Raw genomic sequence first — 57,671 nt, forward strand, 5'->3', positions numbered from 1 at the left:
AGATCCACAGATGATTGCCTTCCAGCGAAATGGAGCAGGCCGTGGTGCAGCTCAGAACAACAAACAGAGAGATCACCAGCGGACTCAGCGTACTTAGGGAGTCCGACAGCTGCGGGATGTCAAGAATGGTTCCCAGCTGCTCTGAGCTAACGAATAATAAGGAAATAGACATCATCAGGAGCAGCACCATGCCGATCCCTGTGTTCAGCACATAATTGACTGAGCTGAAATAACGCCGAAGCTCCTTCAGATACAAGGCCTTGAAGGCTGAATTAGCCTGTAGCGGCTTCATCGTATATCCGCGGCTTGCGCGGCTGGTCATAAGCCCTGTATGAATCGCCTTATACCGGGTCGCCAGCAGGATTGAGAAGAGCATGAAGACCAGCACAGACACCGCGATGAAGAAGAGCAAGGCACTTACCCGGTACGAGCAGACCGCATCAACGTACAGGGAAGCCGGAGGATACACCTTGAAGATCATATCACCCAAGGCGGCTCCAACATCTGCAATCGCCTGCTGCCCTTGATTGAGCGTGAACGAGCCCAGCATCAGTATAATGATGAAGGCGAACGTGAGGATCATATTCAGGATTTTGCTCGCCCGGAACCGGGAAGAGACCCAGCTAATGAGGGTGCCCACAAGCGTAGCCGCTATAATCGGCAACAGAGTAATGAAGAAGAGCGTCAATAGGAAAAACAGATAGAACAGCACGCCCGGCTTCACATGTATCGCATACACCGCCCCCGCCGGAAGCATGACCAGCAGTGTGAAGAACAGGTTCATCACATAGAGCTGAAGCACCCGGCTCGCCACCACATGGCTGGTCTTCACCGGAAGCGACATGATCATATCGTAGTCTTTATAGCTGAATAATACCCCGCTTGCCTTATAGACCGTAGTGAAGAAGCCGACCAGCGAAGTGACCGCCATCATCACTGCCAGCAATAAGTCCATCCGCCCAAGCTGCTCGAACGACTGCGCCATCATGAAGCTGTAGCCGAATGACACGGCTCCGATCATGAGTATCCCGGCTATCATCGCGATGCTGAGCAGTAGCGCCTTCCGTCTCTCCGCAGGGTCTTTCGTATGCAGCGCTTTATTGAGGCCGAAGGAAGACAATAGCTGCAGCTTCGTTAATCTCCAGACATTAATCATGATCGATCAGCTCCATGAATACATCCTCCAGGCTGTTCTCGCCCCTGACCTCTTCGGTCTTACCATGGGCAATCAGCCGCCCGCCTTTGATGATCGCAATCTTATTGCAGAGCTTCTCAGCAGTATCCAGCACATGCGTGGAGAAGAAAATCGCACTGCCTCTGCTGCACACATCTGCCATGATCGTCTTCAGCGTATGCGCAGCCTTGGGATCAAGGCCGACAAAGGGTTCGTCCAGCACCAGCAGCTTTGGCTCATGAATCAGCGCCGAGATAATGGCCAGCTTCTGCTTCATGCCGTGGGAATACGAGGAGATCAGATCGCCCAGACTGGCTGTGAGCTGGAAGGCATCGCCGTACTGCCCAATCAGCCGCTCCCGGTTGGCCCCCGATACACTGAAGAGATCGCCGATGAAATTCAGGTACTGAATCCCCGTCAGGTGATCGTACAAGTCCGGGTTATCCGGGATGTAGGCAAGCTTCGCCTTGCAGGCTAACGGATCTTTTTTTATTGAGATGCCGTCAATTTCAATCTCCCCTTGTTCAAAATCAAGCACGCCCACCACAGCGCGGATCGTCGTGGTCTTGCCAGCGCCGTTATGGCCGATGAAGCCATAGATGTCGCCCCGCTCGACTACCAGACTGAGATCATCCACCGCTTTAGCCCCGCCTTTGTAACTCTTCGTAAAATTCTTGATGGTCAGCATTTCCTCTCACCTCTTCCTTGGTGTTAGCAAATAACTATAATACGAACAGCCCGGGCTAATGGTTCATTTCAATATTAAATCCCAATCTCCCGCATTTTTGCCGTGATTAAGTTCATGCGGTGCTCAAGCGTCCCTCCGCTGTATTTCGGCAGGCGTATTTCATCGACAATCCGGCCGTCGCACATGAACATAATCCGCTGCGTCCTGGCCGCCACAGTCGCATCATGGGTGACCAGCATGATGGCCGTCCCTTCTTCATTGATCCCGGACAGCAGGTCCATGATCTCCTCGGCAGCCTTCAGATTCAGCGCGCCGGTTGGCTCATCCCCGAAAATAATGCGCGGACTGCCCATCAGCGCCCGGCAGATGCCGGCCCGCTGCAGCTGTCCGCCCGAAGCCTCCGTAATATCACGCTTCGCCAGTTCCGCGATCCCCACCTTCTCCATAAGCTGCTGCGCCTTATCCGTAATCGCTGCAACCTTCCGCCGGTTGTCACGCATCGACGGCAGAATAATATTGTCCAGGATGTTCAGATTCTTCATCAGTGTCGGCTGCTGGAACACGAAGCCCATTCCCGTTCTGCGGAGGTCGGCAAGCTCATCGCCCTCAAGGGATCCCAGATCCCTGCCTTCAAAAGTAACCAGCCCCCAGTCGATCCGGTCCATTCCGCTCAGTGCAAACATCAACGTGGACTTCCCTGAGCCTGAGGGTCCCATTACCGAGACGAATTCGCCTTCGTGAATATCGACGGATACCCCGTCCAGCACCTTGCGCTGCTCCCCACCAGTGCCATATTGTTTGGTTATATTTTCTCCCGAAATGATCTTCTTCATCTTCTTGATCTACTCCTTAATATTGCCGGATATTTGAATTCGACCGATGCCCGATGTGCCGATAACCGCCCCGATGAGTACAGAACCGGTCATGATTAGCGGACACAGCAGATACGCCGAGAGCGGATTGACCACGAACTTGAACGACGAAGCCCCGAAGGAGGAGATCACAGCCCCGGCAAGAATCTGCCCCAGAGTGTTCGCCAGCAGGGTGCCCAGAACCATCCCGGTCACCAGTACAAATATAGAACGCGCATAATACTGTACAGTCAGATCGGAATTCCGGAAGCCCATTGATTTCATTACAGCAATAGGGTAACGGTCCTTAGCCACCAGCATACGCATGAACAGCAGTGTAATCAGTACATTCAAGACCAGCATCACGGCCAGAGCAGCCCATGCAGCCTTACCGACTGAGCTAATGGTAGAGCCGAAGGTCTGTGTCACATATTCCCCGATATCGGACACCTTCGCATAACTGAACCGCTCTGCATATTCGCTCACCTTGCTGCTGATCAGCATGGAATCTGCAAGCTCCGCATAAATCACGGCCCACATGGCCTGATCAGAAGTCGTGGTGAAGGTGGCCTTGGCTGTTTTCCCGCCGTTGGTCACATCCGAATAAATCCCGGATACCGTAAGCTCCTTCGCTTCTCCGTCTACGAGCAGGGTCAGGGAATCACCGGCTTGCTTGCCCAGCTCCTTGGCATTCGCGGCGGAGAGGGCAATCTCATTCGCTGCAACCGGGCCATGTCCTTCACCATAGGCAACCGGAAAAATGGAATGGTCGCCCAGCTCAACCTTTATCCGCTCAACGACACCATTGTCCAGCTTCACGTTCAGCGCCTGAGTGGTCAGCACGGCAAAACGGAAGATCATCACATCCTGCTCCATCACCCGTGCAATGTCTGCGGCCTTCTCTGCAATATGGTCCGTCTGCTGGATATCCATGCGCAGATCACTGTCACCGATGCCCATGTATGTAATGAAGCTTGGAGAGGAGATCGTATGATAGAGATTCTGGGGCACAATCATAAGGAAGGAAGAGATGACGAGTACTGCAAGCATAGTTGCATATAGAGCTTTTCTGGACAAGACATCCTTTACGCCTAGATAAACATTCGTGTTCAGCAGCCGGTTGGCGCTCAAGGTAAACCGCCCTGAGCCCGCCCGGGTCTGCTGGGATGTGCCGAAACGGATGGCTTCGACAGCTGAAATCTTCCGGAAACGCTTCAGTACCCTGTTCACATAGGCAACAATAATGAGGAATACGAGCAGTACGCCAAGGATGCCGCAGGCCAGAGCAAGTGCCGGATGCGCACTTTCGCCCATATACAGCCTGATATTCTCAAGCAGCAGACCTCTGAAGCTGAACGATAATGCCAAGCCGAGGATACTCCCCAGAGCTGCTATTGCTGCGTATTTGGCCAGATAGATTCTTTTGAGATCCGAGACGCGCAGACCGATGGCCTTCATGACACCGATCTCCCGGTAATCGCTCTCGATGGTTGCCATGAGGGTGAACCGTATACATAGAAAAGCAATAATAACAACCAGCACACTCGCCAGCAGGATCACCGCAATCATCAGCCCGTCCGAGATCGCATTAAGCACTCTGAACAGGGGATATGTAATCACCGGGCCGTTGCCTTCAAGTCCTGCTGCGGTATAGTCTGTCTCGAAGGCCCCCAGCATCGACATGTCCTTCAGTCTGAACTCAATCAGATATTCCGTGGTTCCGTACTGCGCCAGCTCCGCATAATCCGCCGGGCTGACGAGGAACCGCTTCGATGAAGCGAGCAGCGAGTTCATCTGTGAATCCCGCAGGAACCCCGCTACAGTGAGACTTGTGTCTCCCACGGTAACCGTCCCTCCGGCCTTGACGGAGCCATCCTTCATATAACTGATCGGGACATACACCTCGCCATCCCGTACATCAATCACTTTCCCGTCCAGATCAAGCAGATAATCAAACTTCCCGCTCTGTGTGCTGAAGCCGTTATCCTGAACACTCTCCGCAAGCGTATGCCCGTCCATGACAATCCTCGCGCCTTCTACATTGAGGAAATTAAGCACCTGGTGTTCTTCAACCTTATTGTTCTGCTCTGCAAAGGCCTTGAGCCGGGCTTGATCCAGCTGGCCGGAATGCATCTGCAGGAAATGCGGCGTCTTCGCCTGTGTCATCAAATGATCGATGGCCCCGCTCAGATTGACGACCAGAATGGCTGACAGAGAGACGAGCATGGCTGCAGCTGCTACGAACAGCATAGTCGTGAGCGTAATTCCCTTACTTGTGCGGATATCTCTGCGGATGATTCGGTAAAACATAAGTTACCCCCTGCTCTCAAGACTTGTAATGGATTTGAGCCGATAGATCATAACCGAAGCAGCGCTTAACAGCAGCCCGGCAATGATGATGAGAAGTCCCATCCCCCGCCCGCTGCCAGTGCCGATGATCCGCCCCACACTATCCGCCAGAACTCCGCCGCTCACCAGCAAGGGAGTAAATACGTAGTCTGCCAGCACACCTGCCAGCATATAAGCCGCCACGAATCCTAGCTGTGAGAGCAGTCCGATCAATGACCAGGCTCTCCCCTGAACGGAATTGTCAATATTGGTGCGGACCAGATAATCCAGGGCCGTGTTCGTAAAGGGCAACATGGCAAAAAACATAAATCCGGCAGCGCCAATCAGCACAATATTCTCACGCAGTCCGAAGACGGCGATACTGATTCCTGAGCAAAAAAGCGACACTGCCAGCATGCGTACGAAATTTTTTTGTATCCGCAGCATCCCTATAATGACACTCGATACCAGCATTCCCGATGCCATGACCGTCTCAAGCGTCCCCAAGACCGCACTGCTGGAGAACGCCAGAATCATCGGCATGGACAAGGTCTCGATGAACCCGATGAAGAAGGTCATGACCGAGGTCATAATCACCAGCACCAGTACTCCCCGATTCCCCGAGACTGCTCTCCAGCCTTCTTGAAATTCACGGATAAAGGCCGGTGCCTGCTCCGTCTTCTTGGAAGAAAGACCGCTGCGGACAGCAAGCGTAGTAGGCACGGTTAGAAAAAAAGTACAGATATCGATGATCAGCAGCAGCTTCACATCAGAGACTGTAAGCAGCAGCCCGGCAATGAGCGGCGAAATCAGATATTTCGCGGAGCCGGCAATCTGCACAAACCCGCTGGCCTTCGTATACTGCTCCTCGGTAAGCAGATCCGTTATCGTAGCCTTATAGGCGGGATCAAGCAAGGAGGAGAATACCGAGCTTACAGTCACCCCTAAGCAGATCTGCCACAGCTGTGCATCTCCATTCAGCAGGCAGACCAGAATATAGATCAGACCTAAGGCAGAGAGCGTATCCCCCAGCACCATCAGCAGCCTGCGGTCATAGCGGTCCGCTAGCACGCCAGCGACTGGACTGAGTAGGAGGGAAGGCATGAATGCCAGTAATGTCACCAGTGCCATAGCCGAAGCCTGCCCGGTCTGCTGTAAGGTATATATCCCCAGCCCGAACGCGGTGAGCCCGCCGCCGATAGCTGAGATCAGTTGTCCTGACCACAGAAACAGGAATCTGCCGAAGCCTGTGCCGGATCTATTCATCACCATTGCCCGCTTCCACTCCACCGGAGCCGCCGAACATCTGCATCACACTCATCAGACTTCCGCTCCCGGCACCGAGCAGCCTTTCCACATTGGCGATGAAGGCCAGAATGCGTGACATACGCTCCTCTGCCGTCATTTCAACTATGTCATTATCAAAAATGGTGGTGGCATAGACAACAACCATCTCCATACACTCATACGGATAGGGAGTATTGAATATTCCCTGCTCTATCCCCTCGCTGATGATGGAGGCCAGAATGGGCGGAACGCTGCGGATGACCGCCTTCTGAACCTTCTGATGCATCAGCGCATTCTGCGGCTTGTGGATATGCTCCATAATCTCCGTGCTGCTGCCGTCTCCGCTGCTGATGTTCAGCGCCATGACCGCACGGAGAATCCGCTCAATGACGGGGATGCTCTTGTCTTCAGCAACCTGCTGCGCGGCATGAAGGATAGTGGCATTCGTCCGCTCAATCAGCGCGTCCATAATATCCTCCTTCGACTTGAAGTGATAATACAGTGTCCCGCGCGCAATGCCGACCTTGCCCAGAATATCGCCCGTGCTGGTACCGTCGAAGCCCTTCTGTCCGAACAGCTCCTCTGCTGCATCCAGAATCTCATTTCTGCGGGCTTCTGCTTCTTTTACAACTCTCATGATCATGTCTCCTTGTGGTAAAGCTGGGATTGTACTAACTTTGGGTGTAACTGTACATGCATCTTTGGGAGTAACTGTAGCTTTATTTGTAAATAAACAATCACCGACCGACTGTCTGTCGGTAAGTGATTATAGCATAGCATGCTTTTCTGAAACAAGGTAGCTTAAATTTTGCGTATACATTTGTCCTGTGCACCCACGCACCCTCACAGCAGTAATTGTAATCGGTTTTTCGCATACCGCACAGCAGGGATTCTCCATGATCAGAGAATCCCTGCTTCACGCTCGCATTGTGCCAGAACCTTCTCCAGCCCGTTCACCAAGCTTTTGAGCACCATCAGCTTGCTTCCAGAATCAAGCCGGTAATAGTTGCGGGTGCCTTCTTTTCGGACGCTAACGATCTCCGCTTCTATCAATATTCTCAGATGATGGGACACGGCCGGACGGGAAAAGTGGGTGATCCCTCTTATCTCGCCTACACGCATGCCCGGATCTTGCGGCCCTTGCAGCAAGGCCATCAGGATGGCTTGCCGGGTCTCGGCACCGACCGCGTTCAGCACCTTCAGCGAATTCTTAAATTGAGATGCCAGCTCATTCATAAGCTCCTGATCCATGAAAATCCCTCCTATGTGCTTCATCGTTACGAATCCTATCGTTTCGTTCAGCGGCTCATCCCTGGAGCAGTGACCAGAATCTTGCTGGCCAGGGCTATCATCTGTGCCCGCTCTTCCCCGGTAAGACCATCGGTTACCGCCGTAATCTGCCGCTCGATCTGCTCCCCGACCTCGTGAATAATCTTCCAGCCTACCGGAGTAGCCTTCACATTGAATGCCCGCCGGTCACTCTCTGATACGGTACGCTCTACCAGCCCGCGGCGCTGCGCCCGGTCAACGAGCCCTGTAATACTGGATTTGTCGAGGCCCAGATGCTTGGCCAGCTGCAGCATTCCCGGCTCCCGGTCGCGCAGTATCCCCAGCAGACGGATCTGAATGATCGACAGATCATGCTCCGTTCCTATCCGGGCAAGGATATTCTGCACCAGGAAGGATAGCTGCACAAGGCTGTCTACCATCGACAGATCATCCAGCTTATCAAAAGAATTATCGTAACCGCTCATTGATTTCACTCCGCACTTTTGTATATTTCAGACCTGTTCGCTCCTATTGTAACACAGCAGCCGTTGACTTTGTACGTAATACAAACTATATTGTTTGTATTACAAACTTTTTAGTTTGTTTCACAAACCAAAATCACTCACCCGGTAACTATCCGGGTAAATGGAGGCCTATTTATGTACGCTGCTATTGTAAGATCCTTCGATTCAGGTCCGAAATACGAAAAGCTTGCAGCTCCGGTACCTTCAGGAGAACACGAAGCTCTGGTAGATGTGCTGGCTGCCGGACTACATCTCCGGGTCCGGGCACAAGCCAATGGCTCTCACTACACCAGTACGGATGAACTGCCGCTAATCCCAGGCATTGATGGCGTCGGACGGCTCCCGGATGGCAAGCTGGTCTATTTTGTAGCCGCCGATAATGCCCCGGGATCGTTCGCAGACCAGACCCTCATCGATCTTCGCCGTGCTGTCCCGCTACCCGGAGATGCTGATCCCGTGCTCATCGCCGCCGCGATGAATCCGGCCATGTCCTCCTGGGTAACTCTCCGCCGCCGGGTTCAGGCTAAGCCCGGGTTCAAGGTTCTTATTCTGGGTGCTACCGGCAACTCCGGGCAGATGGCCGTGCAGATCGCCAAGCTTATGGGAGCCAGTCAGATCATCGCTGCCGGGCGGAACCCGGAACGTCTGCGTTCGCTTACACAGTATGGTGCAGATGTAGTCATATCGCTTACCGGAGATCCCGGGGCAGTGTCCCGGAACCTCGGCGAAGCCTCAGCTGAAGTGGATATCGTTCTCGACTATCTGTGGGGTGATCCTGCTGCACTCTCCATGCTCCCGATATTAACCCGCCGGTCCGACCGCAGCCGGCTGTTAACCTGGATTCAGATCGGTTCCATGGCAGGCGCGGACGCCGCGATTCCTTCCGCTGCACTCCGTTCTGCCAACTTCCAGATCATCGGCAGCGGCCAGGGGTCCGTCACGCCTGCCGGATATCTGGCCGAATTCCCGGCGTTGATTCAGGCGATTGCAGAGGGTCAGCTTACAGCGAACCCTATCATTTATCCGTTATCTCAGATTGAACAAGTATGGAAGATTCCGCCAGACAATCAGCAGCGTATTGTCTTCGTACCGCACAACAAGTAATCTCCAGAACCCGCCAAGCAAGCTATGTCCGGGTATTGTCAGCTGTGTTGCTCCGCAGCCAGACACGCAATTGTAACTTCTGTTCTTGAACATTCTGGAAAGTGAGTGATAGACTTAGCAGGGTATCCTACTTAAAGGAGGCCGAAGAGCAGTTGGCGATTTATCTGGTAAGACACGGCAAGGACGACGAAGGATATCGCGGCGGATGGAGCCAGCGGGGACTAAATACCCAAGGCTACAGACAAGCCGAGAAGCTGGGCTGTTTTTTGAGAGAGAATTCGGCTTCATTCCCTATACAACGTATAGTCAGCAGCGATCTGCAGCGGGCGCTGGATACAGCCGGCGAGCTGGCAAGAGAGCTAGAATTACCCTTGGAGCGCAATATGGATTGGCGGGAGATGAACAATGGTGTGATCGCCGGCATGCCGAATGAAATCGTGAATGAACGTTACCCCGGCTTATACTTCTCAGGACTGCGGATGGACGAGCGTTACCCTGACGGAGAGAGTCCGCTCGAATTCTTCACACGGATTCAAGAGACCTTCACCCGGCTCTGCGAAGAGCATGCGGACAGCGGCCCCGATGATAACATAATTATTGTTACACACGGCGGTGTCATAAATATCATCTATCACATCATCAAAGGGATCGACTGGAATAACCGTGGCAGTAAATTCCCGGCTTCCTATGCCAGCCTGCACAGAATTGAGCTTGTAGACGGAAGATGGAGCCTTTCTCTGGAAAATTATACGGTCTAGCTGCTGCCGCGGACTCGACGTTACGCAGGCAGCCTAGACCCAATCAACACAACAGCACACGCCCGGCTGCCGAGCTTCTGCTCTCTGCTGCCGGGCGTGTGCTGTTAATAATGCTCAGGACGTATAATTCTGCCCCAGCCCTAGACTGCTTAGCAGCTGTCTATAAGCAATGGAGGTGCGGTCTGCCGGAATATGGGCTTCAGCCTGCAGATCCAGCGGGAGATCCTCCGGCGTCTGCGACTCCACCATCTCCGCATCCTCCTGGAACACCTGCAGATTGAATTTCACCGTGTCCTCCAAGGGCGCATTCTTATCAAAATTCCGCGAGATCGGGCAGAACAGCCGGGTATAACGGGCCGATACCGGAGAAGCACAGTTCAGAATCTTCAGCCTGCCCTCATCCGGGAAATAGACAGTTAGCGAAGCGGTGAACGGTGCGAATACACGGAACTCCCGCAGCCACTGGAAGCCTTCCGGCGCAGGATTCTCCTGCCCTTTGCCATAGTTGCTGACCGTGCTCCAGTATTCGGCCACCAGCTCCGTCTCCCCTTCACGCCACACCTTGTACTGGGGAACCTCTGTATTATTGCGGTCACCGAAGGTTGCCGTATGCACGTAAGCGAAATGGGATACATCAAGGAAGCCTTCCATCTGCCGCCCGGACGAGCCGGCAATATCGAAGCTCGGGATCAGAATATTAATATAGTCGGGATCATCCCAGGCCGGGAAGGCGGGAATCTGCTCCGGCGCATCTGCCAGGCAGGTCCAGATCAGACCGTAGCGTTCGATGGCCGGATAGACAATCAATTTCAATTTGGGTGAGATTTTGGCGCTTGGATGTGCCGGTACCGAAGTACATTTCCCCTCACAATTATAGCGGAACCCGTGATACGGGCAGACAATCTCCCCGTTCTCCACCCATCCCTTACTCAGCGGGGCCCCCCGGTGAAAACACAGATCCCGGGCAATAACCACCTTGCCTCCGCTGCGGTAGCATACCAGCTTCATATCCAGCAGCTTCACGGCCACCGGCTGCTCCTGTACCTCTGCTGCTGTAGCCACCGGATACCAGTACTGGGCCAGAATACGCCAGTCTTCTGGTGAGAAGGTGCAATCACGCGGGAGTTCAAGCTCTGCCTGCCGTTTCTTTTCCTCTATCATGGCTGCCCCACCTCTCCATATATTATAGATACATAAGATTGCTTAATTATATGTCAGAATAACTGACTTGTTGAGTGTATTTTAAGCTAATTTCATCATGACAATCAATTGTTTCGCTAAATATTTTGTTTTCGAGCCTAAAATCAACTATTTAATGTTATGCAAAGTGACATATAAATTGATTTCTAATACCCATAAAATGCATGATTGACATTTCGAAGCTGCTGATTATAATAAGGTTATATTCCTTACACGGACTGTTACTGGGCAACCAGGCATGACCGAAAACGATTACATTTTTTTGTAATCCTTTTCGGTCATTTTTATTTGGCGGGGAGGTGAGTATGTATGAAGGTCATCAAAAAAGTGAACAACAATGTAGCTATTGCTATTAATGACAACAATGAGGAAGTGTTTGTGGTTGGCAAGGGCGTTGGTTTCCCAAAGACCCCCTATCAGTTGACTGAAACCGATATGGTGGTGGAGAAAATCTTTGTCGCTCCCAAAAACATCCGCATGTACGACTTGTTGAACAGCATTCCGATTGAGCATATCTATCTGGCGGAAGAAGTCATTACCATGGGCAGCGACATTCTGCATAAGACGTTCAATACCAATCTGCTGCTCACTCTCTCTGACCATATAAGCTTCGCTCTGGCCCGTACCCGTGAAGGTGTCTCCATCAAGAATCCGCTGGAATGGGAAGTGCGCACCCTATACCCGGATGAGACCCGTGTAGGTGAAGCTGCAGTCCGGTTAATTGAAGCTACAGCGGGAGTCCGTCTCCCGGCAGCCGAAACGACCCTGATTGCCTTACATTTTGTGAATGCCCAGGTGGGGTCTGGAGAAATGAGCGATACAACCAAAATTACCACCGTTACCGGCGAGATGCTGTCCATCATCAAATACGCGCTGAAAATTGATTTTGAGGAAGAGTCCATTCACTTCATGCGCTTCGCCACCCATGTCCGCTATTTCATCATGCGGCAGATGAGCGGCAAGTCGCTGAAGAAAGAGAATGAAGCGTTGTTTGAGATGGTAACAGAGAAATTCCCGCGTGAACTGGAGTGTGTGGAGAAGATCGCGGCATTCCTGCAGAACAATTACGGCTGGAGCTGCACCAATGATGAGAAGCTGTATCTGATTCTTCACATTCAAAGGTTAATCTCCAACGACTAGCCGGCCCTGCCCGATAATTGCATACTATGAATTGGACTGTTACTGATTCGATCAGGCATGACCAAGCACACGGGAATGACGATTCCCTGGCTTGGTCATTTTTTTATTCCCAGACTACTTTATGTAAGGAGAATGGTCATGAATAACAAGGAATTGGCCCAAAACGTACTGGAGCTTGTAGGCGGCGAACGTAATATCTCATCGCTCACCCACTGTGCAACACGGCTGAGATTCGTGCTTAAAGAAGACAGAAAGGCCGATCTGAAGGCGCTGGACCGACTCGAAGGCGTACTGAAGGCGCAGAATGCAGGCGGGCAGGTTCAAGTGGTAGTCGGGAACAAGGTAGATGCTGTGTATGCTGAGCTGCGCAATCTCACCTCGGGGAACCTCCAGAGCGAAGACGGAGATGCAGCTCCCAAAAAGAAACAAAATCCGGTAAATGTGGTGCTTGAGACGATTGCAGGCATCTTCACTCCAGTGCTCCCGGCCTTGATCGGCTGCGGTATGATCAAGTGCGTGGCTACAGTATTGGCAGCGCTAGGATGGATGGAAGGCTCCGGGTTCCTGTCCATCGTCAATATGATTGGCGATCTGATTTTCTACTTCCTGCCCTTCTTCATCGCTGTAAGTGCTGCCCAGAAATTTAAAACCAATCCGTATCTGGCCGTTGCCCTTGCTGCCGGATTAATGCATCCCGTGATTCTGGATGGCGCAGCCAAAATTGCCGAAACCGGCGTGAAAACAATCGATTTCCTCGGCATGCCGATCCTGCTGATGAAATATTCTTCGTCGGTGATTCCAATCATTCTGGGCGTGTGGGTCATGAGCTACCTCTACCCTGTAGTGGACAAATTCATTCCCAAGTTTCTGCGGGTGCTCTTAACTCCAATGATTGTATTGTTCATCATGATCCCGCTGGAACTGATCGTACTTGGACCGGTCGGATCTTATATCGGTACTTGGCTGACCGACGGCATCAACTACCTGTATGCAACCGTTGGCGTATTGGCAGGTACGATTCTCGGGTTCTTCAAGCCAATTATGGTTATGTTTGGCATGCATTACGCCATTATGCCGATCCAGATTCAACAGATTGCCAGCATAGGCTCGACCATGCTGCTGCCGGCCTCTCTTGCAGCTAACCTGGCCCAGGCGGGAGCCGCCTTCGGTGTTTTCGTCCTCACCAAGAGCAATACGATGAAATCCGCAGCCGGGTCAAGCGGTTTCACCGCCCTGTTCGGTATTACCGAGCCGGCGATTTACGGCGTTAATCTTCGTTACAAACGGCCGTTCTTTGCCGGGTGTGCGGCAGCCGGACTCGTAGGCGGTTTCTACAGTATTGTTCATGCGAGTGCAAATGCCATCGCCCTTCCGGGAGTCTTGGCACTGGGAACGTATACAGCAGACCGTTACGTCTATATTGTGATCGGGTCCATCGCAGCAGTCGTTCTGGGATTTGTATTCACCTTGCTCGCAGGCATCAAGGAAGATGCGGGCGGGCAAGCCATTACGAAGGCTAAGAAGAACGCCGCTTCGCCGGCAGCCGCTCAGGATGCCACCCCTTCGGCATCCCGCGCTGCGGATACCGCTGGTATGCTGATCGTCAGTCCGATGACAGGTGAAATTAAGCCGTTAGCCGAGGTTGAGGACCAAGCCTTTTCTCAGGAGCTGATGGGCAAAGGCATTGCCATCGTGCCAAGTGAAGGCAGAGTCTACGCACCTTTTGACGGAGTGGTTGAGGCATTGTACAGAACCAAACACGCCATCGGGCTTAAAGCAGCGAACGGCGTGGAAATACTGATTCATATCGGCGTAAATACGGTGAGCCTGAAAGGCAAGCATTTCAAATCCTATGTAGAGCAAGGTCAATCCATTCAGGCAGGCGACCTGCTGGTGGAATTCGATCCCGCAGGAATTATTGCCGATGGCTACCCTACAATTACCTCTATTGTCGTGACCAACATGCAGCAGTTCGCCGATGTACTGACGGCCTCAGATAGCGGTTCAATCCAAGAAGGCGAAGCACTGCTGAAACTGATTCCGTAACTCATACAATTAAGGAGGAACACTATAATGACGCAATCTTTGTTTCCGGAAGGCTTCCTGTGGGGAGGCGCTCTCTCCGCCTGTCAGGCGGAGGGTGCTTACAATATAGACGGCAAGAGCCTGACCATTCCTGATGTGATGAAATTCAACTCCAATAACGATCGTAAAGTAACCAAGCAGATAAAGATTAACCGCGAGATGATTGAAGAGGCCAAAAACGATCCGGATACTGTGAAATATCCAAAACGGCGCGGCATCGACTTTTACCACACGTTCCGTGAGGATATCGCTCTGTTCGCCGAAATGGGCTTCAAGGTCTTCCGTTACTCCATCGCATGGGCCCGTGTATTCCCGGGCGGAGACGATGCCGCCCCGAACGAGAAGGCATTGCAATTCTACGATCAGGTGATTGAGGAGTGCCTGAAGCACGGCATGGAGCCGCTGATCACCATTAGCCATTTCGATACGCCGATCGTGCTGATTGACAAATTCGGCGGCTGGTATAACCGCAGGCTGGTGGACTTATATGTCAACTACTGCGAGGTGTTATTCAAGCGTTACAAGGGCAAAGTAAAGTATTGGGTGACGTTCAATGAAATCAATATGAGTGTCAAAGCCGGAGCAAAAACACTCGGAATTATCGAATACGATGCACCGAATTATGAGGAAATGCTGTTCCAGGGGTTACACCATCAGTTCGTGGCAGCATCCAGAGCAACCCGGTTGGCACATGAGATTGATCCGGGTAACCAAATCGGCAGCATGGTCGCTTACTTCACGACCTATCCGTACACCTGCAAACCGGAGGATGCCCTCCAGATGCAGAAGGATGACCAGATGAAAAACCAGTTCTTCCTCGATGTCTTGAACCTGGGCGAGTATCCTTATTACGCCAAGACTTATTTCAAAGACAAAAATATCACGCTGCACATCGAGGATGGCGATCTGGATAGCATCCGTGCACATACGGCGGATTACGTCGGTATGTCCTACTACAACTCCATGATCTCCAGCAGTGACACAGAACAGCTCGAACTGACGGCAGGCAACGTACACAGTGTCTATAAAAACCCGCATTTGCCGGAAAATGAGTGGGGCTGGCAGATCGACCCTGTTGGGCTGCGGTATACGTTGAATCTGGTGTATGACCGCTACAATAAGCCTGTGTTTATTCTGGAGAACAGCTCAGGCTTCTACGACAAGTTGAATGAAGACGGTACTGTGAACGATCCTTACCGCATAGAATTCTTGAGAAAACATATCGAACAGATGGGGCTGGCCATTCAGGATGGTGTCGAAATGATAGGCTATACCATGTGGGGGCCGATTGACATGATCAGCTCTTCTACCTCGGAAATGAGCAAACGTTACGGTTTCATCTATGTGGATCAGGATGACTACGGCAACGGGACGATGAAGAGAACCCGCAAGGATTCCTTCTATTGGTATCAGAATGTTATCCGGACGAACGGGGCCGAGCTGTAGGCAGTATGAATATACTACGGTCTGTCCAAAAAATACCCGGCGGTCTGCTCATCGTCCCCATGCTGCTGGCAGCCGCCGTCAACACGGTGTTTCCGCAGCTGTTCGGCATTGGTGATCCTACAACCGCTCTGTTTACCTCCAGAGGAACGATGGTGCTTATCGGCTTGATCCTGTTTGTATCCGGGACGCAGTTGGACCTCCGCCTGCTCCCTGCTACACTGAAGCGCGCCGGGGTGCATGTTCTGGCAAGAATCCTGATCGCCTGGCTGATCGGCTGGGCCTTTGTGCAGGGGTTCGGCGCGGAGGGCTTCGGCGGCATCTCTGCCATTGCCTTCATCGCCGTGATGACAAGCTGCAATCCGGGGCTATATCTGGCACTGATGCATTCTTATGGAGATGAGATGGATCAGGCTGCCTTTGGAATTCTGAACCTGATCGCTGTTCCGGTCATTCCGGTCATGATCCTGAATTCGGCCAGCGGGGCAGGAATTGATTATCTTAGCGTGGCGGCCACGCTGCTTCCTTTTGCCGTAGGTATTCTGCTTGGCAATCTTGATGCTAACCTCCAGAGGATGTTTGCTCCGGGAACAGTTATCCTATTGCCATTCCTTGGCATTAGCTTCGGATCTAGCATCAACCTTAGCCTGGCCTTCCGGTCGAGCTTATCCGGCCTGCTGCTAACCTTACTCTTCTTCCTGCTTTGTCTGCTGCCGCTGGTTATGATTGACCGTCACTTGTTAAAACGCCCGGGGTATGCAGCGGCGGCTACCTGTTCAGTTGCCGGTCTATCGATGGTTGTGCCCGGGATGGCTGCCGGATTCAACCCGGCTTATGCTCCTTATGCGGATACAGCTATAGCACAGATTGCTTTTACTGTCATCCTGACTTCCATCACCATACCTTATGTGGTTAAACGGCTGGCTGGAAAAGTGAACTCGGCCGAAGCCGGCCATTAGCTGCAACCAGAGTCATCCATTGCGGTCCATTGCCTTCCCAGATTCGGGTCTGCGATTGGGCCGTTTTAATTTTTAGCTAAAAATTTAACTAGGTTTCAAAATTTCACTTGCTTTATTAAAGTTATCAGCTATAATAAAAAACATATCAAGCAAAACAAATTACGGAAAACAAAATTCGAGGAGGAATTACAATGACAACACTTAATATCGGAATTATTCTTGGAAGTACACGCCAGGGCCGCGTTAGCCCGCAGGTAGGCGAATGGGTGAAGGGGATCGCTGATGCCCGTGGAGATGCTAATTACGAAATCGTAGATATTGCTGACTTCAAGCTGCCGCTGCTCGGGGAGAGCGACAGCTACGCTGAAGCTCAGGCTTGGGCAGCTAAGCTGGCTACCCTGGACGGATTCGTATTCATCGTTCAGGAATATAACCACAGTCTCTCCGGTGCCCTGAAGAACGCACTGGATTCTGCCCGCGAAGAATGGAACAACAAGGCTGCCGGAATCGTCAGCTACGGCTCCGCCGGTGGCGCCCGCGCCGCTGAGCATCTGCGCGGAATTCTCGGCGAATTGTCCGTTGCCGATGTTCGTGTCCACCCGCTGCTCTCGCTGTTCACCGACTTCGAGAACGGCTCGGTGTTCAAGCCGGCTGACCTGCATGCTGCCAATGTCAATGCTATGCTGGATCAGGTCTTGGCCTGGAGCGGCGCGCTGAAGACACTACGCCAGTAAGAGTTCATTCGAAGCAGTTCCAGATCTGTAAAAGTCTAAACATGAAGCAAGGGGAATCTCCAGCCAAAGGCTGTGGAGATTCCCCTTATTTGTTCTACATTAGTAATTCTCATTAGTAATTCTCATTAGTAATTCTCGACCCTTATCGCGGAAGCAGCCGGCTGATCAGCTCTCTGCGGCTGGATACACCTGTCTTGGCGAAAATGGATTTCAAATGATCCTGTACCGTGTAGGCGGAGATATGCAGCGATTCCGCCAGCTCCTTGGTCGATAACCCCAGCGCCAGCAGCTCTGCCAGCTCCTTCTCCCGTGCGGTCAGGGCGAAGGCTTCGGCCAGCAGCCGGAAAACATCGCCGGAGCGGGCACTTACCAAGGATACGGCGAGCTGTGTCTGCGGGCCGCCAAGCAGGCTTGCGGTAACCGTCAGATACGCTCCGTCTCCGATTGGAAGACTTATTCTTGCCTGAGAAGTCCCGGTTCCGGCGGGCTTCTTCGCGCCGAGCACCCGCAGGCATACGGCACGCACCGGACCGGGAAGCTGCCCTTCTTCCAGCTGCTCCAGGCTCCAGATCTGCTTCAGCCAATAACGGGCTGCTGCATTCGCACTGACCGCTACCAGCCGCTCACTCAGCACCAGAATACCGTTATCCTCCGGCACTGCCCGGTCCGCTCCAGATACCGGCAGAACAGAGGCATACGCCCGCAGACGTTCAGCGATCAGCGGAGCTACCGAAGCCAGCAAGGCGCATTCCTGCTCCTGAAACGTCGGCTGGCCCAGCGGACGGAATAAGGTCAGGAACCCCCAGCAGACCCCGCCGGTGCGCAGCGCTACACGCAGCTCATCCCCGAATCCGGCGGGCTGCAGCACCTTGCGGTAACGCGCGCTTTTCTCCAGGCTTCCCCCGGTCACTCCGCTTAAGCAGACTGCCGGAATATCCGACACCGCTAACTGCTCATACTTCATATAATCCTCATGCAGATATTCATACTCGAACAATTGCGGATGAACCTCTTCAAGTCCCTGTTCCGTGACTGCCCCTGTGGTTAAAAGCGTGTGCGGGTCTACTGTCGTACAACAGGCCGCAGCGAACGGAATCAGCAGGCGGAGCCTGGCAATCACCGCTTCGCGGTACTGCTGTGAATCCAGAACCGGACCACCCCGGACAGGGTCAAGCTGTAGAATGCTTCTCATAACCTCGTTCATCTTCTGTCCTCCCCGAAATCCCACAAATGTGGGATGGTCTGCCGCCCGCTTAAGCCGGATAATGATACGTAACGTTAATTATACCGCAGATTCTGCAATCCACCACGAAGGACGGGAATACTCATGAAAACAGATATTGTAGTAATCGGCGGCTACGGGCATGTCGGGTCACAGATATGCCGGCTACTCGGGGCACAGCACCCCGGCAAGGTCTACGCGGCAGGAAGAAACCTGAACCGGGCCGAGGAATTCTCCCGCAGTACCGGCGGATATGTGAAGCCGCTGCGCCTGTCGGCAGAGAAGCCGCTTCCCCCAGAGCTGCTGGGGAAGGTCAAGCTGGTCGTCATGTGTCTGGATCAGCAGGACACCCGGCTGGCCGAAGCCTGCCTCCAGAGCGGCACCCATTATGTAGATGTCTCGGCAAGCGGAGACTTCCTGACTATGCTGCAAAGGCTCGACCCTGTGAAGCATAAGCTCAAGGCGGCAGCAGTGCTGAGTGTCGGCCTCGCACCAGGGCTAACCAACCTGCTTGCGGCAAGGGCCGTCCAGGAGCTGGACCATACAGAGCAGATCGACATCTCGATCATGCTGGGACTGGGTGACAGCCATGGACAGGCGGCTATGGAGTGGACGGTGGACAACCTTGGAGCCGACTTCGAGATTACCGAGCACGGCAGACCGCGCACCGCCTCAAGCTTCACGGAGGCTAAGACTGCGGATTTCGGGTTTGCTTTGCGGACGCATAGAGCCTACCGGTTTCCTTTTTCGGATCAGATGACTCTGCCTCAGACCCTTGCCGTACCTTCCGTCTCGACCCGGCTCTGCTTCGATTCTCGGAGCATGACCTCAGCCGCAGCGCTGCTGCGCCGCACCGGACTCTCCCGTCTGCTGCGTAACCGGACACTCCGCAACCTCGCGGTCCAGGCGTTCACCCGCTTCCGCTTCGGCTCCGAGCGCTACGCGGTCAAAGTCGATGCCTGTGGCATGAAGGACGGTATACCCGCCTCCAGAGAATACGGAATCACAGGCGTACATGAAGCATCCATCACAGCGGCAACGGCTGCTGGAGTCACCTTGAGACTCTATGAGTCAGCACCGTCTCCCGGTGTCTATCACATTGAACAGCTATTCTCCCTTGATTCCAACGGGGAACAATGTTCGCTAATCCCTTCCGTCTCCGGCGGAACCGGGCCGTCCTTCCGTTATCCGCTGGACGGCCTGGCTTATTGGACACGGTCCGGCAGGCCATGATGGCCTTAACTGTGTTCCCCGCCGCGCCGCCCGGCCTTAACATGCTTAAGCTGGGCGACGATAATCACACTGATAATCACCAGCAGGAACCATGAGCTGATCTTGCCGAAGCCGACCAGCTGCCAGCTCCCGTGCTGGTCCGGGTATTGCCACGCCCCCAGGAAGGTCGCAATATTCTCGGCCAGCCAGATGAAGAAGCCTACAATGGCAAAAGCCAGCACAAGCGGCATCCGGTACGTCTTGCCCTGCACCCGGTAGATGATCCAGGTTCTCCAGAATACCACTACTACCAGGGCTGTCAGCCACCAGCGGAAATCCGGAATATAGTGGTGGGTGAAGAAGTTCAGATAGATCGCTCCGCCCAGCAGTCCCGCAGCGGCAAGACCCGGCCAGCCGGTCAACTCCATCTTCAGCCTGCGCCAGATCTGGCACATGTAGCTTGCCACACTGGCATACATGAATCCGCTGTACAGCGGCACACCGAGCAGCTTCGCATAACCGGGTTCCGGGTAGGCCCAGGAGCCCATTCTTATTTTATACATCTCCAGCACCAGTCCAATCCCATGAAACACACAGATCACCTTGATCTCATCCAGCGTCTCCAGCCCGCTCCGGTACATCAGATACTGCACAGTAAGCAGGATTAGCAGAATCAGATCATAGCGGTGGATGAACGGCAGCTCGATTGTGCGGGTCAGGATTAACGTTCCAAAGATCGCTACAGGAAAGATACAGCTCATCGCCTGATGATACCCGAAGTGCAGCAGCCGTGTCATGGATCTCAATAACGTTCCCTCCCCGCTCCCGGCGCTCATTATTCCGTGGTATCCGCTGTATATTCCAGAATATCTCCCGGCTGGCAGTCGAGCGCCTTACATATCGCCTCAAGCGTTGAGAAACGGATCGCTTTGGCCTTGCCGTTCTTCAGAATGGACAGGTTCGCCATCGTAATGCCCACCCGGTCCGTAAGCTCGGTTACGCTCATTTTCCGTTTGGCCAGCATGACATCAATGTTGATTATAATCGCCATGGTCGTCACCTCAGACTGTCAGATCATTTTCAGATTTCAGTTCAATAGCGTCTTTCAAAAGCTTCTGGAGAACTGCCGCGAACACGGCAATGACCAGCGAGGCAAAAATAAGGATCATCCCGATGACGATGATCCCCGGAGCATCATCCTTCTCCGCCATCAGATAGAACAGTGGCATACCTATAACGAATATCCCGCTGATGGCCACTGCGCAGTGCTTGATATTCTTCAGCACCTGTACCGAAGCCTCCGAGAAGGCCATGTTCTGGTCAATATACCCCAGCAGCCTGAAGGTCTGATAGAGCGCAATGTAGAAAGCTACCGCCGCCCCGTATAAATCAATCATGACCAGAGCCTTGAGGTACGCATGCTCCGGATACAGCTCGGCTGCAAAGCCGGCGATGGACGGAACCGCAAAGATGCACAGGGCCAGTGCACCCATGCCCAGCAGAAGAATCACAGCCTTCAAAAAAGTGGTTGAAGCGGGTTTACGTTTCATCAAGACAAGCACCTCACTCATTAATTGTGAGTTCAATTTAACACAGAATTTATCGTTTATCAATATATTTCGATTGAATAATAATATTTAATTATTGTTTTATCATTGCCGGCAGATGTCAATAAACCGCTGTAGCCCGGCTGACAGGGTCTCGTTCTTGCGTGTACAGACAGCAATATGGTTGCTAAGCTGAATACCCTCCACCTGTACCCGGCATAACTGCTTCCACTCCACATAGTCCCGCACAGCCAGCGAGGAGATGAAGTTGGCGCCATACCCTGCCATGACCGAACGAATGACTTCGCCCAACCCGCTGAATTGCAGGGTCACACGCGGCGGCTTCAGGCCGTAGGTTGTACAGAGCGAGACCAGACGTTCCCGGGTGGAGCTGCCTTCCTCACGCATCACGAACGGCTCCTGCATCATCTCCGGCAGCGATACCATACCATTGGCAAAAGGATGGGAAGGGGCCACTACGAACCACAGCTCATCCTCAAACAGCTCCAGCCAGTCTACATCCTCCGGCTTCTCCTTGGCTCCGCCCCCGTAAAAGGCCACATCTGCTTCATGACGCTGCAATTGTTCAAAGGCCTGCGTGGAATTGGTCGTGGTAATCTCAATCTCCATCTCAGGCTGCCCCGCCTTGAACCGGGCGGCCCAGCCCGGGACCAGGAAATTCGCCGGAAGATAGGTGGCGGCAATGCGCAGCTTCCCCTTCCGTCCCTGGCGGTAATCCTCTACGAACTCCTCAATCCGTTCTTCATAGGTGAAGAGATTGCCTGCCTGCTTCGCCAGCTCTGTCCCGAAGGGAGTCAGCGAGATTCCCCGGCCGCTGGGACTACACAGCGGCAGCCCCAACTCCTTCTCCAGTCTCTTGATCTGGCTGGTCACCGCCGGCTGGCTGATCCTCAGCCGGGCAGCCGCCTTCGTAACGCTTCCCGTCTCGGCTACATAATAAAAAAGCCTCAGTGCATGAATGTTCATAAATGCGCTCCTATTCATAGGTTGTATTCATAGGCTTCATTCATAATCAATACTTATGATTATGACATTAACATATATTAGTATTATGAATGATAATCCCTTATATTTAAAGCAGTTCTAATACACCAATACAAAAACACAACTAACGGAGGGATTCACATGGAAGAACAAAGTAAATGGAGTAAGGTCGATACCTATTTCAGTGACAGGCTGCTGGCGGCAGATCCGGTCCTGGACGCTGTGCTGGATGCGAATGCCGGGGCAGGCTTACCGGCGATTGATGTCGCTCCGAATCAGGGGAAGCTGCTGTATCTGCTCGCCCTTATGAAGGGAGCGTCCAACATTCTGGAGATCGGCACCCTGGGCGGTTATAGCACCATCTGGCTGGCGCGGGCATTGCCGGAGACGGGCAGGCTGGTCTCGCTGGAATTCGAGCACAAGCATGTTGTAGTAGCTGAGGATAACCTGAGAATGGCGGGGCTGGCAGACAAGACAGAGGTAATTGAAGGCCCGGCGCTGGATTCGCTGGCGCTACTGGAAGCCCGGGGCGATGAGCCGTTTGACTTCATCTTCATTGATGCCGACAAGCCTAATAATCCGAATTACCTGAAGTGGGCGCTGAAGCTGGCCCGGCCGGGCGCGGTCATTGTGGCTGATAACGTAGTGCGTGACGGCGAGGTTATTGACCCGGGCAGTAAGGATGACCGGGTTCAAGGCATCCGGCAGTTCATGGAGCTGCTCTCCGCAGAGCCGCGTATAGACGCTACTGCTATACAGACAGTAGGCAGCAAGGGCTATGATGGCTTCGTGCTCGGCATTGTCACCGCACATAATAACCCCTAAGGATAACGAATAACCCGCAGGCAAGGATAGCAGTGCTTATCCGGCCTTGCGGGTTATTTGTTGTTGCGGGCTCTTTTTCGAACACAGGCATCTGCCTATTCCTTCGATAAGCCCTCAATCACCTGATCGATATTCCACTTGATCATCTTCAGATAGGTGTCGCCGTCTTCGCCTTCCTTAGCCAGAGAATCCGTGAAAATCTTGGAGTGCACCGGCACCCCGGTCTCGCGGGATATGGTCTCCATTGTCTTGGGGTTGACGCTCGTCTCCAGGAATAACGCCGGAATCTGCTTCTCCTTGATAATGCCGATAATCCGGTTCATCTGCTCCGGTGTTCCCTGGCTGTCCGTGTTGATCTCCCAGATGAAGGCGGACTCGAAGCCATAGGCCTTGGAAAAGTATTTGAAGGCCCCTTCACTGGTCACCAGAACGCGCTTCTCCTGCGGGACCTTGCTCACAGCTTCCTTGGCATACTGATCCAGCTCCGTCAGCTCCTTCACATATGCGGTCTGGTTATCCAGATAATACTGCTTGTTGTCCGGGTCCCGTTCGATCACACGCGCGGTAATAACGTCCACATACTTGACCGCATTTTGTATATCCAGCCAGGCATGAGGGTCAACCTGGGATTCCTTCCCCTTCTCGGTTAGGTACATCGGCGCAACCTCTTCAGAGACGGCAAACGCGGCCGCTTCCTTTTTCGTCACCTTGAGCAGATCCTGGAACCAGCCCTTCCCGGTCTCCAGATTCAAGCCGTTATAGAAAATAAGGTCCGCACTCGACACCTTGCCTGTATCTGCGGGCAGCGGATCATACATATGCGGGTCTGTGCCGATAGGCACCATGCTGTAGACCTCCGCTTTATCTCCGGTGATATTCCGGGTCATGTCGGCAATAATCGAATACGTGGCCACGATCTCCAGCTTACCGTCATCCGCTCCCCCCTTACTGGTGTTGGAACATGCTGCTAGTAGTAGAAGGAGTACGGATGCCGATAGTATTTTGAACAGTCTCATGCTTGCTTCAATCCTTTCCGCAGAAAATTATTTTTGGGCGATATGATGAATGAAATGCTGAACAGGGTGACGCCTACCAGCACGATTGTTGCACTTGTCGGCAGATTGTAGCGGAAGCTCACGTATACGCCGATGATCCCCGAGGCTGCCCCTACTGCAGAGGCTAAAACGATCATATGCAGTAAGGAATTAGACCACAGATACGAGGTGGCTGCCGGGATGACCAGCATAGCGATGACCAGCACAATCCCAACCTGGGACAAGGAGGAGACCGTCACTACGGAGAGCAGCATCATCAGCAGATAATGATAGAAGCCGGTCTTCAGCCCGTATGCCTTCGCTACCACCGGATCGAATGAGCTGATCAGCAGTTCTTTGTACAGCAGTGTAATAATGGCAAGCACCGCCAGCATGATGATGAAGGATTGCAGCAGCTCGGATTGCGGAACGGCCAGAATGTTGCCGAACAGAATATGAGTGAGATCCAGCCCGCTGCGGGCGAATGTAATCAAGACAATGCCGAGTGCAAAGAAGGAGCTGAGAATGATGCCGATGGAGGTATCGCTCTTAATATTGCTGCGGCTGGTGATGAATTGAATGAGAATAGCGGCTAACAGGCCAAATAACGAAGCACCCAGCAGGATGTTAATGCCCAGAATATAAGACAGGGCGACGCCCGGAAGCACCGCGTGAGATAAGGCATCGCCCATCAGCGACATTTTGCGCAGAACGATGAAGCTGCCTAGCGCCCCCGAGACAATCCCGAGGATAATCGCAGATAGCCCGGCGTTAATGGCGTACACTGGAATATTCAGCAGGCTGGATAGGGACTCAAGCATGAGCGGCACCTCCTGCCCCCTGGATCATTACATTGCCCAAGGAGGTACCGTAGGCTCTGCGGATATTCTCCGTGGTGAAGGTATCCTGCACATCTCCGAAGGCGATTAGCTGCTTGTTGAGCAGAATGATTTTGTCAAAATATTCTTCGACCTCATGCAGATCATGATGCACCACCAGGATGGTCTTGCCTTCCTCGCGGAGCTGCTTGAACAGGTTCACAATGATGCGCTCGCTGACCATATCAATGCCCACAAACGGCTCATCCAGGAAAAACACACTGGCCTCCTGGGCCAGCGCCCGGGCGATAAACACCCGCTGCAGCTGCCCGCCGGACAAATTGCTGATCTGCTTATCCGCAAGGTCACCGATCTCCACCATCGCCATACTGCGCTCCGCAATATTCCGCTCCTTCTTGCCCGGACGCCGGAACAGCTTCAGGTTCGGATAAGTTCCGGTCAGCACCGTATCCTTCACTGTAATGGGAAAAGTCAGGTCAATATCGTTCTTCTGCGGCACGTAGGCGATATTCCGTCTGTACAGGGCGATGTCCTTCCCCTCTGCCTTCACCGTTCCGCTTCTCTTCTTGATCACGTCCAGCAGCGCCTTAATGAATGTGGATTTACCGGCGCCATTGGGCCCGATAATGCCTACCGAATGCCCGAAGGGAATATCGAGCGTCACTCCTTCCAGCGCCGAATGGCCGAAATAATCAACATTTAAACCTTTAATCTGAATCATGTCAGCACCCCGTCTCTTATTTGGTCTATCTAGTCTTTTTAGGTTTTGGGATTGGCCGCAACTTGAATTATTCAGTTCAAACTATATGGCCTATTAATGTGTCTATTGTTTCTCATCTGCATATATGTTTCCTTAAGGAAACTTTTATTCTTATGGATAATATATTTGATCATAGGCAAATTGTCAACGGTAATTTAAATTTTAATTACAGTTTTGGCGTTGGTTAACGTTCAGAGGCAGCGCCTCCCTCTTAGCGGCAAACAGGTGGAAAAACGTATCTTAATTAGCCCACATCAGGCAACCTTAAGGAAACAAGTGGAAATAGTACAACAAAATTAGTTTGTTTGGGCTTCTGCGGCTGAATGGGCTGAAATTAAGTGTTGTTTATACAACTGTTGTCCGGGAAGCGCTCATTCGTTCATCAGCAAGTGGAGGAAATCCACCTAATTCCTAAGGTAAACGCCACTCTACCTCGGCGCGCACATTGTGTGCTTTTCCGCATTCATTCTGCCCTTGCACCCACCAACAAGTAAATTGTGTTCGCTTTTTCGCCTACATCCAGCTTACGTTCACCCGCTCCACACCTCCGCATAAGCAAGCTATCCTCCTGTTCACCCACCCTATCAACAAAAAAGCCTAACCCGGCGGCCGCGTGCGCGGACATCCTGATCAGACCGATGGAAGTTGCTCTATTAGCATTCCTACTACTACTATTCCCCTAGCTATGCCTCAAAAATCTCCTCCAGCACCCGCCCGTCCCCCGGCCCGAACTCCATCCCCAGAATCCGTCCCATCGTCGGGGCGATGTCGACCATCTCCAGGTCACCGATGGGGCAGCTCTGCTTGATCCCAGCCCCTGCGATGACGAGATTGCAGCGGTACCCGCTTGCATCCGGCGAGTAGCCATGCGTAGCATAGCGTATGCCTTCAGCCTGCAGATCGGTAATCAGCGTGTCCGCCAGCGCCTCATGAAGCTGTAGCCCCGCTGTGCTTCAAGCATGACTTTTGCCACCGGGCTGGCGTGGAGCTGCTTCAGCGACTCTTCCGTATATACACTCTCAATTCCCGGTGCACCGTCACGCCTATATTCATCCACCACCGCCAAGGCCAGCCGCTGCGCTTCCTCATCTCCGGGCTGCACATGCAGATAAGCTGAACCGCCGCCGCTCTGGAAGTAAGCCCGCCACTGCATCACGCCGTCCTTGTCATAGATCAGCCCCTTAGCCTGCAAAAGGTTGTTCAAATGCACCTTGTAGCGCACGTTGAACTGACCGTGGTCACCCAGTACCATAATCACCGTCTCCTCCCGGATTCCGGCATCCTCTACCGCCTGCATGATCTCACCCAGCCGGTTGTCCATCCGCAGGATGACATCGTCTACTTCCCCGCTATCTGTGCCGTACATATGCTTGGTGTCATCCAGGTCGATTAGATGCATCATGAGCAGGTTCGGCTTATGCCGCTTAATTGTATCGGCGGCGCATTTCGTGGTGAAGTTATCGAGCTGCGGCTGGGCAATGCCCTGCCTGATCCGTCCGTATTTCAGCTCCAGCCGGGCGCAGTACAGGGGACTGCCGCTTCGCAGTATCTTGAGCGCCTGATTCTCTCCTTTTAGCGCACGGATCTCCGGGATATTATACTGAATCGAGGACTTGCCGCTTACCGGCCAGAGCAGTCCCGCCGTACTCAGCCCCGCCTTACGCGCGGCATCATAGATCGTTGGCACCTGGACCGCCTCCCGGAACCAGAACCAGCGCTGCTCCTCCTCCGGCACGAACGGCTGCAGCGGATTGTTGTGATAGATGCCGTGTTTATCCGGGTAGACGCCGGTAGCGATGGTCGTATGTACCACGTAAGTGAGCGTGGGATAGACACTTCTGAGACGGTTGCTGTAGGCACCGCTGGTGATCAGCTTGGACAGATTGGGCAGGCGGCTGGCCATCTCCCAGTGATCTTCAGAGAAGGCATCATAGGAAATGACGATCAGATGCTTGGCTGCCGAGGGTGGTGGCGGTTGCAGTCCAGTAGATTCCATACTATGTCCCCTTTGGCAATGTGATGAAGATGAAGAAGCCGATCAGAAAGAGCGGAATAATTGACAAAATACTGTAGCGGGCATCCCCGATCAAGGTAGTGGTCAGAGACATTAAGGCAGGGCCGAGAATCGCCGCGAACTTGCCGAAAATATTATAGAACCCGAAGAATTCGTTGGAATTCTCCTTCGGGATGATTTTGGCGAAATAGGACCGGCTAAGCGCCTGAATACCGCCCTGTGCCGAGCCGATCAGCGCACCCAGCAGGAAAATATGCCATACCGAGCTAATGAAGAACGCTGCGATACAAGAAATAACGTAGGTGAAGATCCCGGCAATAATCAGATTCCGGGCGGAGTAGGTTTTGGCCAGATTGCCATAGAGAATCGCGCAGGGAAAGGCAATAATCTGGATGATGAGCAGAATTCCCAGCAGCGTGAAGGTATCCAGGGCATCTGTGCCGAGGACGGAGGTGGCGTAGGGAACGACCATTTTGATAATCGTATCCACTCCGTCAATATAGAAGAAGTAGGCGAGCAGGAACACAAAGACGATTCGGTGCTGGCGGATATTCCTGAAGGTGGCAGCGATACGCTGGAAGCTCTTGGAAACAGGCTTCGGCTCAGGCTCGATATAATATCTCTGCTTCACATCGCGGATCATTGGCACCGTAAGCAGCCCCCACCAGAGCGCCGTAATGATGAACCCGATCTGGTAGCCGATGGCCTTGTCCATCCCCAGCAGGAAGATCAGCAGCAGACTGATGCCGAACGGAATACAACTGAAGATATAGCCGTAGGCGAACCCCCGGGTTGACACCTTGTCCATCCGTTCATCCTCCGTAATATCCACCAGGAAGGAATCGTAGAAGATGTTGGACCCGGCGAAGCCGACCGCTGACAGAATGTAAAAGGCGATGAGCAGCTGCCATTGACCGCTGTCCGGGGACACGAAGGCCAGGGAGGCGGTTGCAAGGATACCAAGCGCAGCGAAAAAAATAAAAAAACGCTTCTTCCGGTCCTTATAATCGGCAATCGTGCCCAGAATCGGGCTGAGGACCGCGACCAGAATACTGGCGATGGAGTTGAAGTACCCCAGGTCCATGCTGCTGCCCACATTATCGAACATCCCGAAGATAATCGGCAGCAGCGCCGTAGTCACGGCCATCGAATAAGCGGAATTTCCGCAGTCGTACAGAATCCACGATCTCTCCTCTTTACTTAGCTTCATCTCATCTTCTCCTCTTATAACCGATTGTTTCAGTTATATCACGCCAACATATTAAGGATGTTAATGGGGTGTAAAATCACAGAATCACGTGCATTGCAATGCACATGGTCATTATAACCTGAATTCCCAAGGGATAGAGTAAAAGAATATAGGTCTATATAAGAAATCTAAGGCCAGCAGCGGCCGGAAGTCCAAATATTGATCGCAGTGACGACCAAGCTTTAGGTTAGGTTCTTAAGTTCACCTTCTATAACTCACTGGATAGATGCAGAATGGCAAAAATACTTTAGAAATAAATGTTGTAGATTTTGCAACTTAGAATCATTGATAATCAGGTATTAAGATGGATTGTTGCATAAAATGCAGGAATAATTCTGCTAAGCCGCTTGGACAAGGGGTGAATTCTGCCTTTTGTACAACAATTTTTCGATTGGAGGTGATATGAGGAGGGAAATGTTGCATTTGGGGCAGGATTCTATGAAAAGAAAGATACGCCCTTACTCAGAAAGGACTTCATTCTCACAATTATCATTATCCCCGGTACCCCAGACACGGCTATCGACGTTCTCCGGCAGCACTCCAAAGAGGCCCATGCATAATCGCATGGGCCTCTCCTATGTCAAGCCTTAATGATCCGCTTGCACAGCAAGCTCATCCTTCCTGAATGTCCGCTTGATCCAGGCGTAAGCTTTGGCAAAAGCATAAACGATGCAGAAGGAGCAAGAAATTGTCGTCAGATAGACCAGAACCAGCGCTACAAAGAACGGCAACTGGTCAACCAAACCGCCAAACAGCTTCAGTACGAAGTATAGAATGAACACATTCGCTGTAAACGCGCGGTACGCATACGTGGACAACCATTTATAGAACGGAAGCGCGCGTGAGTTCTTGTGAATCAGATGTCCGGCAAGCATGTGAATAAGGGCGATGACTACCAGACTGTACAGGGTCATGGATGGTTTCAGGTAGATCAGATTGCCGAAGCTCATATCCTCGAATCCGAAGCTGAAGAATTCACGGTTGGTCCATATGAGCAGCAGCAGCATGACCGGAATAAGAATGAACTGGAAGCGGCGGAGTATTCCGTCGAATTGCTCCTTATGCACCCAGGCGATTCCGCCGAGCAGGGCATAAATAAAGTAGCTGACGAACACGCGGTCCAGATACCGCAGACTGGTGGCATAAGCACCGTGGAACACATACGTATCATACATCCACAGCCACGCACCAAAGATGATGAAGCTTACAGCGAGCAGCGGGATCACACGTGACGGCTTGGAGAGGAACTTGTAGCAGATATAGATCAGTACCGGCATCAGCATTTGGAATTGCAGCATCATAACCGTATACCAATACTGGGGCGAAGCGTTGCCGACAACGTAAGATTCAATCAGTGTCCAGAAGGATGTCGCATGCCGATTGACCTGCACCCCAGGAATAAAGATCAGGCTTGCTGTGGCCCACAGGAAATACGGAATCACCAGTTCATTGAATTTCTCTTTGTAAAAATGGCCCGGCTTCGTATGCTGATTCCCTTTCACCATTCCATATACAATTGCGAAAATAAAGACAGGCGCGGTGTATTTGACCATAGTGTAAATTACGGCCAGCAGGGCCATATCCGAATGGCTGTGAGCATGCTTCAGGAACATTCCCAGTACGCTTTGCAGAATGGCTCCACTGACGGCAAACACCTTGAGTATATCGCTTTCGTTAATATTAAGTTGTGAGTCCACTGTATTCTCCATAATTTGTACGTAACCGTCTGAGGAGGACGGGTTTCCTCCCCCACGGTAGTACTTCCTCCCTTAGTCTCATTGATAGAATCCACTTACCGCCACGGATTCCTGACCAGCCTCGGACCCTGTGCAGTCCGCAGCATTACCGTGTCTGCCCGTCTGCCGACCAGTTCACGCAGGATGTAGGCGCCTTCCGGTGCCTCCAGCTGGATGTCGATCCGGACTCCGAGCTTATCCAGCCCGCACAGCAGGATTTCCGCCTGCTTACCATCGGTAGCTACCGGAGTATTGATTACAACATCAAGGTCGCTGGTTTCCTTCATCGCAGGATAACCTGTAACCATTTCGAAGCCCGCACTGCCGGTCGGTCCCCATTGCCAGTCTCTCATTAACTCCGCTACCCGATCCATGATCTTGGAGACAGGCAGCCCTTGCCTTTCAGCAGACAATGCCGTCCACATCCGCCGTTCCGTAATCTCATAAGGTGTAATGCTCCTCCCTATCCCCTGCGGAGCAAGGAAGGCTGCGTGCCGCTGATTCCGCTCTGTTCCCCGAATCCCTACGGGTATGCTGCCATCCTGGAGAGGCTCTGCCCTGCGGCCAACTACAAAGGGAGTTTGCTTCAGTGAGGCGGCTGCCCACATCGGGACCTCCTCGGAACGCAGGCAGGACAGACTGCTGACTTCAATTAGATCATGCGTCCTGATTACCATTGCTCCCTGAGCAAGCTGCGCACTTTAAGTGTTGCCAAGCGGCCGCCGGCCAGAGCTTCGTCCGTCTGCAAGCGGAAGCTCAGGTCACGGGGTGCTCCCTGGGTGGACCCAATCGCTTCAACAATAGTCTGCTCAACGGTAGCAATATCACCTGCCTGAGGTTCGTCTGCCTCAATGCCGGACAGCAGTGTATACAGGGGACCCAGCGTGCTGTAACTGTTCACATCATAAGCCATAGCCGGAACCTTCTTGCTTGCCTCCTCCAGCTCCTCAATGGTCCGCTTCGTGATTCGTGCTGCGGAGGCCTTGGACATCGCCTGAATATTGATCTTGGAGTCATCAAGTGCAATCAGCCGGTTCGATTGAAGACCGTGGGAGAGGAAGGCTCCGGAGATCGCATTGCCGACAATCACGCCGATGACCGGATGACCCTTCAGTCTTGCCGTTGCGTACGCATCGGTGCTGGCTGCAAGCGCCAGGCTGATGCCGACCATCTCTTCCTTATAGCCATAGGCTTGACTTGGCACATCAATAACAGCGATGATCGGGCGTTTGTGCTCTTTGTCTTCGTCTTGCTTGATGGCATCTCTTACGATCTGGGCCAGTGTCCAGCCTTCCAGCAAACCAACCTCCCCAGCGCGGGCGCGCTTGAAACGGCTGCCGGAATCAGGAACGACCGATATTACCCTGCATAATTGCCCATTCTTCTCTACGTCGGCAGCAAGTACGGAAGGAACCTCACTGACCGGATGGGCAATCCCTGTCAGATGGGAGAACCAGCGGTATCCCCTGCCGTCCGCAGCATCCGCCGAGCCCTCCCGAGCCATTGGAACAGGCTGCGGAGCGGCTGTCTGCTGCTTGTAGAATTCCCGGTAGCGTTCAGGCGTCCATTCCGCTTCAGTATCCAGATGGTTCAGCAGGTTAAGATAGAACTCTACTTGCTCAGTTCTAGCAGGCTTGACTGGTGCTTCCAGAGCTGTAAGAACAGCTGCAATGACCGCTTCAGTCGCATCTTCTACAACCTCATCTACAAGACCTGTAACCAAACGCTGATTAGCGCCAATCGTATTCCAGATCAGGGCCTTGTCGCTGGCATCAAACTCCATAACCCCGGCTTCCTGTTCGATAACCTCAGGGCCGTTCAGACCGAGTCGGGCTTTCTTGGTAGCGATGAGGGTCGTGAACAGCTCCGCCGTAATCGACATTCCGCCAAAGGCTCCGACGCGTCCGGGAATCAGTCCCACTACCGGAATAACCTTCCGCAGGGCCACAATTTGTGTACAGATCTCTGAGATCGACAGCAGCCCATAGTTCGCTTCCTGAAGCCGGACGCCGCCGGTATCAAAGATCATCACCGGATAAAGCTTATTGCCTCTGAGGTTCTCTTCCAGCGCCAGCTCCAGCGCACCGGCAATTTTGGCTCCGCTGACTTCCCCGATGCCTCCGCCCTGGAAGGCACCCTCCATTGAAATGACCAGCACCTTCCGTCCCCGGAGCTCGCCTAGTACCAGCACAATTCCGTCATCGCTCTGCGGGACAATGCCCTGCGGTTCAAGATGCGGGGATTCCATCTTGTCGAGCGGGCCCAGCAGCTCACGATAAGTCCCTTGATCGAGCAGCGCTCTGGCACGTTCGCGTCCATTCAACTCTACAAAACTATTCTGCATAATCCAGCACCTCCAGCACCTGGGATAATCTTAAGGCCACTACTCCCGGAGTAGCTCCGAAGTCATGTACTGTAACCTTGGCGTGAATCGGATAACGTGTGAAGAACCGCTCCAGTACGTTATTCCATACCTGTCCAAAGCCATCGCTTCCTGTAAGAACACTGACGGTAGTGAATTCGCCTTCGGCCGGTTCCATAATAATCTCCAGATCTCCTGATCCAACAACACCGATATGCGCCGGTTTCTCAATCGGCTTCGTAGTTCTATATTGAAATTGCAGTTTCTCCATCTGCAGGAACACCTCCGTAAAATTCTTATAATTCAAGTAGAAACGCCTTTGCCCGTCTTAAATAAGGGCGGTGCCGTTTCAGCGTCTATCTAGAAACAATGTCGCGGCGAGAAGATCAGCACTGCCTCCAGGCGAAAGCCTTCTAGTATGGCAGTATTCAGACAATCGGCAGAATACTTCCCTGCCTGTCTGTGAACTGAAGCCTCCTGCATGGAGGAAGGCTCTGGACGACTGCTGGATCACTATCAGATCCGACCAGCTTCCGCGGTGCAGGATGCAGGTGTCTTCGACGGAAGACATCAAGGCGAGAAGGGCCTCAATCCGCGCTTCCTCCTCTGTCTTTCCAGCGGCTCTGGCCCGGAGTAAAGATGGCAGCGCAGCCTCTTTGATATGAGGGAATCCCCGCTGTGCTTCCTCGGCGGCTCCAGCTATCTTGTATTTCCGCTTAACCGCCTGACCGTTGGTAGACCCGGGCGGTACATCGCGGTCTTCAAAGGAGGCAAGCTGTCCGGCGATGCTCATGATCCGGTTCGGATCATGTTCGCCGGGACAAGCTGCACGCACACTGGTCAGCAGACCGAGCGCCCAGATGGCCCCTTTATGCGTGTTCACACCGCCTGTAGCAGCAAGCATATGCTGTTCGCCTTCGCGTCCGATGACAGCAATCTTCTCACGCAAGGACTGATTCACCGGATGGAGATACGAGACATCCGCAATTCTCTGAAACGTCCCTTCGAGTGCATGAGCCGATGCCAGCATAAGCCCGACGGACATATCCGTATGGGAGCCACTGTCCCTGGCATCGACAAGTCCAGGCTTCGGCGTTAGCAGCGCCTCCTCGACCAGAGCCTGCACAGCTTTGGCGGCCAGACCAGCTCCGAACGTTGTACTTGCTGCGGCTAACATAAGCCTAAGACCAGGTCCGGAACTTCGCCGGCGGCTGGTACAAGCCACCCGACCAATCCACCAGATCATTAATCGTCTGTGCGGCCAGCAAGGAGCGTTTGGCTTGTCTGCGCATGATTCCGAGATCCTCTGGCAGAGCTATAATACCTCTGCTGCGCAGCTCGGTCACATCCTGCTCACTGCTTGTCATGCCAAGCGGTGTAACTCCGGCAATGGCAGCCAGCGCCTGCTTCCGTTCCTCCAGACTGTCCGTTTTGTACAAGTAGGCAATGCCTTCTTCTGTGACGGTGTGAGTAACATCATCCCCATAGATCATCACCGGCGTAGTTGCCAGACCGGATTCATCCTTCACCTTAATGGCATCCAGCGAATCCACAAAGACCGGCTTCTTGTTGGCGCCATAAGTCTCGATCATCTGAACGACCAGCTTGCGCCCTTTGGACAGCTCATGCGGATGCTCAATCATATCCAGCCAAGCCGGTGAGGCATGGCGGCGTCCGCGTGGATCATGCCCCATGTTCGGCGCCCCGCCGAAGCCGGACAGGCGGCCTGCAGTTACTGTGGATGAATTGCCGATCGGGTCCATCTGCAGAGTCGAGCCGATGAACATATCTACAGCGAACTGGCCGGCAACCTGACCCATTGCCCGGTTGGAGCGCATCGTGCCATCCTTACCTACAAAGAACACATCAGAGCGGGCTGAGATATATTTCTCCATCCCCACTTCGCCGCCGAAGCTGTGAATGCTCTCTACCCAGCCGGTTTCGATCGCGGGGATCAATGTCGGATGCGGGTTCAGCACCCAATGCTTCGCAATTTTGCCCTTGAGTCCAAGCTGTTCTCCATACGTTGGCAAGAGCAGCTCTATGGCTGCGGTATTGAATCCGATACCGTGGTTAAGCGACAGCACCTGATGTCTGCCGTAGATGCCCTTAATCGCCATCATCCCCATCAGAATTTGCAGCTCTGTGATGTTCTGCGGGTCACGGGTGAATAACGCCTCCAGCGCATAGGGCTTATCCGCCTGAACAATGATATCTACCCAGGATGCCGGAATATCCGTTCTTGGCAGCACATCAACAATTTCGTTGACCTGTACAATCACCAGGCCGTCCTTGAAGGCGGCGGCTTCCACAATCGTCGGCGTTTCTTCCGTATTGTACCCGGTATACAGATTGCCTTCGCGGTCAGCCCTGTCTGCAGCCACCAGAACCACATCCGGGATCAGATCGACGAAGAGGCGCCCGAATAATTCAAGATACGTATGAATGTCACCGAGCTTCAGTGTTCCATCCTCAATCATTTGGGCGACACGCAAGCTCTGGGAGCCGCAGTAAGAGAAGTCCAGTTTGCCCGCTATGCCTCGCTCGAAGATATCCAGATGCTCGGGTCTCGAGATGCTGGACATAATCATGTGCAGATCATGAACCTTCGCCGGGTCCACCTCCAGAAGCTTCTGGGACAGGAACGATGCCTGCTTCTGATTATCCCCCTCCAGAACTACCCGTGCGCCAGGCTCAATCAATGCCTCCATGAGTTCGACAATCCGCGAAGGATCGACGTATTTTCCATCCAGCCATTTCTGGACCTTGGTTAATTTCTCAAGCTTCTTATCGCGTTTTTGTGACCAGGAACGCTGCACCTTATTCATTCTTCCTGCCCCTTCCATTTTTTGATTAAATACTGCGTTGCTTCAAGTCCTACCTCATCCAGGGTAATCTGCCGGGTATCCGGGTGCGCTTGCTTCACCAGACGGGACAGCGTGTTTCCGGGAGGCATTTCAATGAAACAATCGGCTCCAGCTTCAATGCATACACTTGCCATGTCCATCCACCGCACCGGATAAGCCACATTTAGAGCCAGATCCTCGGCAATTTTCTCCTTGACCCGGATGATCCTGCCCGTATGGTTGGATAAGTAAGGAATCTTCGGCTCATGCAGCGGAACCTTTGAGATTAATTCTGATAACTCCTGGGATATACTTAACATCAGAGGAGAATGGGAGGGAATAGGTACCTTTAACAGCATAGTCTTAGCCGCTCCCAGTGCTCTGGCATGTTCAAAGGCAAGGCTGATTCCCGCAAGTGAACCTGAGACCGCAATTTGCTGATCCGCATTCATATTGGAGAGATACACCGGCGCCTCCTGGGTATGAGACAGAGCAACGGCTTGCTCCACTTCATTTCGCGTAAGGCCGATAATGACTCCCATCCCATAGCCCCGGTTGTAGGAGGAATCCATCAGATTGGCCCGCCGCCAAACGATTCGCAGCGCATCCTCGAAGGAGAGCGCCCCTGCAATTACCGCTGCCGGAAAAGCGCCTATCGAATGTCCTGCCACGAATTGCGGGGTAATACCCTGTTCCATCAGCCCGCCCGCCGCAGCGATTCCCTTAATGAACAACGCCGTCTGAATCCAGACGGTTGAAGCCAGCGCCTCTGCATCATCGCGCGGTTCTGTCCCTAAGACACTTGTTGCTTTTTTCACATACTCGGATACGTCTTGCAGCATACCGGGAATTTGTGAGCCTTGACCCGGAAACATAAATACTATATTCAGAATCACACCACCTTTAGCTTTGTGCGGATTCGAGCTAGTTACATTTACAATTGTATAGAGCAGGCATAACCCTGTACAATACATAGATGCATATATTATTGATAACCTGATGGTTATATAAAGGAGCCAGGTTCAATGGAACTTCTGCAGCTTAAGTATTTCCAAATCACGGCGAAATATGAGAACGTAACCAAGGCTGCGGGTGAGCTGTTTATTTCCCAGCCGGCGCTCAGCAAAATGATCAGAAATCTGGAGACAGAGCTAGGCGCTAAGCTGTTTGACCGCGAGGGGAAGCATATTGTACTGAACGCATACGGGAAGAAATTTCTCAAGCGGGTGGATCAGGCGATGTATGCCCTGGAGCAGGGCCTTACCGAGGTCAAGGATATGAAGCAGGTGAAGATTGAGATCATCACTCTTTATATCGCTGTAGGCTCCATGCTGCTGCCAAACATCGTGCGGCAATTCCGCGAGCGCTATCCGCATATCCGTTTCAACCTGACCCAGCATCAGGCCCAATTTAGGAAAGGTATCGCTTACGACTTCGCAATCACCTCCGAGATCATCGAAGGCAGCGAGCAAATTGTTCTGTTAGAAGAAGAAATATTGCTTGGCGTTCCTGTCTCTCACCCGCTTAGTACCTTCAGTACCGTAGCCTTAAAAGATCTTGAACATGAGAAATTCATCAGCCTGACCACCGGAAATGCACTGCGCAGAACTACAGACCGCTTCTTCGCCCATCTCTCTTATGATCCGGATATTGTATTTGAGAGCGATGATCCGGCTACGGTAAGAGGATTAATTCAGTCCGGTCTCGGCATCTCTTTTATCCCTTCCGTGCTGTGGAATAAGGTACTCACCGAGGACATCAGGTTAATTCCGATAAGCGAGCCACTTTGTATGCGTACCATCTATTTGTCCTGGTCTGCCGGGAAACCGTTCACGGACACGGAGAAGTCGTTCTTCGAATTCATCATCCAGCTGTTCAGAGATATCAGCTCGTCCCCGGAGCAGCGAATATCGAAGGGGGATTAAACGTGATTACCAGCATAGTGAGGATGAACTTGACCGGAGCAATAAACATGAGGATTTGTTTCCAGCTGCGGGTACTGCCGATCCACTAAGCTACATCTGAACAATTCAGGAACTCCATCTTCATCCGTTCCACGTTAACCGCGACTCCGGCTTGTAATCACGCAGTGAAACATTTAGCAGACATTCCCCCGGCATACGCTGGCATGGCAATCATCCGGTTACGGAGATTCTTATACCTCAGGTAAGGCTTTACCGGCTGCACATAATTACCGGAATGGATGAGGTGCACCGCAGCAGCCTCTGTTGATTGTGCAAGAGCAGCCCAATCCAGGCCTACTGCCCGCAGATCCTGGTCATTTAAATACAGCAACCTGTCTCCTCCTTCTACGGTCAAGGTAGGAACTCTTCATCTGCTACCGACAGCTCCGCTCCGAATTGGCTCTGCACCCAGGTGTCCGAGTATACCGTATCGAGATACCGTTCTCCCTTATCATGCAAGATGGCGGTGCAGACTGCGCCGGGAGGAATCTCCTCCTTAAGTTGCCGAATAGCAGCAAGCACTGCCCCGGAGGAAGCTCCGGCCAGAATGGATTCCCTGCGGGCCAGCGCCCGGCAGCCCTTCACCATATCAACGTCGGCAACATGCACAATCCGGTCTATCAGGTCCAGTCTACATAACGGGGGCACAATACCGGCACCCAGTCCAGGGAAGTGCCGCTTCTTCGGATGGCCGCCAAAAATAACGCTACCCTCTGCATCCACCGCCACAATCCGGGTCCGCAGTCCCTTGTCCTTCACGTATTCTGCCAGTCCGTTTATCGTTCCGCAGGTACTGACACTACAGAACAGGTAATCGACCTGCACCAGTTCCTTCACGATCTCCGGCATAGTCGTATCATAATGGGATAAATAGTTATTGGGATTGGCATACTGATTCGGCCAATAGCTGCCCGGTATCTCCTTGAGCAGCTGCTGCACACGCTTCAGCCGGGCCGGCAGGAATTCCCCGGTTTCGGGATCAGGGCGGTCAATGAAATCAATAGCCGCACCCAGGGCATTCAGCATCTGAAGATTCATCCCGGTGGTTCTGGCATCCACCACACTGATGAAGGTCATCCCCAGCTGCTTGCATATCATGGCCAGGCTGATGGCCATATTCCCGGAACTGGATTCAATAATAACGGTCCCCGGCCCGATAAGGCCTTCCTTCCACGCTTCCCGGATCATCCGCAAGGCTGGGCGGTCCTTTGCGCTTCCTCCCGGGTTCATCAGCTCCATTTTGGCGTAGACGCTGAACCCGCTGGCAGCAAACAGATTATCCAGCTTCAGGAGTGGTGTATGTCCGATGGCCGATAAAATCCCGCTGGTAAGCTGAGGCTCTGCCCGCTGCTCCACTGTCTGCGGCTCCGTTTGATCTTTCCGGTAATACAGCTTCTTGTTTTTCACCTGTCCGCCCGCAAGCTCCCTGTCATCTGCCGTCAGAATGACTTCAATATCGTCAAGCAGGTGATTTGCGATCATCAAACCAATCTCCGGGATGCATGCCCTGATCTCTTCCCTGATGACCGGAACGCAGGATGGAGCCGCCGACCTGCTCTGGATATACACAGATAATGCATTATGGCTGACCCCGACCCGGACCCTGGCCTGCTGAAGATGACGGTAGACCACCTGTTCAATATCGTAGATGCTGATTTTCTCCCCATGCTTCAGCTCACGGCCCACCCGTTTGACGATGGACTGGAAGCTCTGCCGCTCCACCCCGTCTACCTGTACAGTCCTGAAATCCCTCACAACATCATAGGTGACAAACCGGAGGGCTGGCAGCAGCTTACGCACGGATGAGGTAAGCACGAGAATTCCTTCGCCGCTTGCCAGCGGGTCGAGTCCTTCCCCTACGATCTCCGTTCCCACAGCTTCGGCAACGATGCCGTCAGCCAGCAGATACCGGCCCAGCTCATGCGAATAATAAGCAATCGTGCCGATTTCAATCGACCCGTACGTATCGGTAATATCCTGCGGCTTCAGGCCGAACAGGCGGGCCATGTTCTGCTGCCACTCGCGGGTAGCGATCTCGCCGACCAGAATGATTTTGCGGATTCCAAATGCCCGGGGGTCCTCCGCAGCATATACGATATGATCCAAGATAGAGGGCATGGTGTACAACAGGTCGGGCTGGAAAGCCTGAATACGCTCAATATGCTGTTCTACCGGCAACTCGAAGGGAATGGAGCTGTTAACCAGTCCCAGCCGTGCAAAAATAGCCAGCGCCGTATTCGCAGCATGTCCGGTCCCCATATCCGCCAGCGCCCTGGTACATCCGCTTCTCTGAAGCAATTCCCCGAACAGCCTGGTTTTGATATCGATATAATGCTGTTCATCCTCTTCCGAATAGACGATTGATTTACGCCGTCCTGTACTGGTGCCCAAGGTCCGGTAGACGGCAAGAGAAGCATCGGGTTCGTTATTATAATAATGAGTATCCAGCAGATCCGAAGTCATAAGGGGAAGCTGCTCCAGACTGTAATTCACGTGCTCATTGCCGATAAGATCCTGGTACCAGGGGAAGTACCTGATTACTTCGTTTACTTTATCCCGCCACTGCTCCGCCATTCCTTTCGACGCCTCCCGCACCGGTTGCCTGAACGCAGCCTCCCGGATGAATACCTTCAATAATCTATGTAATCATCTGCCTGTGTGTTCAGCCCCGGGGCATCCGCCCAAGCCAAATCCGGCTCTGTACCGTACTATAGCCTATTAGAGTCGATAGAACGGGGGAGTAGCATGAAGGAGCAAATCAGCCGAATATCCAATAAATTAACGAAGACAACGATACTGGCGAAGAAGTCTGAATTAAAGCGGCATATCCCGGAGACCCGAAAACTAAGCCGGAGAGTACTCCAGGCCATGCTGCAAAATCATCAGATGGTCTATATTAAGCCCTGCTGCGGCTCGTTAGGCGAAGGGGTCATAAGGGTTGAACAGCGGATACTGCGGAGCAATAGCGGCGCTGGCGGAAGCGAGGCTGATTCGGGGAACGCGCGGTCCTACCGCTATCAGGCAGGGACAAGGATAAGCACATTCAGTAATTATAACGAGGCCTATCAGTCCCTCTTGGCGGAGACCCGGGGCCGGACCTATCTGGTGCAAAAGGGCATCCGGCTGCTGACTTACGGCGGACGGCCTTTTGATATCCGTGTGATGGTGCAGCGTAATCTTCAGGGGAAGTGGGAGGCTACAGGAGCGGCGGGACGCGTGGCGCATCCGCAGAAGGTAGTTACGAATGGCAGCCAGGGCGGAACCATCTATCCGGTGGAGACGCTGCTGAAGGCTTACACCCGTTCCGAGAAGTGCAAGACTCTGCTTGCCCAAATGTACGGACTTGGCGTGAAGTGCGCCATCCAGTTAAGCTCTGCCTATCCCGGACTTAAGGAAATCGGCCTAGATTTAGCCTTGGACCGGCGGCTGACTCCCTGGATTCTGGAAGTGAACACCGCCCCTGATCCCTGCCCGTTCACCAAGCTGAAGGATACCCGGATGCTGAACCGAATCGTAAGATACGGCACAGCCTACGGGCGTACGTACAATCTGAAGTGCCAGAAGGCCAAGAGGGGCGTGTAGGTACAGCTTGCCCCATCCTTGCGCCCGGCCTCCTGGCCGAGCGCAAGCTTCAGTGGTCTTCCCGGTAAGCGCCCGGGGTGCTGCCGGTATATTTTTTGAACACCTTGTTGAAGTAATGCTTGTTCTCATACCCGACCCGGCGTCCGATCTCACCTACCGACAGATCCCGGTGGAGGCTTAGCAGCTTCTGCGCTTCCTTGATCCGGGTGGTATTCAGGTAATTGACGAACGTATCGCCGGTGACCTTCTTGAACAGGCTGCTAATGTAATTCGGATGAAGATGCATCAGCTCAGCCAGATGATCCAGGGACAGGTCATTCATGTAATTCAGCCGGGTATAGGCAAGAATCCGTTTGGCATGAGGCGGACAGTCCGTACTGTCCAGGGAGGGAAGATTCCGGCTCACCAGACTCAGCAGCCGGGCTACCTCCTCCTTATCCACCGGCTTCAGCAGGTAGTCCACTACCCCGTAACGGAGCGCCCGGCGGGCATATTCGAAGTCATCATGTCCGGTAAGAATAATGAAGCGCTCACATAAACCGTTCTCCTTCGCCTCCTCCATCATCTCGAACCCGTTTTTCTCCGGCATATGCAGATCGGTTACCGTCACATCCGGCATGTATTCCTTCATAATCTGAAGCGCCTCGAAGGCGTCACCGGCCTCGCGGATCTCAGCCCCGACCGGCGCGGCTCCGCCAATTACCTTCACCAGCCCTCCAAGGATAATCGGCTCATCGTCTACGATCAGAATTCTCATGCTTGCTCTGCCGCCCCTTTCGATAGGATGATGGTCAGGCAGGTCCCCTTGCCCTCCTCACTCTCAAGAACCAGCCGTGAGGTCCCGCCATAAAATGATTTAATTCGCTCGCTGACATTATACAGGCCCACGCCTCCCTCCGCCTCCTCCTGAGTCCTCACCTCTTCTCCGCGGGATAACCGGGCGCGAATAAGCCGCACCTGGTTCTCAGGAATGCCAATGCCGCTGTCCGATACACTGATTCGAATCTCATCCGCCGTCTCCTTCGCCTGAATCAGGATATGGACCGGCCGCAGCGTCACAGCAGCTCCGTGAATAATACTATTCTCAACCAGCGGCTGGAGGATGAATCTTGGACAGATCAGGTTCTCGGCAGCCACAGCGATATCGACCTCATAGGTAAGTCTTTTTTGCAGCCGCATTTTGTGAATATTGAGGTAGAAAACTACGGTCTCAAGCTCTTGGGAGAGAACGGTATGATCGTCCTGGGCGGACAGGCTGTAGCGCATCAGCTTGCCGAACCAGTAAGAGATCTCCGCCACTTCCTTGTCGTTGTTCGATTCGGCCAGCATGCGGATGGTCTCCAGCGTATTATAGAGAAAATGCGGCTTGATCTGGGCCTGGAGCACCTTGTAAGCGGCTTCCTTATTGCGCAGCTCGGCCCGGTGAACATTGTTGATCAGCTCATCCATGCGCAGAAGCATCGAATTATAGGTCTCAGTCAGGAAGCTGATCTCATCCCTGCGGCCCGGCTTATCTTCCTTGCTGATGGACTGCTTCAGATTATCATCATTCAGGTTGCGCATATGTCTGGCGAGCCGGAGTACGCGCTTCGTAATCGTTGATGCGAGTGTGTAATAGGCGAACGACAATAACGCAAGCAGCACCGCGAATGTCGTAATCATCACCAGCTCCTGGCTCCTGATCGAGCGGAACACCTCGGATACCTTGCCGATGACGGCGACACGTACGCCCAGTTCCTTCATATATAGCTGATTAACAATGACCTCCCGGTTAATGAAATAGGTCTGTGCTTCTCCCGAAGTCAGTCTGCTCCAGGTGGCATCGTCCACCGCTGCGGGGATACCTTCCCGCTCCAGCGGCTCGCCCTCTGCCGGCAGAAGCAGCGCGGTCCAATCCCCTCCGCCTGTTGCCCGGTAGAATTTGCGGATCAGCTCACTGCCAACCCGCAGCTCCAGTAGTCCCACAATCTCGGTAAAGTCATTATTATATATTTTCTGGTAGAATACCAGCGGGGGCGCTTCCACCTCAGGATCGGGAATGATCCATTTGCCCTGTCCCGGCCGCAGCATACGGGTAGCCTCGGCACCCTGTTCGTTCAGCGCCGATAGTTCGAGCAGCCGGTCAGTAATGGGCAGCACGCCCTGCTTGGTTATATAGATTCTGAACGTGTCGATCTCAGGACTGATATTAAGCGATTGCAGAATCACCGGATTGATATAACGGTTATAGGCATATACGCTCTCTGAGTCCGTCTCATAGCTGCCGTCCAGATAGTCGGTGACATACGGGTTGTACTGCAGCATACGCTGGGTGGAATCAATCCGGGCCAGATCCGCCTTCATATTGGCATAGGCCTGCTCCAGTATCTTTTGACGGCTCTCCACAAACTGGCTGCTTACACTGTCATAGATCTTACTATAATAATAGTAGCCAAACGTAACTACAGGAATAAAAATCAGAAAAATATACCCTACTATCATCTTGCGTACAATGCTCACGGCAGTCTGTCCCTCCGGTGCCCGACTTGTGTTCTCTCATCCTACCATGAACATGTAAAACCCGGTAGAGACAGGTCTCTACCGGCAGGATTTCGCTTACTTGAACAGTTCTTTCTTCTTCTGATAGGTCGCATTCGCCCAGTCGGTCAGCTTCTGCAGGCCGATGTTCTCTGCGTTCTTCAGCATATTCTCATAGGCTGCTACTGCGGCTTCCTCCGATTCAGCCAGATAGATTTTGACCTTCTCATTCTTGACCATCTCATCGATCTTGGTCTTAATGGTCTTCTCCTGTGAATCCGGCTGGGTCTGGATCAAGCCGAGCTCCGGCTTGTAGATACGGACCGCCTTCAGTTCCATCAGCGCCTGGGTCTTCTGCAGCTCAGGAACATAGGATAGCATACCTTCGGTAACCCCATCGTTATAGAGATACCACCATTTAATCCCGTTGCTGTTCACGAAATCGGCATCGGACGGATTGTATTTGAAATCGGGGTGGCCTTCTTCATTCCAGGTCCAGTGCACGCCCTCTACCCCGAACATCGTCAGCTTCTTGCCCTCGTCGCTGGCCAGATATTGCATGAATTTGATGGAGGCCTCCGGGTCCTTATTCTTCTTGGTGATGAAGGTTCCGGAGAAGCCGAGTCCTGAGCTGACTACCTTGGCATCCTTCGATAATACGCTTGGCAGCATCTTGAAGGAGAAGTTCCCCTGATTGCTCTTGATCTTGATGTTATCGGTATCTGCGGTGGAGACGGTGTGGCTATGGGCGAAGGCTTTACCGCCCGTAGCATATTGATCATCAATCTGGTCATTGGCCAGTGCGAAATTCTCAGCCAGGATATAGCCGTTGCGGTACAGGCTATTCATGAACTTGAAGAAGTCCAGCATCTTAGGCTGCCTGATCGCATATTCCACCTTGCCGTCCTGTTCATACCAGCCGTCGAGCAGGGTCTCCGTACCGAATTGGGCCAGGAAATACTGCTCGATCCAGTCCTTGTCCATGATCAGCGGGACCATCTCGGGATATTTCTCCTTGACCATGCCCAGCACCTTGACGAAATCATCCAGGGTCTTGATCGGCGGATTCCCCAGCTCTTTCAGAATATCCTCCCGTACCGCGATGCCCGGGTTGCCGTCGCTGCCTAACGAATATTTACTATTCGCCATCTCCTCCTGGGTAGCAAAGGAATTCCGCACGGTATAGAACTTGCCGTCATCCATGGTATGAATAGCGATCCGGGTCTTGTCAATCTTGAAATCCGGCGCATATTTCTCAATCAGCTCATTCCAGGAATATGACAGCTTCGAGTCGGATAACCGGTCTATGTTGGAAGAGGTGAACACCAGGTCCGGCAGGTCACCGGAGGCAATCATGAGCGGAAGCTGCTTATCATCGGTAGCGACCGTAACCTTGAGCTTCACTCCTGTCTTCTCGGTAATCATGTCAGCGACCGGGCCCTTCCATTCCGTAACCGGGTACCACGACGCATCGATGAAGAGGCTTAACTCCTTCACCTGTCCGGGCTTGGCCGGCGCATTCCCGCCTGCTGCGGCGTCCGGGCTGCCGGACGGGGCGGGCTGGCCGGTATTTCCCCCGTTACCGCCGCAGGCGGATAACACGACGGCCATTGAGAGTGCGGCTGCAACGATCTTGAAGCTTCTGCTTTTGTTCAAGCTAATCCCTCCATGATTGAATTAATGAGCTGTATGAGCAATGGAACATTTGAACACTGAAGCACTGGCCTAGCCTTTGACCGAACCCAGCATGATGCCATGTACGAAATACTTCTGCAGGAACGGGTACACACAGATAATGGGAACAATGGAAACGACCATTGAAGTGACCTGTAAGGAGAAGCTGGTCACACCCGCCGAGGCACTGTTGGCTACCGCCAGCGAATCCATCGGAGAGTTGCTCTTGTTGATGACCTCCATCATGCGGAAGGCCAGCGTACGCAGCTCCTCGGACTGGACGAAATAAGCCGAATCCAGCCAGGAATTCCATTGCCCGACCCCCATGAACAAGGCCATAGTTGCCAGCACCGGCGTTGAGACCGGCAGGATGATGCGGAAGAATATCGTAAGCTCACCGGCCCCGTCTATATGCGCAGATTCTTTTAGCTCAGCGGGAATTTCACGGAAGAACGAGATCGCAATGAGCAGGAAGAACGTGCTGAGCATGGACGGGATAATGTACACCGCAAAGGAATTTAACAAACCTAGTGAACGCAGGACTACATAATAAGGGATCAGTCCGCCGGAGAAGTACATGGCAAATACGATCACTGTGAAATAGACCTTGCTGAATAACAGATCTCGATGGGATAGACCGTAAGCGACGATGCTGGTGAGCAGCAGTCCGAGCAAGGTGCCGGACACCGTCCGCAGTACGGAGATCAGGAACGCCTTCACCCACTTGGGATCATCCATGAACACCCGGTAATTCTCCAGGGTAAAGTTCCGGGGCCACAGATACACACCGCCCAGCAGCGAGTCCGAGCCTTTATTGAAGGAAGCAATTAACACATAATAGAACGGATACAGCATCGTGAGCATAATAATGAACAATACCACATAGATCACGCTGTCAAAAACCAAATCCTTCTGCCGCTGACTCTTCAGCATAGCCTTCCCTCCTCTCTCTAAAACAGACTGGAGCCTGATACCCGCTTGGCAATATAGTTACTGGAGAATATCAGCGCTACCGAAATCACCGATTGAATTAAATCGATCGCCGCTGCATAGGAGAACCGCCCGTCGCTTAACCCCACCCTGAATGCGTAGGTCTGGACAATCTCAGAGGTTGGATTATTGATACTGTTGCCTAGCAGGTAGGCCTGCTCGAAGTTGGAGCCCACCAATCCGCCGCCGAGAATACTCCCGATGGTCAGCACCAGTACAACAACGATAGTTCCCTTCATCCCCGGCAGGGTGATATAACGGATTCGCGCCAGCCTTCCGGCACCGTCAATCTCAGCAGCCTCATACTGGGAAGGACTGATCCCCGATATCGCCGCCAGAAAAATAATCGTCCACCAGCCCATCTCCTTCCACACCGCACTCCCTACCGCCAGCCCCCAAAAGTAATTCGGACTGGTCAGGAAGGCCAGCGGCTCATCCGTGAAGCCCATCGCCATCAGCGCCTTATTGACTACACCGACATCGGCGGACAGGAAGGCATAGGATACGCCAACCACGACCACCCAGGAGATAAAATGCGGCAGATAGCTGATTGTCTGCACAAACCGCTTGAAGGCCATGTGCTTCACTTCGTTCAGCATGATCGCCAGCAGGATCGGCGCCGGGAAGGCGAAGATGACCTTCAGCAGACTAAGGACCAGCGTGTTGCGGACCAGCTTGCCGAATTGATAGTCATGGACGAATTCATCGAAATACCTCAGCCCGACCCAATCGCTGGTGAAGATTCCTTTGATGCCGCTGGAGATGCTGTAATCCTTGAACGCCATCAGAATACCGAACATCGGAGTATACGCGAAGATCAACAGATAGATCATGCCTAGCCCGACGAACACATGCAGTACTTTCTGTTTTTTAAACCGCTTCCATAAAAACGACCGCCGGCCGCCGCCGGTTCCGAGACTTCTTGGCTGTGTTTCCAATTCCATATGCGCTCCTCCCTCGTACCTTTAGTTTACCTGCAAGCCCGGGGACGGCGTAAGCCAACATTCTTAAGAAAGCGTTGTCATTTTTGAATACGCTTCCTTTGTTTATTTGTTGTATTCGTCTTATAGTATAGAAGACAGACTTAAGATTTGAACTTGAAGCTTGGTCGTCACTGCGGTGAACATTTGGACTTCCGGCCGCTACCGCTACTCCAGTTCCAAATTTCCCCTCCGCTTCTTTTCGCTTTTCGTTAATTTCTTTAGTGCTTCTAATAACAGAAACTCTAAGATGAAAGATACAGGTGCCAACTATGAACTCTAGGGAATACGGACTTGGCGAGGGTCCAATGGTTAAAGGGAACGGGTACAAGCCCCCCAATCTGCACAGATGGGGACCCGGCGTCCGTGATGTATATGCGCTGCATTATATCGTGAGCGGCAGAGGTTACTTGAAGACCGGCCAGGCGGTACACCCTGTGGAGACGGGTGAGAGCTTTATGATTTTTCCGCAGACGGAGGTGTATTATTATCCTGATCCGCAGGACCCGTGGGCGTATTGCTGGATTGAGTTCAGCGGGGCGGAGGCTCTGCGCTTACTTGCCATGATTCATATCTCACCGGACCAGCCCGTTGTAACGGCTGCCCCGAAGGATTTCAGGGCTATGTTCGATCAGGTCAAGGGGTATCAACAGGAGCCGTATGCACGGGAGCGCTCGGATGCGGCGCTTCATCTGCTGCTGTCGTATTACATGGAGTATTATCCGAGTGAGCAGGCCAGTCTCAAGAAGGACTATGTAGGGTCAGCGAAGGCCTATATTGAGAGTAACTATTGGAAGTCTTCCTTGTCGGTGCTGGATGTGGTGGAATATGTGTCGATTGAGCGCAGTTACCTGTTCCGGCTGTTCAAAAAAGAGACGGGCACCTCCATCTCCGGCTACCTGACCACCGTGCGCATCCGGCGGGCCTGTGAGCTGCTGGCGGAGTCGCGGTTGTCGGTGAAGTCGTTGTCTTACTCGGTCGGCTACCACGACCCGTTGTACTTCTCGAAGATATTTAAGAAGGTTACTTCTTACACGCCTTCACAGTACAGGAAGGTGTATAGGGAGGGGGAGCTTTCCCTTCCTGCGGCGGATGGCGGGTGAGCTTGGCGGGTGCGGGGACACTTACTTGTGCAGGTGAGTGATGGCGGGCGCAATGTGATCGGTTTTTCGATTACATTTCCATCCACGCCTCCCGTCCGGCCCATTGTAATCGGTTTTTCGATTACATTTCCATCTACGCCTCCCATCCGGCCGACTGTAATCGGTTTTTCGATTACATTTCCATCCACGCCTCCCGTCCGGCCGACTGTAATCGGTTTTTCGATTATATTTCCATCCACACCACCCGTCCGGCCGATTTTAATCGGTTTTTCGATTACATTTCCCTCCATGCCTCCCGTCCGGCCGATTGTAATCGGTTTTTCGATTACATTTCCCTCCACACCACCCGTCCGGCCGATTGTAATCGGTTTTTCGATTACATTTCCATCCGCACCACCCGTCCGGCCGATTTTAATCGGTTTTTCGATTACATTTCCATCCGCACCGCCCATCCGGCGCAATGTAATCGGTTTTTCGATTACATTCGGTGACGCTGTTTTTTAGACCAAATCTGGGCTTTGAATGGTGCCTATATACTCGTAGTATGTAACTCGCGGAGAAGTCCCTCTCGCTACAGGGCGGAATTTCCCCTTATCCACCAGCATACGGCTGTATTTAATAATTGTGGTGTAGTGTAATTCAAGCTCTCTCGCAGCATCAACGGGACGAAGGACACGATAGTTACGGATAGCTAACCTCATCAAATCCCGTTCAATTCTGGAATAGGGTTTCTCTGTGCTTCTATTAGCAGTTCCTGCCAACAAGTAAGGAGACAGCATGTTCCGCAGTGTGGAAAGGACAAATGACGGATTCTCTTTCATCTCATCCAGCTAGATATAGAGAACCATGTAGTCCTGTGATTGCAGGAAGAGGCCGCGATTCAAGTCCATCCGGTATTTGCTCCGGTCCGTACCATGCGATCCGTAATCCATGATCTCAAATGCAATACGCGAGGAAACGGCCTTCCACAATAAATCGATAAAATAGGATCTACCGCGCCAGTCCTTAACTTCATATTCCGGATGGAGTCCGTGAAAATGTCCGGTAAGTGGCCACCACACACATTCAACGAATAAGCGGTTACCGTAACTATGGCCCCGCTTAAGTGCATCGAGCCGCTCCCCCTTTCTTTGTTTCAAATGCTTGCTTAACCACTGGTCATGTTCTTCTGTAAATCCCACTTTAATTCCCCCGCTCTGCAATGAGATTAATCTCTAAACGCACAAAACCCCGCCTCCTTCTACAAGAGAAGGGAGCGGGGCATCCTTTGCCACGTTTAATATATCTATTTCTAGTGTGCCACTTTTGGTCAGCGAACGCAAGATAAAGATCACTAGGAGCCTTACGTCCATCTGCAAACGCACATTGTGTTCGGATTTTCGACTATATTTCGCCCGCACGCCTCCGCACTGCCCATTGTGTTCGGTTTTTCGCCTACATTTGGCCCGCCCACCTCCGCACTGCCCAATGTGTTCGGTTTTTCGGCTACATTTGGTCCACGCCTCCGCACTGCATCCCACCAAAAAAAGGCTGCTCCCGGCGCGTAGTGCGCCACGGAGCAGCCCTTAAGTAATGCTTTTAGTACATACCGCGTGCTTACCTCACCTTACTCGGCCGGAACGGGTTCCAGCACGGGCTGGAGATCCAGTTGCATGTCTGGCTCAACCACACTGTCCGGCTGGATCACGCTGTCGGTGATGTCCTGGGTGTCGGTGGTTTCCATCAGGGCCGAGGAGCCGCCCAGGTATTGCTTCAGCCACTTCATCGCCGGGCGCTCTGTGCCGTTGGAATTCACCAGATGGGTGTTGGCTGCCCAAGTCTGATTCTGGATGTAGCCCCACAGGGTTACGCCCTTAACGGAAGGATGGTTCCAGAGCACAGGGAATTTCTGTTGGTATCTGGCAAGCTGGGTGTTGTCATCACCGGTAATATCCAGCTCGGAGACATAGATTGGCAGGCCTGTTGCAGCAAGCTTATTCAGTACAGTATTCATGGTGCTCACACTTACGTTATCCATATTGAAATAGTGGCACTGAATACCAATACCATCGATCAGTCCTCTGGACTTCAGGTGATTGATAATGGTCACATACTTATCGGCCGCACTGGGGTCACCGATAATGCCATATTCATTGATGAGCAGCTTGGAATTCGGGAACGCCGCCCGGGCTTGCTGGAAGGACCAGATGACCCAATCCCAGCCGGTGCTTCCGTCACCGCCGATGGCATTACGGTACGAAGGCTTGGCATGAAGCGGTTCATTGACAACATCCACGAAGGCTGACTTGGCCGAATAACGCTGCCCTGCCTGAGTAATGAACGAGCTGATCTCCGCCTTCTGCTCCGCTGCCGGTAAGCCGGCAACCCAGTTAGGCTCCTGGCTTCCCCAGACCAGGGTATGGAACTTGAACGGGATGTTTTTGCTAATCGCATAGTTATAGATCATGTCCGCATTGCCCCAGTTCATCTGGTTGCGGTTGCCTTCAATCGCTCCCCATTTGGTGCCGTTCTCAGGGGTGACCTGATTCCAATAGGTGGTGAAGTTGCTGGGAGCACTGCCTGCAATAATATTCCCCAGGAACTTCGATCCGTTGGTAATTGCTGCGCTGGCATTGCCTGCCATCACAGAGGTGAGCAGGACACTCGCTAAGGCGAGCCCGCCCACAACCTTCTTGATTCTATTCTTCAATTGTATACATCTCCTTTTCGAATTGGGTTCAAATTCAAACAAGCTATTCCAGACGCAGATAATCAAAATCCGCATAGCCGCCCGCTGACTTCGTCGCATAATTAAACAGTGCAAACCGGTAGCCCATAAAGTGAGGCAGCGTATAAGACATCTGCAGCGTATTCCCTATGGATGTCCAGTTGTTGCCGTCCAGACTATAGGAGAAGTACGCTTTATCTGTCTGATTGGTGAAATCGCAGAGCACCTTCAGATAGACTCTGTTCTGGCTGAGCGGCACATTAGCCACTTGAGTCATGGACCCGGAGCTGGCATTGACCATCACAATGGATTTGGAATTGCCGGACATCTTCACGCCGACGAAGCCGTATTTCGCCTGAAAAGCAGCCAGTCCGGCAACGTCCCCGTCCTTCATCCCGCCCGTCTCCAGGGCCGTGACGCCTGTGCTTTTCGGTCCGAACGTCCGCTGGGTCAGCGTGTTCCGGGCATCCAGCAGACTTGTGCTTACCTTGCCGGTCGTCAGCCGCATGAAGCCTTGGCGCTGAGTCAGCGACCACTTCGAGTTATCGGGGTTGTGGTTCCACTGCCAGACCTTAGCCAGCCCTGAGCCTGAAGAAGGTGCTGTGAACTCGTCTGACGCGTACACCTTCTTCACCGGATACCCTTCGGCAGGCAGGTTCAGGGTCCGCGGCGCCTTGCCCCCGTTTCCGAAGACCGGCCAGTTTCCGGACCAGGTTACCGGTACCAGATACGGCATCCGCCCGACCGCCCCGCTGTCTCTGAAGAGCATCGCGTACCAGGAGCCGGATGGCGTGTCCACGATTCCGCCCTGGGCAATGCCCGAGTCGTTAAGTGACACCTGCCCCGTATAGCCTCCAGTTAAGCTGGTGGAGCGGTAAGTCAATTGGGTGCGTCCGCTTCCCGAAGGCCAGCAGATCAGGAACACATAATAATAGCCGTTGATCTTCTGGATATGCGCACCTTCGGCCTTCACGATGAAGTTCGAACCGGCAATATTGCTGGAATTCGGGATGATGACCTGACTGATTCCGCCAGACTTAATGGCCTTGGCATCTGCCGTCAGCTCAATCAGGCTGATATTATCCACTCCGTACACCAGGAAGACCCGCCCATTGTCGAACAACAGCGACGCATCGTGATAATAGCTGCCCAGGACCGATGAGGTCCAGGGGCCATTTTCAATATTCGTCGTCTGATAGATATAAGTCCGGCCGGTAGAGTTGGACCCGAAGGACACATAGTAGATCCCGTTATTGTACCGGATACTGCTGGCCCAGGAACCCTTGCCATACTCATTCTGTCCGTTGTTCAGGTTCTGGGCATCCCCGTTCGCATACGTATCGTAGACATAGTTCACGATTTCCCAGTTCACCAGATCATAGGACTTCATGATAGGGACTCCGGGGGTCATATGCATGGTGGTACTGGTCATGTAATACACATTGCCTACCCTGATGACATCATTGTCCGGGGCATCGGCATAGATAAACGGGTTGGTGAAGGTCGCCGCCGCAGCCGTAGAAGGATTGAACAGGATGCCAAGCATGAGCGAAATTGCCAGCAGGTACAGCCCTGCCTTTTTAGCCATAATCCCATTCCTCCCGCCCCATTGCCTCGTCACTGGCTCCATTCAATATAATCCACATAGGCATCCCAGCTTCCATTGTCCGTGGTTACGACCAGCTTGACCTCCTGATTGCCGGTGGCGTGGGCCACGTTGGTCAACGTCTGTACCGAGGGCGTTGTGCCGCTGAAATTGAAGGAGCCAACGTTCACACCGCCGATCAGCAGATCCACCCGCGCCGTAGAGGAATTGTTAGAAGCCCCCCGGACCGAGAAGTTATGCGTACCATAGGCATAATATTGATTGAATGCAGCAGCGTCATCATTCCCGTACAGCGCCACTCCGCTGAAAGGGGAAGTGATCTTGCCCGCATAGGTCCCGCTGAGCGTCATGTCCTCCGCTTCCACCTTGCTCACCGGAGGAGGCGTCGTGCCGCCATCACCGCCCGTAGAGAACTGCCAGTAATCGAAGTTGAACAGATTGCCGGAGCCTGATCCGGTGAAGACCAGATAGAGTCTGTGTACCCCTGTCGCATTGCTGACCGTAGTCTGTACTTCCTGCCAGGACTGCGCTCCTCCTGTAGAAGGAACATTCAGCGTGCCGACCAGCGGGCCGGTTGCACTGTCGAGCCGGATTTCGATTTTACCGCCGCCTGTGGCGGAAGCCACATTCGCCTTGAAGCTGGAAGCGCTGGAGGAGCCGAAATCGGCATTGCCCACAGCAACCCAGTCTCCATTGTTAATATTGGTCACATTCATATTGCTGACAGGACCGCCCGCAGCCTGCGTACGTTCCGTTGTAATGCCTGCATTCCAGCCGATCGTCTCGGCTTCCACCCGGGTGTACGGATTGAGATTGGCAATCTGGGCAATGCCCGCCATGTCTCCCTGAACCTCCTGGATGGTTCCGTTCGAATTATGGACCAGCTTGTTGATATGCGGAGAACGGTAGCCTTTGCCGTCACCAAGGACAGCCTTCGCCACAGTCTGGGCGTGATAGACTACGTACCATTGGTTGTTGAAGTTAAATACCGCATGGTGGTTGTTGCCGCCTACCCCGAAGAAGGTGTAAGGATTCTTCAGGAAATGTCCGGTGTACGTAAAAGGTCCCATCGGACTGTTGCTGACCATATACCCGATTTCGCCTGCCGGATAGGCAGCCGGGTGCGTGCCGGAGAAGTTGAAGCAATACGAGTAATAATATTTGCCGCCGTACTTGTGGATGCCCGAATCCTCAAACATATAAGGAGCATCAATAGTGGATGCGCTTCCAACAATGCTGGTCATATCCGCACCCAGTCTCAGCACGCGGGCTGTCTTGGGACTCGCGATGGATGCCGGGTCCGAAGTGTTGGGGATGCCCCCGCCTGCATACAGGTAGCCGCTACCGTCGTCATCGACCAGCACCGCCGGGTCAAACAGCCAGGTCACCCCGGACATTCCCGGTGTACTTCCTGTCACCAGCGCTTTACCGAGCGGATCGGACCATGGGCCAATCGGAGAGTTGGCTGTCAGTACCCCGATGCCTGACGCCCCGTTGGCGAAGTACAGGAAGAACTTGTCCTGTCCGTTGATTTTCTTCACGGCTGCTGAAGGTGCCCAGGAGAGCGAGGCCCATTTGGCAATACCCGCAGAACCATTGACATTATTGGCTCCGGCAACCGGGATGGCGCCATGGTCTGTCCAGTTCACCATATCTGCCGAAGAGATGACATTAATTTTGTTCAGTGCGCTGAAATCATTATCCTTCACGGTTCCGTTGCTGTTATAGACATAGGCATCACTCGACATATAGATATAGACTCTTCCGTTATACGTCAATGCGAAGGGATCGGCACCCAGCTTGTGGTCCATCAGCGGATTGGAATTTCCCGGCTGTTTGGCTGTGGCATTCCCTGCCGCCTGAGCAGACAGCATAGGCAGACAGCCCAGCAGCAGAACAAAGGTGATCGCAAGCACCGAGAGCTTTTTGAACATCGGCATTCTCCTCCATTACAATTTTTTGTAAACCCTTTCAATCGGATGCGTTACTTATGCCGGAAGCTCACAATCCTCCCCTCCTATTGAATTACTTGAATGAATCTACTAATATTTGTTATTCGAGATCATCTTAATATACTTCTGCCCAATGAACAATGTAGATTTTTGTTTGAAAAGTTGAAATTTTTTGGTTTTTTTGTCTTAATATTTGCGGTTGTTGATCTCTATTACAGCCAGCTCCTGGGTGTATATATCCTCCGGGGTCACCATCCGCTTCGGCAGGGTCCGGCCGGCCATAATCTCCTTCACGGCCTGCATGAGCAGAGGCCCGAGCAGCGGATTACATTCGACCACCGCGTTGATGCTTCCCGCCACCATCTGCTCGAATGCCCGCCGCGTCCCGTCCACCGACACAATGATTATATCCTCCCCCGGCACAAGCCCGGCCTCCTTAATGGCCTCTACCGCGCCGATCGCCATATCGTCATTGTGGGAATAGAGTACGCGGGGCCACTTCTCCTTCGGCTGCTGCAGGAAGGCCTTCATCACCTCATGACCACCGCTGCGCGTGAAATCCGCCGGGGCGCTCAGGGTAATCCGCAGGTTCGGCTGATCCGCGATCAGCTTGCGGAACCCGCGCCCGCGGTCGATGGACGGCGTTGAGCCTACGGTTCCCTGCAATTCGGCAATGCGGATCTCTTCGCTGTGATGGCGCATCTTGTCCCTCACATACTTGGCCGCCTTCACCCCTTCTTCGTAGAAGTCAGAGCCGATGAACGTGACATAGAGCGAGCTGTCCGGTACATTCACTGAACGGTCCAGGATAATCACCGGAATTCCGGCCTGCTTAATCTCCAGCAGAATTGGCTCCCAGCCGGTCTGCACCACAGGCGCAATGGCGATCACATCGACCCCGCTGCGGATAAAAGAGCGGATGGCCTCGAACTGCTGCTGCTGATCCTGCTCGGCGTTCTTCAGCAGCAGCGTAATCCCCGCCTCCCCGGCGGCTTCGCGGATCGAGGCGGTGTTCGCTTCCCGCCAGGTACTCTCCGACCCGAGCTGGGAGAAGCCCAGCACGATAGGCTTGTTGTCGTCGGCACTCTCCGCTGCGGATGGCAGCAGGCCTGTAAGGGCCGCAGGTGAAGGCTCGGACATGGGAATCGACTGTGGCCCGCTGTTATTCCCGCCACCCGTGCAGCCGCCCAGCAGCAGCAGTACTAAGACGAAAAGCAGCAGCACTAGGCACCCTTTTACTGTTCGCAACCAGATCCCCCCTTCCGTATGATAGCGATTACAATTATATAGCAAGTGGAAACGGCTTTGCCATCCTTTTAAAGGACGGTACCGTTTCGGCGAGAAATAGAAGGATAATGTATAGCGTGAAACATATACATTCTTATATTTCAAAAAAATGGAGAGACAAGTATAATTTGTCTCTCCATGCGGAGTGCTTATTCTTTTAAAGTCAGCCGCCTGGAGCTTAGCACCCGCTGCAACAGGATGAAGATGAACAGCAGCAAGCCGATGACGATCTTCGTCCACCAGGAGCTGAGTGTGCCCTCGAAGCTGATAATCGTCTGAATCACGCCTTGAATAAGTACACCGAAGAAGGTACCCAGCACATAGCCTACACCTCCGGTCAGCAGTGTGCCGCCAATGACGACCGCCGCGATCGTATCCAGCTCGAAGCCGACGGCATGCAGCCCATACCCCGACAGCATGTAAAAGGTGAACACCACGCCTGCCAGCGCCGAGCATAGCCCGCTAAGCGTATAGACCAGCACCTTGGTTCTCGCCACAGGCAGCCCCATCAGCAGTGCCGATTGCTCACTGCCCCCAAGGGCATACACATTGCGCCCGAACCGGGTATAGTGGGCCGTGAAGATAGCGGCTGCTACGACAAGTATAGCGATAACCGCGCTGATGGAGAGGAAGCTGCCGCCCGGCAGCGGAATTCGCGTCTGCGCCATGGCGGTATAGAAGGTATTATCAATAGTAATGGTATCGATGCTGATCACATAGCATAAGCCCCGGGCCAGGAACATTCCGGCCAGTGTGACGATGAACGGCTGGATGGCGAAATAATGGATAATCGCCCCCATGACCGTGCCGAATACGGCCCCCATCAGGAGTACCAGCGGGATGACCACGGCGGGCGGCCAGCCCTGCTGCTGCACGAGGCTTGCCGAGACCATTGTGGATAACGCAATTACCGAGCCGACCGACAGATCGATGCCGCCGGACAGAATAACGAACGACATGCCCACCGCCGTGATTAGCAGAAAAGCATTGTCCACCAGCAGATTCATCAGCACCTGGAGAGAGAAGAACCCGGTGTACCGGAAGGAACCGGCGGTGAACATGACGATGAACAGCAGAATGGTGACAACGATCGGAATATACTTGCGGTTAAGAG

The 57,671-nt window shown here is 53.0% G+C and carries 53 protein-coding genes (3 of these 53 cut by a window edge); 12 read left to right on the top strand and 41 right to left on the bottom strand.

Annotation, left to right across the window (positions count from 1 at the left end; translation table 11 throughout):
* The 8 genes from MHH78_RS23540 to MHH78_RS23575 all read right to left on the bottom strand — a co-directional run.
* Positions 1-1,156: the 5' portion of a hypothetical protein gene (locus tag MHH78_RS23540; protein ID WP_341168981.1), read on the bottom strand. Its footprint begins 443 nt before the window's first position; the window shows 1,156 of its 1,599 coding nt (coding positions 1-1,156); its start codon is at positions 1,154-1,156; the stop codon falls past the left edge of the window.
* On the bottom strand, positions 1,149-1,862 hold the full coding sequence (locus MHH78_RS23545) for an ABC transporter ATP-binding protein (protein ID WP_341168982.1): 714 nt from the start codon (positions 1,860-1,862) through the stop codon (positions 1,149-1,151). The genes MHH78_RS23540 and MHH78_RS23545 overlap by 8 nt, the downstream gene beginning before the upstream one ends.
* Before the next feature lie 74 nt (positions 1,863-1,936).
* Entirely contained in the window at positions 1,937-2,695 is a 759-nt protein-coding gene (locus tag MHH78_RS23550) for an ABC transporter ATP-binding protein (protein WP_341168983.1), read from the bottom strand.
* A 9-nt stretch (positions 2,696-2,704) separates the two neighbouring features.
* Positions 2,705-5,023, bottom strand: a complete 2,319-nt coding sequence (locus tag MHH78_RS23555) for an ABC transporter permease (RefSeq protein ID WP_341168984.1) — start codon at positions 5,021-5,023, stop codon at positions 2,705-2,707.
* A gap of 3 nt (positions 5,024-5,026) precedes the next feature.
* Entirely contained in the window at positions 5,027-6,307 is a 1,281-nt protein-coding gene (locus MHH78_RS23560) for an MFS transporter (RefSeq protein WP_341168985.1), read from the bottom strand.
* Positions 6,300-6,965 (bottom strand): TetR/AcrR family transcriptional regulator, encoded by a 666-nt coding sequence (locus tag MHH78_RS23565; RefSeq protein ID WP_076073870.1) that lies wholly within the window; start codon positions 6,963-6,965, stop codon positions 6,300-6,302. Before MHH78_RS23565 ends, MHH78_RS23560 begins: the two co-directional genes overlap by 8 nt.
* A gap of 263 nt (positions 6,966-7,228) precedes the next feature.
* A complete protein-coding gene (locus MHH78_RS23570; RefSeq protein ID WP_445322002.1) occupies positions 7,229-7,579 on the bottom strand; it encodes an ArsR/SmtB family transcription factor in 351 nt (116 codons plus the stop codon).
* Positions 7,580-7,626: 47 nt separating this feature from the next.
* The gene (locus MHH78_RS23575) at positions 7,627-8,082 is read right to left on the bottom strand and encodes a MarR family winged helix-turn-helix transcriptional regulator (protein ID WP_341168987.1); all 456 of its coding nucleotides are present in this window, start codon (positions 8,080-8,082) and stop codon (positions 7,627-7,629) included.
* Between the two features lie 174 nt (positions 8,083-8,256).
* Here MHH78_RS23575 and MHH78_RS23580 point away from each other — a divergent pair, with 174 nt between their 5' ends.
* Both MHH78_RS23580 and MHH78_RS23585 read left to right on the top strand, forming a co-directional pair.
* The gene (locus MHH78_RS23580) at positions 8,257-9,225 is read left to right on the top strand and encodes a quinone oxidoreductase family protein (protein WP_341168988.1); all 969 of its coding nucleotides are present in this window, start codon (positions 8,257-8,259) and stop codon (positions 9,223-9,225) included.
* Positions 9,226-9,377: 152 nt separating this feature from the next.
* Positions 9,378-9,983 (top strand): histidine phosphatase family protein, encoded by a 606-nt coding sequence (locus MHH78_RS23585; protein ID WP_341168989.1) that lies wholly within the window; start codon positions 9,378-9,380, stop codon positions 9,981-9,983.
* A gap of 114 nt (positions 9,984-10,097) precedes the next feature.
* Here the strand turns inward: MHH78_RS23585 and MHH78_RS23590 are convergent, their stop codons facing one another.
* Complete coding sequence (locus tag MHH78_RS23590; protein WP_341168990.1) at positions 10,098-11,144, bottom strand: aromatic ring-hydroxylating dioxygenase subunit alpha; 1,047 nt, start codon at positions 11,142-11,144, stop codon at positions 10,098-10,100.
* Between the two features lie 348 nt (positions 11,145-11,492).
* Here MHH78_RS23590 and MHH78_RS23595 point away from each other — a divergent pair, with 348 nt between their 5' ends.
* From MHH78_RS23595 to MHH78_RS23615, 5 genes are all read left to right on the top strand, one after another.
* Entirely contained in the window at positions 11,493-12,323 is an 831-nt protein-coding gene (locus MHH78_RS23595) for a PRD domain-containing protein (RefSeq protein WP_036729881.1), read from the top strand.
* 138 nt (positions 12,324-12,461) lie between these two features.
* Complete coding sequence (locus MHH78_RS23600; protein WP_341168991.1) at positions 12,462-14,369, top strand: beta-glucoside-specific PTS transporter subunit IIABC; 1,908 nt, start codon at positions 12,462-12,464, stop codon at positions 14,367-14,369.
* Between the two features lie 27 nt (positions 14,370-14,396).
* Positions 14,397-15,854, top strand: a complete 1,458-nt coding sequence (locus MHH78_RS23605) for a glycoside hydrolase family 1 protein (protein WP_341168992.1) — start codon at positions 14,397-14,399, stop codon at positions 15,852-15,854.
* Between the two features lie 5 nt (positions 15,855-15,859).
* Complete coding sequence (locus tag MHH78_RS23610) at positions 15,860-16,810, top strand: 2-keto-3-deoxygluconate permease (RefSeq protein ID WP_341168993.1); 951 nt, start codon at positions 15,860-15,862, stop codon at positions 16,808-16,810.
* A 191-nt stretch (positions 16,811-17,001) separates the two neighbouring features.
* Positions 17,002-17,544, top strand: a complete 543-nt coding sequence (locus MHH78_RS23615; RefSeq protein ID WP_036729889.1) for an NADPH-dependent FMN reductase — start codon at positions 17,002-17,004, stop codon at positions 17,542-17,544.
* A gap of 142 nt (positions 17,545-17,686) precedes the next feature.
* On the opposite strand, the gene MHH78_RS23620 is transcribed toward MHH78_RS23615, so the two are convergent.
* Positions 17,687-18,748 (bottom strand): LuxR C-terminal-related transcriptional regulator, encoded by a 1,062-nt coding sequence (locus MHH78_RS23620; RefSeq protein WP_341168994.1) that lies wholly within the window; start codon positions 18,746-18,748, stop codon positions 17,687-17,689.
* A gap of 123 nt (positions 18,749-18,871) precedes the next feature.
* Here MHH78_RS23620 and MHH78_RS23625 point away from each other — a divergent pair, with 123 nt between their 5' ends.
* Positions 18,872-19,999, top strand: a complete 1,128-nt coding sequence (locus MHH78_RS23625; protein ID WP_341168995.1) for a saccharopine dehydrogenase family protein — start codon at positions 18,872-18,874, stop codon at positions 19,997-19,999.
* Between the two features lie 5 nt (positions 20,000-20,004).
* Here the strand turns inward: MHH78_RS23625 and MHH78_RS23630 are convergent, their stop codons facing one another.
* The 4 genes from MHH78_RS23630 to MHH78_RS23645 form a co-directional block, all read right to left on the bottom strand.
* Positions 20,005-20,784, bottom strand: a complete 780-nt coding sequence (locus MHH78_RS23630; RefSeq protein ID WP_341168996.1) for a DUF817 domain-containing protein — start codon at positions 20,782-20,784, stop codon at positions 20,005-20,007.
* 29 nt (positions 20,785-20,813) lie between these two features.
* Positions 20,814-21,029: a helix-turn-helix domain-containing protein gene (locus MHH78_RS23635; protein ID WP_076073844.1), complete on the bottom strand. Its 216-nt coding sequence runs from the start codon at positions 21,027-21,029 to the stop codon at positions 20,814-20,816.
* Between the two features lie 10 nt (positions 21,030-21,039).
* Positions 21,040-21,528 carry a DUF2975 domain-containing protein gene (locus MHH78_RS23640; protein ID WP_076073827.1) on the bottom strand — a complete coding sequence of 163 codons (489 nt, stop codon included), beginning with the start codon at positions 21,526-21,528 and terminating at the stop codon, positions 21,040-21,042.
* 102 nt (positions 21,529-21,630) lie between these two features.
* Positions 21,631-22,512 carry a LysR family transcriptional regulator gene (locus MHH78_RS23645; RefSeq protein ID WP_341168997.1) on the bottom strand — a complete coding sequence of 294 codons (882 nt, stop codon included), beginning with the start codon at positions 22,510-22,512 and terminating at the stop codon, positions 21,631-21,633.
* Between the two features lie 159 nt (positions 22,513-22,671).
* Between MHH78_RS23645 and MHH78_RS23650 the strand changes: the two genes are divergently transcribed.
* A complete protein-coding gene (locus MHH78_RS23650) occupies positions 22,672-23,355 on the top strand; it encodes an O-methyltransferase (protein ID WP_341168998.1) in 684 nt (227 codons plus the stop codon).
* 95 nt (positions 23,356-23,450) lie between these two features.
* On the opposite strand, the gene MHH78_RS23655 is transcribed toward MHH78_RS23650, so the two are convergent.
* The 12 genes from MHH78_RS23655 to MHH78_RS23710 form a co-directional block, all read right to left on the bottom strand.
* The gene (locus MHH78_RS23655; RefSeq protein WP_340941656.1) at positions 23,451-24,371 is read right to left on the bottom strand and encodes a metal ABC transporter substrate-binding protein; all 921 of its coding nucleotides are present in this window, start codon (positions 24,369-24,371) and stop codon (positions 23,451-23,453) included.
* The gene (locus MHH78_RS23660; protein WP_036729903.1) at positions 24,368-25,210 is read right to left on the bottom strand and encodes a metal ABC transporter permease; all 843 of its coding nucleotides are present in this window, start codon (positions 25,208-25,210) and stop codon (positions 24,368-24,370) included. The genes MHH78_RS23655 and MHH78_RS23660 overlap by 4 nt, the downstream gene beginning before the upstream one ends.
* Positions 25,203-25,946, bottom strand: coding sequence for a metal ABC transporter ATP-binding protein (locus MHH78_RS23665; RefSeq protein ID WP_340827797.1), 744 nt, complete (start codon positions 25,944-25,946; stop codon positions 25,203-25,205). The genes MHH78_RS23660 and MHH78_RS23665 overlap by 8 nt, the downstream gene beginning before the upstream one ends.
* A 949-nt stretch (positions 25,947-26,895) precedes the next feature.
* The gene (locus MHH78_RS23670; RefSeq protein ID WP_341168999.1) at positions 26,896-27,984 is read right to left on the bottom strand and encodes an alkaline phosphatase family protein; all 1,089 of its coding nucleotides are present in this window, start codon (positions 27,982-27,984) and stop codon (positions 26,896-26,898) included.
* Position 27,985: 1 nt separating this feature from the next.
* The gene (locus tag MHH78_RS23675; protein WP_341169000.1) at positions 27,986-29,212 is read right to left on the bottom strand and encodes an MFS transporter; all 1,227 of its coding nucleotides are present in this window, start codon (positions 29,210-29,212) and stop codon (positions 27,986-27,988) included.
* A gap of 626 nt (positions 29,213-29,838) precedes the next feature.
* Positions 29,839-30,948: an acyltransferase family protein gene (locus MHH78_RS23680; protein WP_341169001.1), complete on the bottom strand. Its 1,110-nt coding sequence runs from the start codon at positions 30,946-30,948 to the stop codon at positions 29,839-29,841.
* Between the two features lie 95 nt (positions 30,949-31,043).
* Complete coding sequence (locus MHH78_RS23685; RefSeq protein WP_341169002.1) at positions 31,044-31,664, bottom strand: malonate decarboxylase holo-ACP synthase; 621 nt, start codon at positions 31,662-31,664, stop codon at positions 31,044-31,046.
* Complete coding sequence (gene mdcD / locus MHH78_RS23690; RefSeq protein WP_341169003.1) at positions 31,658-33,331, bottom strand: biotin-independent malonate decarboxylase subunit beta; 1,674 nt, start codon at positions 33,329-33,331, stop codon at positions 31,658-31,660. Before mdcD ends, MHH78_RS23685 begins: the two co-directional genes overlap by 7 nt.
* Positions 33,321-33,620, bottom strand: a complete 300-nt coding sequence (locus tag MHH78_RS23695) for a malonate decarboxylase subunit delta (protein WP_339314853.1) — start codon at positions 33,618-33,620, stop codon at positions 33,321-33,323. The genes mdcD and MHH78_RS23695 overlap by 11 nt, the downstream gene beginning before the upstream one ends.
* 78 nt (positions 33,621-33,698) lie before the next feature.
* Entirely contained in the window at positions 33,699-34,526 is an 828-nt protein-coding gene (locus MHH78_RS23700) for a triphosphoribosyl-dephospho-CoA synthase (RefSeq protein WP_341169004.1), read from the bottom strand.
* 4 nt (positions 34,527-34,530) lie between these two features.
* A complete protein-coding gene (gene mdcA, locus MHH78_RS23705) occupies positions 34,531-36,177 on the bottom strand; it encodes a malonate decarboxylase subunit alpha (protein WP_339313745.1) in 1,647 nt (548 codons plus the stop codon).
* On the bottom strand, positions 36,174-37,091 hold the full coding sequence (locus MHH78_RS23710) for an ACP S-malonyltransferase (protein ID WP_341169005.1): 918 nt from the start codon (positions 37,089-37,091) through the stop codon (positions 36,174-36,176). The genes mdcA and MHH78_RS23710 overlap by 4 nt, the downstream gene beginning before the upstream one ends.
* 129 nt (positions 37,092-37,220) lie before the next feature.
* On the opposite strand from MHH78_RS23710, the gene MHH78_RS23715 reads away from it, so the two are divergent.
* The gene (locus tag MHH78_RS23715) at positions 37,221-38,120 is read left to right on the top strand and encodes a LysR family transcriptional regulator (RefSeq protein WP_341169006.1); all 900 of its coding nucleotides are present in this window, start codon (positions 37,221-37,223) and stop codon (positions 38,118-38,120) included.
* Positions 38,121-38,277: 157 nt separating this feature from the next.
* Here MHH78_RS23715 and MHH78_RS23720 read toward each other — a convergent pair whose 3' ends face one another.
* On the bottom strand, positions 38,278-38,490 hold the full coding sequence (locus tag MHH78_RS23720) for a hypothetical protein (RefSeq protein ID WP_341169007.1): 213 nt from the start codon (positions 38,488-38,490) through the stop codon (positions 38,278-38,280).
* A gap of 20 nt (positions 38,491-38,510) precedes the next feature.
* Complete coding sequence (gene sbnA / locus MHH78_RS23725; RefSeq protein ID WP_341169008.1) at positions 38,511-40,733, bottom strand: 2,3-diaminopropionate biosynthesis protein SbnA; 2,223 nt, start codon at positions 40,731-40,733, stop codon at positions 38,511-38,513.
* A 171-nt stretch (positions 40,734-40,904) separates the two neighbouring features.
* Here sbnA and MHH78_RS23730 point away from each other — a divergent pair, with 171 nt between their 5' ends.
* Positions 40,905-41,741 carry a YheC/YheD family protein gene (locus MHH78_RS23730; protein ID WP_341169009.1) on the top strand — a complete coding sequence of 279 codons (837 nt, stop codon included), beginning with the start codon at positions 40,905-40,907 and terminating at the stop codon, positions 41,739-41,741.
* A 49-nt stretch (positions 41,742-41,790) separates the two neighbouring features.
* Here the strand turns inward: MHH78_RS23730 and MHH78_RS23735 are convergent, their stop codons facing one another.
* From MHH78_RS23735 to MHH78_RS23755, 5 genes are all read right to left on the bottom strand, one after another.
* Positions 41,791-42,498: a response regulator transcription factor gene (locus MHH78_RS23735; RefSeq protein ID WP_341169010.1), complete on the bottom strand. Its 708-nt coding sequence runs from the start codon at positions 42,496-42,498 to the stop codon at positions 41,791-41,793.
* On the bottom strand, positions 42,495-44,240 hold the full coding sequence (locus MHH78_RS23740) for a sensor histidine kinase (protein ID WP_341169011.1): 1,746 nt from the start codon (positions 44,238-44,240) through the stop codon (positions 42,495-42,497). The genes MHH78_RS23735 and MHH78_RS23740 overlap by 4 nt, the downstream gene beginning before the upstream one ends.
* Before the next feature lie 96 nt (positions 44,241-44,336).
* A complete protein-coding gene (locus MHH78_RS23745; RefSeq protein WP_341169012.1) occupies positions 44,337-45,914 on the bottom strand; it encodes an extracellular solute-binding protein in 1,578 nt (525 codons plus the stop codon).
* Positions 45,915-45,983: 69 nt separating this feature from the next.
* Positions 45,984-46,865 carry a carbohydrate ABC transporter permease gene (locus MHH78_RS23750; RefSeq protein ID WP_036729917.1) on the bottom strand — a complete coding sequence of 294 codons (882 nt, stop codon included), beginning with the start codon at positions 46,863-46,865 and terminating at the stop codon, positions 45,984-45,986.
* 17 nt (positions 46,866-46,882) lie between these two features.
* A complete protein-coding gene (locus MHH78_RS23755) occupies positions 46,883-47,866 on the bottom strand; it encodes an ABC transporter permease (RefSeq protein WP_341169013.1) in 984 nt (327 codons plus the stop codon).
* A gap of 308 nt (positions 47,867-48,174) precedes the next feature.
* On the opposite strand from MHH78_RS23755, the gene MHH78_RS23760 reads away from it, so the two are divergent.
* Positions 48,175-49,005, top strand: coding sequence for an AraC family transcriptional regulator (locus tag MHH78_RS23760; RefSeq protein WP_341169014.1), 831 nt, complete (start codon positions 48,175-48,177; stop codon positions 49,003-49,005).
* On the opposite strand, the gene MHH78_RS23765 is transcribed toward MHH78_RS23760, so the two are convergent.
* Positions 48,933-49,466, bottom strand: a complete 534-nt coding sequence (locus tag MHH78_RS23765; protein ID WP_341169015.1) for a hypothetical protein — start codon at positions 49,464-49,466, stop codon at positions 48,933-48,935. The two genes, MHH78_RS23760 and MHH78_RS23765, sit on opposite strands and share 73 nt — an antisense overlap.
* Positions 49,467-49,835: 369 nt before the next feature.
* Positions 49,836-50,186, bottom strand: a complete 351-nt coding sequence (locus tag MHH78_RS23770) for a hypothetical protein (RefSeq protein WP_341169016.1) — start codon at positions 50,184-50,186, stop codon at positions 49,836-49,838.
* A 425-nt stretch (positions 50,187-50,611) separates the two neighbouring features.
* Positions 50,612-51,694, bottom strand: a complete 1,083-nt coding sequence (locus MHH78_RS23775) for an endo-1,4-beta-xylanase (protein WP_445668064.1) — start codon at positions 51,692-51,694, stop codon at positions 50,612-50,614.
* A gap of 43 nt (positions 51,695-51,737) precedes the next feature.
* Entirely contained in the window at positions 51,738-53,300 is a 1,563-nt protein-coding gene (locus MHH78_RS23780) for a glycoside hydrolase family 43 protein (protein ID WP_341169017.1), read from the bottom strand.
* A 29-nt stretch (positions 53,301-53,329) separates the two neighbouring features.
* A complete protein-coding gene (locus MHH78_RS23785; RefSeq protein ID WP_341169018.1) occupies positions 53,330-55,252 on the bottom strand; it encodes a carbohydrate-binding protein in 1,923 nt (640 codons plus the stop codon).
* A 204-nt stretch (positions 55,253-55,456) separates the two neighbouring features.
* Positions 55,457-56,518 (bottom strand): ABC transporter substrate-binding protein, encoded by a 1,062-nt coding sequence (locus tag MHH78_RS23790; protein ID WP_341169019.1) that lies wholly within the window; start codon positions 56,516-56,518, stop codon positions 55,457-55,459.
* Positions 56,519-56,706: 188 nt separating this feature from the next.
* Positions 56,707-57,671, bottom strand: the 3' portion of a protein-coding gene (yjfF, locus tag MHH78_RS23795) for a galactofuranose ABC transporter, permease protein YjfF (RefSeq protein WP_339313733.1). 4 nt of this gene lie beyond the right edge of the window; the window shows 965 of its 969 coding nt (coding positions 5-969); its start codon lies beyond the right edge, outside the window — the gene reads right to left on this strand; it ends in the stop codon at positions 56,707-56,709.
* Positions 57,665-57,671, bottom strand: the 3' portion of a protein-coding gene (locus MHH78_RS23800) for an ABC transporter permease (protein WP_341169020.1). It continues 1,034 nt past the right edge of the window; only the last 7 of its 1,041 coding nucleotides appear in the window; its start codon lies beyond the right edge, outside the window; it ends in the stop codon at positions 57,665-57,667. Before MHH78_RS23800 ends, yjfF begins: the two co-directional genes overlap by 11 nt.

Origin of the sequence: Paenibacillus sp. FSL H3-0333, assembly GCF_038002805.1 — a bacterium.
GTDB classification, from domain to species: domain Bacteria; phylum Bacillota; class Bacilli; order Paenibacillales; family Paenibacillaceae; genus Paenibacillus_AQ; species Paenibacillus_AQ silagei.

Bases quoted from the DNA above. Each gene is read 5' to 3' on its own strand.
- MHH78_RS23685 (WP_341169002.1), bottom strand. From the start codon at position 31,664: ATGGTAATCAGGACGCATGATCTAATTGAAGTCAGCAGTCTGTCCTGC.
- MHH78_RS23565 (WP_076073870.1), bottom strand. From the start codon at position 6,965: ATGAGAGTTGTAAAAGAAGCAGAAGCCCGCAGAAATGAGATTCTGGAT.
- mdcA (WP_339313745.1), bottom strand. From the start codon at position 36,177: ATGAATAAGGTGCAGCGTTCCTGGTCACAAAAACGCGATAAGAAGCTT.
- MHH78_RS23635 (WP_076073844.1), bottom strand. From the start codon at position 21,029: ATGGCGATTATAATCAACATTGATGTCATGCTGGCCAAACGGAAAATG.
- MHH78_RS23645 (WP_341168997.1), bottom strand. From the start codon at position 22,512: ATGAACATTCATGCACTGAGGCTTTTTTATTATGTAGCCGAGACGGGA.
- MHH78_RS23580 (WP_341168988.1), top strand. From the start codon at position 8,257: ATGTACGCTGCTATTGTAAGATCCTTCGATTCAGGTCCGAAATACGAA.
- MHH78_RS23620 (WP_341168994.1), bottom strand. From the start codon at position 18,748: ATGAACGAGGTTATGAGAAGCATTCTACAGCTTGACCCTGTCCGGGGT.
- MHH78_RS23730 (WP_341169009.1), top strand. From the start codon at position 40,905: ATGAAGGAGCAAATCAGCCGAATATCCAATAAATTAACGAAGACAACG.
- MHH78_RS23600 (WP_341168991.1), top strand. From the start codon at position 12,462: ATGAATAACAAGGAATTGGCCCAAAACGTACTGGAGCTTGTAGGCGGC.
- MHH78_RS23650 (WP_341168998.1), top strand. From the start codon at position 22,672: ATGGAAGAACAAAGTAAATGGAGTAAGGTCGATACCTATTTCAGTGAC.
- MHH78_RS23735 (WP_341169010.1), bottom strand. From the start codon at position 42,498: ATGAGAATTCTGATCGTAGACGATGAGCCGATTATCCTTGGAGGGCTG.
- MHH78_RS23560 (WP_341168985.1), bottom strand. From the start codon at position 6,307: ATGAATAGATCCGGCACAGGCTTCGGCAGATTCCTGTTTCTGTGGTCA.
- MHH78_RS23660 (WP_036729903.1), bottom strand. From the start codon at position 25,210: ATGCTTGAGTCCCTATCCAGCCTGCTGAATATTCCAGTGTACGCCATT.
- MHH78_RS23555 (WP_341168984.1), bottom strand. From the start codon at position 5,023: ATGTTTTACCGAATCATCCGCAGAGATATCCGCACAAGTAAGGGAATT.
- MHH78_RS23615 (WP_036729889.1), top strand. From the start codon at position 17,002: ATGACAACACTTAATATCGGAATTATTCTTGGAAGTACACGCCAGGGC.
- MHH78_RS23750 (WP_036729917.1), bottom strand. From the start codon at position 46,865: ATGCTGAAGAGTCAGCGGCAGAAGGATTTGGTTTTTGACAGCGTGATC.
- MHH78_RS23590 (WP_341168990.1), bottom strand. From the start codon at position 11,144: ATGATAGAGGAAAAGAAACGGCAGGCAGAGCTTGAACTCCCGCGTGAT.
- mdcD (WP_341169003.1), bottom strand. From the start codon at position 33,331: ATGCAGAATAGTTTTGTAGAGTTGAATGGACGCGAACGTGCCAGAGCG.
- MHH78_RS23780 (WP_341169017.1), bottom strand. From the start codon at position 53,300: ATGGCTAAAAAGGCAGGGCTGTACCTGCTGGCAATTTCGCTCATGCTT.
- MHH78_RS23545 (WP_341168982.1), bottom strand. From the start codon at position 1,862: ATGCTGACCATCAAGAATTTTACGAAGAGTTACAAAGGCGGGGCTAAA.
- MHH78_RS23670 (WP_341168999.1), bottom strand. From the start codon at position 27,984: ATGGAATCTACTGGACTGCAACCGCCACCACCCTCGGCAGCCAAGCAT.
- MHH78_RS23570 (WP_445322002.1), bottom strand. From the start codon at position 7,579: ATGGATCAGGAGCTTATGAATGAGCTGGCATCTCAATTTAAGAATTCG.
- MHH78_RS23610 (WP_341168993.1), top strand. From the start codon at position 15,860: ATGAATATACTACGGTCTGTCCAAAAAATACCCGGCGGTCTGCTCATC.
- sbnA (WP_341169008.1), bottom strand. From the start codon at position 40,733: ATGGCGGAGCAGTGGCGGGATAAAGTAAACGAAGTAATCAGGTACTTC.
- MHH78_RS23700 (WP_341169004.1), bottom strand. From the start codon at position 34,526: ATGTTAGCCGCAGCAAGTACAACGTTCGGAGCTGGTCTGGCCGCCAAA.
- MHH78_RS23655 (WP_340941656.1), bottom strand. From the start codon at position 24,371: ATGAGACTGTTCAAAATACTATCGGCATCCGTACTCCTTCTACTACTA.
- MHH78_RS23625 (WP_341168995.1), top strand. From the start codon at position 18,872: ATGAAAACAGATATTGTAGTAATCGGCGGCTACGGGCATGTCGGGTCA.
- MHH78_RS23760 (WP_341169014.1), top strand. From the start codon at position 48,175: ATGAACTCTAGGGAATACGGACTTGGCGAGGGTCCAATGGTTAAAGGG.
- MHH78_RS23575 (WP_341168987.1), bottom strand. From the start codon at position 8,082: ATGAGCGGTTACGATAATTCTTTTGATAAGCTGGATGATCTGTCGATG.
- MHH78_RS23695 (WP_339314853.1), bottom strand. From the start codon at position 33,620: ATGGAGAAACTGCAATTTCAATATAGAACTACGAAGCCGATTGAGAAA.
- MHH78_RS23785 (WP_341169018.1), bottom strand. From the start codon at position 55,252: ATGTTCAAAAAGCTCTCGGTGCTTGCGATCACCTTTGTTCTGCTGCTG.
- MHH78_RS23550 (WP_341168983.1), bottom strand. From the start codon at position 2,695: ATGAAGAAGATCATTTCGGGAGAAAATATAACCAAACAATATGGCACT.
- MHH78_RS23715 (WP_341169006.1), top strand. From the start codon at position 37,221: ATGGAACTTCTGCAGCTTAAGTATTTCCAAATCACGGCGAAATATGAG.
- MHH78_RS23605 (WP_341168992.1), top strand. From the start codon at position 14,397: ATGACGCAATCTTTGTTTCCGGAAGGCTTCCTGTGGGGAGGCGCTCTC.
- MHH78_RS23675 (WP_341169000.1), bottom strand. From the start codon at position 29,212: ATGAAGCTAAGTAAAGAGGAGAGATCGTGGATTCTGTACGACTGCGGA.
- MHH78_RS23755 (WP_341169013.1), bottom strand. From the start codon at position 47,866: ATGGAATTGGAAACACAGCCAAGAAGTCTCGGAACCGGCGGCGGCCGG.
- MHH78_RS23640 (WP_076073827.1), bottom strand. From the start codon at position 21,528: ATGAAACGTAAACCCGCTTCAACCACTTTTTTGAAGGCTGTGATTCTT.
- MHH78_RS23595 (WP_036729881.1), top strand. From the start codon at position 11,493: ATGAAGGTCATCAAAAAAGTGAACAACAATGTAGCTATTGCTATTAAT.